Origin of the sequence: Pseudomonas sputi (genome assembly GCF_021603585.1) — a bacterium.
GTDB lineage: Bacteria > Pseudomonadota > Gammaproteobacteria > Pseudomonadales > Pseudomonadaceae > Aquipseudomonas > Aquipseudomonas sputi.
This window is the reverse complement of sequence record NZ_BQHI01000036.1, coordinates 1-46,715: the sequence shown is the minus strand read 5'-3', so window position 1 is coordinate 46,715 and position 46,715 is coordinate 1. Positions and strand designations below refer to the sequence as shown.

Here is a 46,715-nt window from a genome sequence, read left to right as displayed (position 1 = left end):
CCGATCTCTCGTTAGCGGGAGGCGAATTCTACAGCGTTACACGCTGCTGTCAACACCTCTTTTTCTCCGCTTTCGACCGAGAAGATCGAACCGTTGAAAGCGCCGTAACAATCCGGCATTTCCAACTTCTTCCAGGCCTCGATGATCTGAAGCAATCCGCTTTCGAAACCTACTTAACTCATTGTTTATCAAGGAGTTTTCCGTTTCGACTGCGCCGGAAGTGGGGCGAATTATAGAGACTCAGAATCCGCCGTCAACCATTAATTTGAGTTTTCTATCAATAGAGGGAAAAAGGTCACTTCTATATAGACGCGAACGCAGTCAGTGCGCACTATATTGCACAAAACACCTGTTACCTCCTCGGATGATGCCACGCAATGAACGACCAGCCTCGCAGCCTTGCCTCAACCCTGTTCCCGGTTGGCCTTCTATTAATTGCCATGGCATCGATTCAGTCCGGCGCTTCGCTGGCCAAAAGCATGTTCCCAATTGTTGGCGCTCAGGGCACTACAACCCTGCGCCTGATCTTCGCCAGCGTGATCATGTTGTTACTGCTCAAACCCTGGAGAGCGAAGCTGACAGCCCAGTCGCTGCGCACAGTAATTGTCTACGGGATGGCGCTAGGCGGCATGAACTTCCTCTTCTATATGTCGTTGCGCACCGTTCCGCTCGGCATCGCTGTCGCCCTGGAGTTCACCGGCCCGCTGGCAGTCGCCATTTATGCCTCGCGTCGCGCAATTGACTTTCTCTGGATCGCCTTGGCTGCCATCGGCTTGTTGCTGTTGATACCGACCGGCGCTACGACAGCGGGTATCGATCTGGTCGGTGCAGGCTATGCGCTGGGAGCCGGCGCGTGCTGGGCGTTGTATATCCTGTTTGGCCAGAAGGCCGGCGCAGATAACGGCGTGACCACCGCAGCACTTGGTGTGATGATCGCAGCCCTGTTCGTCGCCCCCATCGGCATCGTCCATGCAGGCAGCGCACTGCTGACACCCGCATTGATTCCCATCGCTATCGGGGTGGCGATCCTGTCCACAGCTCTCCCCTACACACTGGAAATGGTCGCTCTCACCCGCATGCCAGCCCGCACCTTTGGCACGCTTATGAGCATCGAACCGGCTTTCGGCGCACTCTCGGGTCTGCTTTTCCTTCAGGAATACCTCTCTTTGTCACAATGGATGGCGATCCTGTGCATTATTCTGGCATCCGTAGGAGCAACCATGACGATGGGCAGCACCTCTAAACCCGCCATCGCGGCAGATTGAAAGAGGATTTTACGAAGGTCTGGCAATTGGCGCTCATTTAGGCCATGTTTAGCCTCGCAACCCAATGCCAGACATGGATTTTTTCGGACAGGGACATCAGAACGCTTCAAGCGAGAGCGAATACAGGCAGACCCGAGCGCCAGACTCGAGGCCGCCATAAGGACGGTAATGAAACGAATTTTGATACTGATCGCCATACTCGCCGTTGCGGGCTGCGCGGCGACGTCGAAGACCCATGTAAAGCACGGCAAGAAAGGGCTGCACATCAACTGTTCAGGATTGTCCTCCTCTTGGGACAGGTGCTACACCAGCGCCGCGAACTCTTGCGCACCGAAGGGCTACAAGGTCATCGCAAAATCAGGCGATACTGTGGAAGAACCGGGTGATTATCCCTTTGGTCTCAACCCCGCCGGCTATACCAGCCGCAGCATGATCGTCATCTGCAAATAAACCATCGCCACTACGGCGTTCGCGAAATGGCGAGCTGGTTCCCGATTGCCTCATGACAGGAATCCAGCACCCGCTGCTGAATCCTGGGCGAAGCCAGCATACGCGCCACCACCAGAGCCCCGACGCATTGCGACAGAATCGCCCAGGCCAGGCTGTCACTTTCCAGAATTTGTGCCCAACTTTTCTGAAGCTTACAGATCCACAACTCAGCCTGTTCCCGCACGACAATATCCGAACGCGCGATCTCGGCACCCAGTGCAGGTAGTGCGCAGCCCAACTCCGGCTGCTCGACATGGGCCATCTTCAGATACAGCTTCAGGCACCGCTCCAGCCGTTCGCGATCCTGCGCCCCCTGCCCGCCCAACCGCTCCAGACTCTGGCATAACTCGCGCTCGACGATAGCCGCGAACAGCGCATCCTTGGACGAGAAATGGCTGTAAAACGCCGCCCCACTCAAGCCGATCGCCTTCATCAGACCATCGACGCCCATTGATGAAAACCCATTTTTTTTAGCGGACAACGAGCTGCTTTGCAGAAGCTTTTCTTTGGTTTCCAGCTTGTGACCAGCGGAGTACCGCATGTGTTTGTCCTCACGATTGAATGCCTTGACGCTGAGCAAACCCTAGCATAACGTTCGTTCACTTAACGATCGTTTACCAAAGGGATCCACCCCATGAATAACAAGAAGGTCGTATTGGTTGTCGGTGCAGGTGATGCCACGGGTGGTGCCATAGCCAAGCGGTTTGCCAAAGAAGGTTTCATCGCTTGCGCCACGCGGCGCAGCGCCGACAAATTACAGCCTCTGGTGGAAGCCATTCAGATGGACGGCGGTGAAGCCCACGGTTTTGCCTGCGATGCACGCAAGGAAGAAGACGTGATAGCGCTGATCGAAGATATCGAAACCCGCCTCGGACCGATTGAAGCGTTCGTCTTCAATATCGGCGCCAACGTGCCTTGCAGCATCCTCGAAGAAACCGCCCGCAAGTATTTCAAGATCTGGGAGATGGCCTGTTTCTCCGGTTTTCTCAATGCCCGGGAAGTTGCCAAACGAATGGTGACCCGCCGCCGCGGCACGATTCTGTTCACCGGCGCGACTGCCGGATTGCGCGGAGCCTCGGGTTTCGCCGCATTCGCCGGGGCCAAGCACGGTATCCGGGCTCTGGCACAGAGCATGGCCAGAGAGCTTGGCCCGATGAACATTCATGTCGCCCACGTTGTGGTCGACGGGGCCATCGATACCGACTTCATCCGCGACAACTTCCCTGACAAATATGCCACCAAAGATCAGGACGGTATCCTCGACCCCGAACACATTGCCGAGAACTACTGGTATCTGCATAGCCAGCCACGAGACGCCTGGACGTTCGAGTTGGATCTGCGCCCCTGGAACGAACGCTGGTAATCCCACCAATAACAAAAACCGAGTGCAGCGAACATGAGCAAAACCGTGGAGTTCTATTTTGATCTCGGCAGTCCCGCTACCTACCTGGCATATACCCAGTTGCCAAGGATCTGCGCCGAAACCGACAGCCAGTTGATCTACATTCCAATGTTGCTGGGCGGCGTCTTCAAAGCCACCGGTAACGCGTCGCCGGCGATGATCCCGGCCAAGGGTCGCTACATGTTTCAGGACCTGGACCGCTACGCGAAGCGCTACGGCGTGCCCCTGAAATTCAACCCGCATTTCCCGATCAATACGCTGATGCTGATGCGGGCGGTCACCGGCATTCAACTGCGTCATCCGGATCGCTTCCAGGCGTTCATCGATTGCCTGTTCCAAGCACTGTGGGTTGAAGGCCGTCCCCTCGATGAACCGGCAACGGTTGCCGCCGTGCTGACCGAACATGGCTTCAATCCCGAAGAGGTACTGGCATTGACCAACGATGAAGCGGTCAAGTCCGCTCTCAGGGACAACACCGAAACCGCCGTGAAACGCGGCGTCTTCGGTGCGCCGAGCATGTTCATCGACAACCAGCTGTTCTTCGGTCAGGATCGGCTCGACTTCGTGGTGGAAGCCCTTCGCTAAATCTCCACGACCAGACGCCCTTGAGCGGCTTTCGTTGCCAGCAGCTCATGGGCCTCCGCAGCGGTTTGCAGCGTAAACCGATGCGGATCAAGCAGCGGCCGCAACTGACCGGACTCAATCAAGGCAGCGGCTTGTCGCAAAATCTCTCCATGATGCTCACACCCCCTGCCGGTCAGTAACGGCAGCAAGGTGAACACCCCCGAATACGTCGCCCCACGAAACGACAACGGCGCAAGACTGTGCTGCCCCCAGCCGAGACAACTGAGCACATGCCCGCTGTAGATCCGTGCTGCTTTGAAGGAGGCATCCAGCGTCTCGCCGCCGACCGTGTCATAGACAATGTCGAACCCCTCCCCCGCTGTGAACTGCGTGACATACTCCTCCACCGAGCTTGCTCGATAATCAATGAACGTCGCGCCGTAACCTTCGATGATCGAGCGCTGTCCCGCAGAGCCCGTTGCATACACGTCAGCACCGAATGCACGAGCAATCTGCACAGCCACATGCCCGACGCCACCGGCGCCGCCATGAATCAACACTTTGTGCCCCGCACTCACCCGAGCCCGATCCACCAGGCCTTCCCACGCCGTGATCAGTATCAATGGCAGGCTCGCGGCCTCACGCGGGCTCAGATTCGCAGGTTTTCGCGCCAGCAGTCGTGCGTCCACCACTGCAAACTCGGCCAGCGAACCTTGCGCACCGCCGATCCCCGTGGCCAACGCATACACCTCATCGCCCGGCGCCCAATCCTGCACGCCCTCGCCCACCGCTTCGACCACACCCGCAAGATCCAGCCCCAAAACGGCCGGCAACGGTTGCCGAGCATGGGCGGCCTGCCCCGCACGGATTTTCAGATCCAGGGGATTCACGCCGCTGGCCTTGATCCGCACCAAAACCTGTCCAGCCGCGGCTACGGGGCGTTCCAAAGAAGCCAAGCGTAGCGGCCCGTTGGCGGTATCTACCATCAGGGCTTTCATGTGCAGTGAGTCAGTCATTTCAGTCATTCCTGTGGGAGAAAGTGAAGCCATGTTCCCGCAACAGATCCATGCCGATAAGACGTCAAATCACTATAGTAAGAATGCCAAAACGGCATGAATGAGGCGCTTCATGGACAAGCTCAACGCAATGGCCATCTTCGTACGGGTGGTCGAACGCGGCAGTTTCTCCGCCGTTGCCCGGGAACTGCATACCACCCAACCGACCATCAGCAAAGTCCTGCGCGCCCTTGAGGGTCAACTGGGCGGCAAGCTGATTGCTCGCAGTACACGCAAGTTGTCACTGACCGATGAAGGTCAGCGGTACTACACCGAATGTCGAAATATCCTCGCCGCCGTGGATGCCGCCGAGCACAGCTTCCAGTCCGGCAGGGAAACCGTGGCCGGCCCTTTGCGGATCGGCTCCTCCGTCAGTTTCGGCCGCTTGCAGATCGCCACGCGGCTGGCGGAATTTCTACAGCGCTACCCGCAGGTGAAAGTCGACTTGCAACTGAGCGATCAGAACCTGGATCTGGTCGGCGAAGGCCTGGATGTCAGCCTGCGCATCGGTGAATTGAACGACAGCGGCATGATCGCCAGACGCATCGGCATCACCCACCGGATCACAGTGGCGACACCCGATTACCTGCAACGCTACGGACACCCACTGTCACCCCAGGATCTTGCACAGCACAATTGCTTGCAATTCAACCTGCTCAGCACTCAGAACCTGTGGGCCTACGAGAAAGATGGCCAACACCATGACGTACGCATCCAGGGCAACGCCCAGAGCAACAGCTCCGAAGCGATCCGCGAAATGGTTCTGGGAGGATTGGGAATATCGCTGTCACCGGTCTGGCTGTTCAGCGAGGATTTGAAGGCGGGTCGAGTGATCGCCCTGTTGCAGGACTACCAGACCCGATCATTACCAATACACGCCGTATCCCCGGCGAACCGTCGCCAGTCCGCCAGGGTCAACGCGTTTGTCGATTTCATGACTCAGGCGCTGGCTGCAGCGCCGCAGCTTCAACCGTTTAAATAGCAGCGGTGCGCGTGTTCAGCCATTGCAGTGCCGCGCCATCAAGCAGCGGGCTCAGCCGCTCGCGCACTTCGGCGTGATAGGCGTTGAACCATTGCTTCTCTTCCTGCGTCAGCAACGACGGTACCAGGCATCGGGTGTCGATCGGGCACAGGGTCAGGGTTTCGAACTTGAGGAACTCGCCGAACTCGCTGCTTCCCGCTTCAACGTTCATCGCCAGGTTCTCGATCCGCACACCCCAGCGGCCCGGACGGTAAGTGCCCGGTTCGATGGAGGTGATCATGCCCGGTTGCATGGCGGTCTGTGGCGCTGGCGCCGCCTGATAGGCGATGACCTGCGGACCTTCGTGCACGTTGAGGAAGTAACCCACCCCGTGACCGGTGCCGTGGCCGTAGTCCACGTTCTCGGCCCAGATCGGTGCACGGGCGATGGCGTCCAGCAACGGCGACAGAATGCCTTTCGGGAATCGCGCACGGGACAAGGCAATCACGCCTTTCAGAACGCGGGTGCAGTCACGCTTTTGCTCTTCGGTTGGCGTACCGACCGGCACCATACGCGTGATGTCAGTGGTGCCACCCAGGTACTGGCCGCCGGAATCGATCAGCAGCAGGCCGTCGCCCTCGATCACTGCGTGTTCTTGCGCAGTGGCGTGATAATGCGGCATCGCGCCATTGGCGTTGAACGCGGCGATGGTGTTGAAACTCAGCGACACGTAATCCGGACGACGCTCACGAGCCGCCGTGAGTTTTTCGTCGATGGTCAGCTCGGTAATGCGTTCGCGCCCCCAGGCCGACTCCAGCCAGGCGAAGAATTCGCACAACGCCGCGCCATCCTGCTCCATCGCCTGACGAATGTGGCCGGCATCCGCCAGGCTCTTCTGCGACTTGGCCAGGGTGGTCGGGTTCAGGCCTTCGACCAGTTTCACGCCGGTATCCAGGTTGTCCAGCAGACCGCTGGTAACCCGCGCCGGATCCACCAGCAGGCTCGCGCCACTCGGAATTCCACCCAGGGCGTCAGCGACTTCGCTGTAGTCACGCAGGGTCACGCCGTCTTTTTCCAGCACTGCACGCAGTTCAGCATCGACCTTGCTCAGTGCGACAAACAGCGTGGCTTGTTGCTGGCTGATCAGCGCAAAGGAAACGAATACCGGGTTGAACGACACGTCACCGCCGCGCAGGTTGAACAGCCAGGCGATATCGTCGAGGGTGGCGATGAAGTGCCAGTCCGCGCCGCGCGCCTGCAGGGTTTCGCGCAGCTGGGCAAGTTTCTCGCCACGGCTGACGGTCGCCTGCGGCGGCAGGTGTTGATAGATCGGCGCGTTCGGCAGCGCCGGGCGGTCGCTCCAGACTTCTTTCAACAGGTCGATGTCGGTACGCAGACTGGCGCCCCGCGCCTCGAGCTTGCTGCCCAGGGTACGCGCCGACGCGACGGCCATCACCGCACCATCAACCGCAACCACGCCACCTTCCGGCGTCTGCTCGGCCAGCCAGTCCAGCGGGCTCGGCTGACCCGGTTGCAGTTTCACCAGTTCGATGCCGCTGCCCTTGAGTTCCTTGGTCGCCTGTTCCCAGTATCGGCTGTCGGCCCAGACCCCGGCGAAATCGGGGGTGACAATCAAGGTGCCGACCGAACCATGGAAACCTGACAGCCATTGCCGGCCCTGCCAGTAGCCCGGCAGGTATTCCGACAAGTGCGGGTCGGCGGACGGCACCAGCAACGCGTGGATACCTTCGCGACGCATCAGTTCACGGGTGTGCGCCAGGCGCTGGGGAACCGTTCCTTCGGTCAAAGTCTGGGTACTCATCATGTCTCCTGCCAATCACTTCATCGTTATTGTTCGGTGCCGTTCAAAGCCGGCTCGTTAAAGGCCTGTCGCCCAGAATGCCGGAGCACTGGCGCAGGCGGTCTTGATCAGTTCTACAGCCTTGTCGATGTCTTCGGCGGTGGTGAAACGGCCGAGGCTCAGGCGAATGGTCCGCCCCGCGAGATGCGCGTCATGCCCCAATGCCAGCAAGACGTGGGACGGCACGTTGCTCGCGGAATTGCAGGCCGAGGTCGCAGAAAACGCGATCGCATGGCTCAGCGCCGCCGGGTTGAACTCGCCTTCGCTGAAGGTCAGGCTAAGGGTATGCGGGATGCGCTGCGAGGCGCTGCCGTTAAGGCGCACGCCGGGCAGGCTCAACAGTTGTTCGAGCAGTCTCTGGCGCAACGCTGCGATGGTTTTCTTCTCGTCATCGAAAGCCTCGGCGGCCAGGGCAAACGCCGAGCCCATCGCAGCAATCTGGTGAGTCGCCAGCGTACCGGAACGCAAGCCGCCCTCGTGACCTCCGCCGTGAATCTGCGCCTGTAAGCGCTGTTGCGCACGCGGGCCGACGTACAGCGCGCCAATGCCTTTGGGGCCATAGAGTTTATGCGCCGAGAAGGACATCAGATCGACCGGCCATTGCGCCAGATCGATCGCGACCTTGCCAGCGCCCTGGGCTGCATCGACATGGAACAACGACCCGCGACCACGCACCACTTCGCCGATGGCCGGGATGTCGTTGACGGTGCCGAGTTCGTTGTTGACCAGCATCAGCGACACCAGAAAAGTGTCATCGCGCATCGCTTCGCTGACCGCTTGCGGGGTGATCAGGCCGTCGGCGTCCGGCACCAGATAGGTCACGGCGACACCGGCGTCCTGCAATTGCCGGGCGGTGTCGAGGATGGCCTTGTGTTCAATCTGGCTGGTGATGATGTGCCCGCCAGACGCGCCACGGGCCTGGGCTACGCCTTTGAGGGCAAGGTTGTTGGATTCGGTGGCGCCGGAAGTCCAGACGATCTGCTGCGCCTGGGCGCCGACCAGTTCGGCGACTTGTCGGCGAGCGTTCTCGACCGTTTGCCGGGCCTGCTGGCCGAAGACGTGAGAACTGGAGGCCGGGTTGCCGAAGTTACCGTTGAAACCCAGACACTCGATCATCACCTGGATAACCCGTTCGTCCACCGGGGTGGTGGCGGCGTAATCGAAATACAGCGGACGTGTGTTCATAAAAAGACTCGCAGAGCGTGTTCCGGGATCAGGAAGCTCGTGTCTACAAACGGCACGACGCCGCCTTGTGAGCTGCGTCCGGGTTCGAGAGCGTCATCAATACCTGATCGGATGCCGTTAAAGAAGAACAACTTCATTTAAAAGTGCGTAGGAACGCTCCTGAACGCGACTTTAACAGGCATCGGGCCGGCGGTTGTAGCACGGCGTCAGCTAAAGCTTTCAAGGAGTAACGGATACAGCGAAATCACCAGCAGCGCCGCCATGCCCCAGTTGAACATCCGCAACCAGCGACGATCCTTGAGCACGTTGCGCAGCAAAGTCCCGCACGCCGCCCAGACGCCGACACTCGGCAGGTTGATGATGGCGAACACCGCCGCAATCACGATCACGTTGCTGAAATAACCCTGCATCGGCGTATAGGTGCTGATGGCACCGATGGCCATGATCCAGGCCTTGGGATTGACCCACTGAAAGGCTGCCGCGCCGAGATAGCTGATCGGTTTCGCCTCGCCCTGCTCGTTGTCGCCGACCGGGCCGGAATGGGCGATTTTCCACGCCAGGTACAGCAAGTACACCGCGCCGACATAACGCAGGATCGTATAAAGCAGCGGATAGGTCTGGAACACCGCCCCCAGGCCAAAACCCACCGCCACCACCAGCACGAAGAAGCCGCAGGTAATGCCGAGCATATGCGGGATGGTGCGGTTGAAGCCGAAGTTCACGCCTGACGCCAGCAACATCGTGTTGTTCGGCCCCGGCGTGATCGAGGTGACAAGGGCAAACAGGGCAAAGCCCAGCAGCAGGTCAAGCGAGAGAGTCATGGCAGGCAGTCCGTCAGGGTCATTCAGGTGTTGACCCTATCCCACGGCGCCGCGCAAACCCATGGACAGTTGAGTAAAACTTCGATCAGTACAGTTTTGAATCAGCTAGGACGACCGTGCAGCTGTACGGCCCGTTCGGCGCTCATTTCACCCTTGCTGTCGAAACCGAAGGCCTTTTGCGGCTGGCCGAGCAATTGGGCTTTTTTCGCATGATATTCCTCGAAGGACAGACCACGACGGTTCAGCGACTCAAGCGCCAGTTCGCGGGCTTCTTCCGCCGTGTAAGGGCGCAGTTCCGGGGAAACATGACTCGCGCAACCGGCGAGAACGGAGACAGCGAGCATCAGGGAAACAGTCAGTAAGCGATTCATGGGAGCGTCCTGGCGAGCAGTGTGGGTCGATGGAGAAAGGCTACGCCCGGGCACGCTTTGGCAGAAATCAACGCTCTCAATAGTGGCTATCGGAATTCGGGCAGGGTTCGCCCTTCACAGGATGTTTCCTGGTGCCTGCCGCCCCATGGCGACGATCAATGCCCGGGCTGAGCCGCAACGTCCCCCGCACGCGGCTGATCTAGATCAGCGAGCTGGCGGTGAACAAGCGGCGTCCCCCGGAAAACCGGCAAGGCGAGCGCTTGATCCGGCTGTCGATCTAGCCGACCAGTTGGCAGTGCAAGCCGTCGTCATGACTGCGGGCGATGCTGCTCAGCACCTGGAATGAACCGAAGGTCACGGTTCGCGCCTGATGGGTGCGGATCAGTTGCCAGAAATCCTGCTCTCCGGTTTCGAAGCTCTGGAACGCCGCCTCCCCCGCCTCTCGGGACTGCCACTGCAGGAAACTCAACACTCGCCGTCCGTCGTCGCTGGCCTGGACACTGGCGCTGACAAAACCAGGGTAACGCTGGGCCAGACGTTCAGTCTGCACCGCCAGCGCCGAGACCAGCGCCGGTTGCTGGCCGGGTTCGATTTCAAATTCGATCAATTGGGTAAAGCTGCGGTTTTTCGCTGGTGCTTGCATGACATCCCCACTCTGTCAGACGAATCTTGCGATTCGGAGGCCTGCAGGGTAAAACCTCGAGTTAACTAGAGGTCAATAGGCACTTTTCAAATGATCACTGCGGAAAAACGGCACAAGCAACTGACCGTCGGCGAAGTCGCGGCCCGTAGCGGTGTCGCGGTCACTGCCCTGCACTTTTATGAATCCAAGGGATTGATCAAGAGCCAGCGCAATGCCGGCAATCAACGACGTTATCCACGGGAAGTGCTGCGGCGGGTGGCGTTGATCAAAGTGGCACAACGCCTGGGCATTCCGCTGGCAGAAATCGGTGAGGCGTTGCAACAGCTACCTGACAACCGCGCGCCGACGGCGGCGGACTGGAAAGTGTTGTCGGAGCAATGGCGGCGTGAGCTGGACGAGCGGATCAATCAGTTGATGCTGCTGCGGGACCGGCTGACCAGTTGCATCGGTTGCGGATGCCTGTCGATGGAGGCCTGCCCGCTACGCAATCAGGGCGATGTGCTGGGCGAGCAAGGGCCGGGCGCGCACTTTCTCGACGTTCCCAAGTGAGAGGCCCGATGCCATGGTCCTCGGCTTCCCGTGCGTAGTCGGCGAACACGATCGCCAGCTCCAACGGCGATTGGGGTGGTCCGCCTTTTGGCTCCACGCCGGCGTCGCAGGGCTGCTCGTCAGCTACTCGGTCACGGCGGCGGCACGGATCTATAGTTGAGCGACCGGCAACCCCGGCGAAGGCACACTTTCAACCTCTAATAAAAAACAGGGAGTACCGCCATGAACGTCAAACCCATTCCCGAGGGGTATCACAGCATTACCCCGTACCTGGGCATTCACAAAGCTGCCGAAGCCATCGACTTCTATAAAAAGGCATTCGGTGCCACCGAAGTCATGCGCCTGAGCATGCCCGACGGCGGCATCGGCCACGCCGAACTGCGCATCGGCGACAGCGCGATCATGCTCGGCTCGCCATGCGATCAAGGACCGTTGAGCAATCCGGATCACGCGGTGTCGGTCGGGCTGCATCTGTACGTGACCGATGTCGACAAATCCTTCCAGCGTGCACTGGATGCTGGCGCCACCTCGGTGTCCGAGGTCAAGGATCAGTTCTACGGCGACCGCAGCGGCACGCTGAAAGATCCGTATGGGCATCTGTGGTTCCTGGCCACGCGCAAGGAGGACCTGACCCAGGCGCAGATCGAGCAGCGGGCGCAGGAAATGTTCCAGCAGGGTTAGCAACGCCGCATATCCATTCCCGCGCAGCGCGCGGGGATGAGCGAACACGATTCATGAACCGTCGAACCACGCTTCACGTCCAGTCATGAACGCCCGGCGATACCAGGATGCGGGCCAGTGCCGGCGTCGACCTGGAACATGACCGCGCCGACCTTGCGGCCGGTCGTCACCTGAACCTGCCGTTGCGGGTGCTGTGGGGCGCCGAGGCACTCGACGTTTCTCCGCTGATGCCCCTCCTTCGATCCGGCGGCATGCGCCCTCGGACTTCTTCGCCCCCTCACAAAAATCCGCCCATGCGCCAGCAGCCTGCAATCGCGAAACATTTACTTTCATATCGTTTATCGGGATTTGCTTCGGTCATCCGTCTTATAGAGATGCGGGCCGGTCGCGTAGGCAAAAGCCACGACCGGCCTTTCGGGGACTCCCGTGCTGCGAAGCCCGTAGTACCGCTCCCTCTCACTGAATCAAGACCCGTCATCATGTCGAAGAAATCCCGCTCGAAACTGTGGTTCCTGGTACACAGCTGGCTGGCATTGCCGATCTGGTTTTTCGTTCTGATCGTCTGCGTCACCGGCACCCTGGCGGTGGTCAGTCAGGAAATCGTCTGGCTGGCCAACCCGCAGATGCGCGCGAGCGCGCCGTCGGATGATGCACCGCGCTTGAGTTACGACCAGATCCTCGCCGAAATCAAGAAAGCCGAACCCCAGACCCTGGTGCAAAGCATCAACCGTCCGGACGAGTCGCACTTTGCCCTCGACGTCGACGTCAGCTACCCCGACGGCCGTTCGCTGACGGTCTACGTCAACCCGTACACCGGGGTGATCCAGGGCACCGCGCCGAGTTTCAACTTCAAGGCGTTCACCCGCGCACTGCATGGCTGGTGGCTGGTGCCGTTCACCAACGGTTTCAGCTGGGGCTGGTATCTGGTGTCGTTCCTCGGCCTGCCGATGCTGGCCTCGCTGGTGACCGGGCTGGTGGTTTACAAGCGCTTCTGGAAAGGCTTTTTCCGCCCGACCCTGCGCTTCAATCATGGCGCGCGGATCTTCTGGGGCGACTTCCACCGCTTGAGCGGCATCTGGTCGATCTGGTTCATCGCGGTGATTTCGATCACCGGTACCTGGTTCCTGATCCAGGCACTGCTGTCGGACAATCAGATTTCCATTTCCAGCGAGCCGATCATTCCGGCCATGTCCCGCGAAGCCGTGCCGCTGTCGAGCGACGGTTCGCCACCGCCGCGTATCAGCCTGGACCGCGCCATCGAAATCGCCCAGACAAAAATCCCCGGTCTGGAAGCCAGCTTCATCAGCCTGCCGGGCAATGCCTACGCGCACATGGATATCGGCGGACGCGGCTGGTATCCGTTGATGTTCCAGACCGCCACGCTCAACCCGTACAGCGGTGACGTGGCGGCTTCGCGGCTGTTGTCCGATCGCACGTCGCTGGAGTTCGTCACCGAATCCATGCGCCCGCTGCACACCGGAGATTTCGGCGGTCTGTGGATCAAGCTGATCTGGTTCTTCTTCGGCCTGCTGCTGAGCATGATGGTTCTCAGTGGCCTGCTGATCTGGACCAAGCGCACCGCGCTGGCCACCGCCAACGCCCTCAAGCGCGAGCACAAGAAACAGCGCGTGCAGGCGCAGCCGGCCCGCCAACGTGAACCGTCGGAGGCCAGTCTGTGAGCAAGTTCGCTACCGTGGCTCAGCCTTCACGGCTGAGCATGATCTGGCACAAATGGCGCTTCCACATCAACGTGCTGTTGCTGCTGATCCCCTTGGGCTTCATGCCCAAATACTTTGCCGACGCCGCACTGTTTCGTGGTGACAGCGGCCTGGGCGAGCGCGAGATCGGCGAAATCCAGGTCGGGCCGTGGAGTCTGCGTCTGGCCGAATTGCGTGACGAGGCGCCGCGTTCCGACGGCCCGGCGGGCTATCTGAAAGGTTTCAATGCCGCGCTGTGCGATGCCTGTATCGAGCCGGTCAAGGCCACTTACCTGCGCATCGGCAAACCGCGCAGCCTGCGCGCCGCCGGGGTGATCTTCTTCGGAACGCCGTATCGCATGGGCACCCAGTTGCCGATTCCGGAAAAGACCCGAACCGACGCCGAACTGTGGATCACCATGGAAGGCTGGGACGGCAGCATGCACCAGGCCTCGATTCCCCTGAGCCAGGCCTCTCCCGCCACCATCGCCTGGCTGAACAAACAAGGAGCCAAACCATGAGCCGTCCTTTCCGCCTTAGCATGAGCGCTGCATGGCTGGCGCTGTGTGCCGGTTTCAGTACCAGCGCCCTGGCCCACAACCCTATGTGCGAGTGCAAGGCCATCGACGCCGAACAGATCAAATGCACCGGCGGTTTCTCCGACGGCAGCGGCGCGCCGGGGGTAACCCTCGATGTGATCGGTTACGACGAAACGATCCTGGTGCCGGGCAAGCTCGGCGCCGATTCGACGCTGACCTTCAAGAAACCCGGCGCCGAATTCTACGTGCTGTTCGACGCAGGCCCCGGCCACGTGGTGGAAATCGACCAAGCGGATATCGAAGCCCCATGACCACGCCGACCACCCAAGTTGTACGCCCGGCCGGTGCCGGGCACGAAACCCTCAATGTGCTGCTGATGTGCCTGTTGATCCTCGCGGTCGCCGGTTCCGTGGTGGCATGGCGCGGTGTGTCCCACGAGCCGGAGCCGGTTTCCAGGCACCAACTGGACGCCCGTCGCGACCTCGGCGCCAGCGAACAAGGCATCTATGCCGATCTGCGGGTGACCCTCGACGAGATCCGCCTGCTGCGCGAAGAACAACAGGCACTGCCGACCCCGCAGAACCTGGCGGACGAAGGTTTCGCGCCATTCGCCCAGGACGCCAGCTCGGTCAGTCGTGGCGGCCATGTCTGGCAGTTGCTGACCGATCGCGCCTACTTCGGCCACAGCCAGGCACCGGCCGTGGCCGGCTCGTTCCTGATGCGCCTGAACGATGCCGCCCCGGACATCTGGCTCAATCGCGCCACCGAACTGCAAGCGCCGACAGACCTATCCGACGCAGCGCTGAGCGCTGCCGGGTGGAAACAGATCGTCGCGCAATTCGATGCCGGGGTGACCCGTGAACATCGTCATTGAACCCTCGCCTTCATTCGAGAGAAGACCGCTTGCCCATGCCTAGTTCATCTCAACGCCGCCCTTTCCTGCGCCTGCTGCTGATCGGCCTGTGCGCCTGCCTGCTGAGCCCGCTGGCCAGCGCCGATCAGACCAAGCGCCTGCGTATCGGCATCACCCTGCATCCGTATTACAGCTACGTGGCGAATATCGTCGGTGACAAGGCCGAGGTCGTACCGCTGATTCCCGCCGGTTTCAACCCGCACGCCTACGAGCCGCGCGCCGAAGACATCAAGCGCATCAGCGGGCTGGATGTGATCGTGCTCAACGGGGTCGGCCATGACGACTTTGCCGACCGGATGATCGCCGCCAGCGAAACGCCGGACATCAAGACCATCGAAGCCAACGAGAACGTGCCACTGCTGGCCGCCACCGGGGTTGCCGCACGCGGTGCCGGCAAAGTGGTGAACCCGCACACGTTCTTGTCGATCAGCGCCTCGATTGCCCAGGTCAACAACATCGCCCGGGAACTGGGCAAGCTCGACCCGGACAACGCCAGGACCTACACCCAGAACGCCCGCGCCTATGGCAAACGCCTGCGGCAGATGCGCGCCGACGCCCTGGCCAAACTGACCCAGGCGCCGAACGCTGAACTGCGGGTTGCCACGGTGCACGCCGCTTATGACTACCTGCTGCGTGAATTCGGCCTGGAAGTCACCGCTGTGGTCGAACCCGCCCACGGCATCGAGCCGAGCCCGAGCCAGCTGAAGAAAACCATCGATCAACTGCGGGAACTGGATGTGAAGGTGATCTTCTCCGAGATGGATTTCCCGTCCACTTACGTCGAAACCATTCAGCGCGAGTCCGGCGTGAAGCTGTACCCGCTGTCGCACATTTCCTACGGCGAATACACCGCCGACAAGTACGAAAAGGAAATGACCGGCAACCTCAATACCGTGGTTCGCGCTATTCAGGAGTCCGGCGCATGACGGCTCAGGAAAACCTGTCGATTACCCGCAGCGGCCCGACCCTGGATTTCGCCGGCGTCAGCCTGACCCTCGGCCGCACGACCATCCTCGACATGGTCACCTTTCAGGTGCAGCCCGGCAGCGTGCATGCGCTGGTCGGTCCCAACGGCGGCGGCAAGAGCTCGCTGATCAAGACCCTGCTCGGGCAGATGCCCCATCAGGGCCGGCTCAGCCTGCAATGGCCCGGCGAACCCGGCACCATCGGCTACGTGCCGCAGGCGCTGGAGTTCGATCGGGGCCTGCCGATGACCGTCGATGACTTTATGGCCGCCATGTGCCAGCGCCGCCCGGCCTTCCTCGGCTTGAGCAAACGCTACGCCGGTGCCATCGGTGATGCGTTGGAGCGAGTCGGCATGCAGGACAAACGCAAGCGGCGGATGGGCGCATTGTCCGGTGGCGAACGCCAGCGTGTGTTGCTCGCTCAAGGCCTGATCCCCGCTCCGCAATTGTTGGTGCTGGATGAACCCATGTCGGCCCTCGACGAAGCCGGGATCCAGGTGTTCGAGCGTTTGCTGGGCGACTGGCGCGCGGCGGGCATCACGGTGCTGTGGATCGAGCACGATCTGGAAGCGGTCGGGCGTCTGGCCAATCGCGTCACCGGTCTCAACCGCCGGGTGCTGTTCGACGCCACGCCGCAACAGGCCCTGACCCCGGAACGCCTGCTGACCCTGTTCTCGACCCATCCACGGAGCGCTGCCTGATGAGTTACGAAGCCTTTCGTTTGATGGTGCAGGGCTGGGCATCTTCCGGTTACCTGCCGGAAGCCCTGGCGTACGGGTTTGTGGTCAACGCCCTGCTTGCCGGTCTGCTGATCGGCCCGGTACTGGGTGGCCTCGGGACGCTGGTGGTGGTCAAGCGCTTCGCGTTTTTCTCCGAAGCGGTCGGCCACGCGGCGTTGACCGGCGTGGCCATCGGCATCCTGCTCGGCGAACCCTACACCGGTCCGTACGGCAGCCTGTTCGGCTACTGCCTGCTGTTCGGCATTTTGCTCAACTACCTGCGCAACCGTACCGGGCTGGCTCCGGACACATTGATCGGCGTGTTCCTGTCGGTGTCCCTCGCCTTGGGCGCCAGCCTGCTGCTGATTCTGGCGGGCAGGATCAACGTGCACATTCTGGAAAACGTGCTGTTCGGCTCGGTGCTGACAGTCAACGGCAACGATCTGCTGGTACTGGCCATCGTCGGTTCACTGGTCATGGCGCTGGCCCTGCCGCTGTACAACCGGATCATGCTGGCCAGCTTCAATCCGCAACTCGCGGCGGTACGTGGCGTCGCGGTGAAGACTCTGGATTACCTGTTCGTGATTCTGGTGACGCTGATCACGGTTGCAGCTGTGAAAGTCATCGGCGCGATTCTGGTCGGCGCCCTGCTGGTGATTCCGGCGGCGGCAGCGCGCTTGCTCAGCCAGTCGCTCAAGGGCTTTTTCTGGTGTTCGGTGCTGATCGCCACGGTCAGTACGCTGTGCGGGATTCTCGCGCCCATCGTGTTCGACCTGCCGATTCCGTCCGGCGCTGCGATCATTCTGGTTGCCGGTATCGCCTTCGCCCTCGCCGCGATTGCCCGGGGCGTCGTCCCCAGTCTGAAAGGGAACCTTGGATAAATGGCTTTTTCATTGCGACAACTGGCTCTGGCCATCGCCCTGTGCGGCGTGGCTTCCACGACTGTTCTGGCGGCTGAAAACACCCGACCGTTGCGGGTGCTGGCCTCGTTGCCCATCACTTACGGTCTGGGCGACGTCCTGCTCAAGGGCACCGCCATCAGCCTCGAACGCGCAGCACCGGCCAACCTGCCAGGCAGCCGCCAGACCGCCTACTTCACCGGTCGCGGCGCCCCCGCGCTGAGCAAACTGGCCACCGGCGCCGATGCAGTGATCGGCGTGCGCTCGCTGTGGGCCGATGACCCGCTGTACCCGATCGCCCGCCGCAGCAACATCCGCATCGTCGAAGTCGACGCCGCCCGTCCGGTGGACGGCGCCCTGCCCGGCATTGCCGTGCAACCGGGACTCAAGGTCGACGGCCTGAACAGTCAACCGTGGCTGGCCAGCAACAACATGGGGCGCATGGCCGATGTGATGGCGGCGGATCTGGTGCGCCTGGCACCGAAGGACAAACCGAAGATCGAGGCCAATCTGGCGGCGCTGAAACAGCGTCTGCTGAAACTCAGCGCCGACAGCGAGGCGCGTCTGGCCCGTGCCGACAATTTGAGCGTGATGAGCCTGAGCGATCACTTCGGTTACCTGATCGGCAGCCTGAATCTGGAATTGATCGGGCAGGATGCGCGACCGGACGCCGAGTGGACGCCGGAGGATCTGAAAAAACTGACCGCCACGCTGAAAGACAATGACGTGGCGGTGGTGCTGCACCATCGCCAGCCGTCGGACGCGGTAAAAGCGGCGATTGCCGAATCGGGCAGTCAGCTGCTGGTGCTGAGCACCGATGCAGCGGATCCGGTGGCGGAGCTGGAAGGCAATGTGGATGCGCTGCTCAAGGGCCTCAGCGGCGCGTAACACCAGTTGCCCCGTCATGATCGTTCCCACGCGCTGCGTGGGAACGATCACCGTCTGTGCAGGAACGATCGACATGAAAAAACCCGCTGACTGTTTCCAGTCCAGCGGGTTTCTTTTTGGCCGATGACTTACTGTGCAGCCGCTTGCGCTTCCATCTTCTGGCGCAGGCTCAGCGGACGCATGTCGGTCCAGACTTCTTCGATGTAGGCCAGGCATTCCTTTTTCAGGCCGCTCTTGCCGACGGTGCGCCAGCCTTCCGGCACGGCCTTGTAGTCCGGCCAGATCGAGTACTGCTCTTCGTGGTTGACCACGACTTGAAAGAGGATGTCCTCGCGGTCGAATACTGACGTCATGCTGTGTCTCCATCGCTGTAAGGGTGGGCTGCACGACGGGTGCAGCCGGGTATGTAGAAAGAACGTTCGACGCGGCGAAAAATTTACAGGCCGGCGGTCGCGGCGCTCAATGCACGGCCGAAGATCTCGGCGACGCGATCGATTTCCGCAGCGGTGATCACCAGCGGCGGCAGGAATCGCACCACCGCACCATGACGTCCGCCCAGCTCCAGAATCAGCCCGCGCTTGAGGCATTCGCGCTGAACCAGCGGCGCCAGGCGCGCAAACGCAGGTGGATGGCCCAGTGCATCCGGCGTGCCGTTCGGATCAACCAACTCGACACCGAGCATCAGGCCACGACCGCGAATGTCGCCCAGTTGCGGGAAGTCACGCTGCAGGAGGTGCAGGTGCTCGCTCAGACGTTCACCCATGGCGGCGGCGTGCTCGCAAACCTTGTGCTCAACCAGGTAACGCATCACGGCAGAGCCGGCGGCCATCGCCATCTGGTTGCCACGGAACGTACCGGCGTGAGCGCCCGGCTGCCAGGTGTCGAGCCAGTCGCGATAAACCACCACCGCCAGCGGCAGGCTGCCGCCGATGGCTTTGGACAGCACCACCACATCCGGGGTAATGCCGGCGTGTTCAAAGGCAAACATCTTGCCAGTGCGGGCGAAACCGCTCTGGATCTCGTCGATGATCAGCGCCACGCCAGCCTTTTCGGTGATGCGGCGCAGACCGCGCAGCCACTCGATGTCCGCCGGGATCACACCGCCCTCGCCTTGCACCGCTTCGACGATCACCGCTGCCGGCAATTGCACACCAGCCTCGGGATCATTGAGCAGGTTTTCCAGGTAACTCAGATTGGCCTTCACACCCGCCGCACCACCGAGGCCGAACGGGCAACGGTAGTCGTACGGGAACGGCATGAATTGCACGCCATTGCTGAGCAGCGCACCCAGCGGCTTTTTCGGGCCCAGGCTGCCCATCAGGCTCAAGGCACCCTGGCTCATGCCGTGGTAACCGCCGGAGAACGACAGCACGGTGCTGCGTCCGGTGGCGGTGCGCACTAGCTTCAGCGCGGCTTCCACCGCATCGGTGCCGGTCGGGCCGCAGAACTGGATTTTCGCTTCCTTGGCCAATGCAGGCGGCAACAGGCCGAACAGGTCCTGCACGAACTGGTCTTTCACCGGCGTGGTCAGGTCCAGGGTGTGCAGCGGCAGTTCATCGGCCAGCACCTGCTGGATCGCCTCGATCACCACCGGGTGGTTATGCCCTAGCGCCAGAGTGCCGGCACCCGCCAGGCAATCGATGAACGTGCGTCCCTCGACATCCTCGACGTACAGGCCCCTGGCGCGCTTCAGCGCCAGGGGAATCCGGCGCGGGTAGCTGCGGGCATTGGATTCCTGCCGGCTCTGACGGGCCAGCAACGGCGATTCATTGAACTGATACAGCGTTTCAGCCGGCGCGGAGGCGATCCGGGCGGACGACTCTTCGATAAGGCTGGTGGCGACTGACATCTTTCGACCCCTCAATACGCGATGGATGGTGACCAAAACTGCACACCGGACAGGTGCGCGTTCCGGTCGCGGGGCGCACATGCAGGTTTTCCTGTTCTGGAAACGCACCAGCGTGTCGAGGATTTACACCCTTGATCGAATGTCAGGCCGACAATACCAGCGCCTTGTGCATCGGCAGGGTCAAAACGCCGTGTTGCATGAGAGCAGACGCCGTTTCGCGATAACCCAGGCGCCGGTAGAACGCCGCGCCGGTTCGCGTGCTGGCGAGCGTGACGCAAGGCTGGCCACGAATCCGCAGCCACCTCTCCAGATCGCCCATCAGTGCGCGACCCGCACCGCGACGAAACCACTCCGGCTGCACATGACAGAACGTGATCTCGCCATTGGCCGCCGCCATGCCGACCCCGACCGGTTTGTCCCGCAGCAGCGCGATGTTCAGATAATGATGGGGATCGGCGAGCCAGGCGCTGATGTGTTCAGCCGATTGTCGGCGGACCCAGTGGTCGACCAGTTGTGGATCGTTGCGATGGTCGAGCGCGCAACCGACACGGATCGAGCGTTCGAGAATCCGGCTGATGATGCCGGCGTCGGCGAGGGTGGCGGGACAGATGTGGATGGGTGCTTGCATGGTGCTGTTTCCCTCAATCCATTGAGTCAAAGGCTGGGCGACAATAACGTTGCGGCCGGCGGATGACTAATGGAGAGAGGTTACATTTGATGTGCCCGGCAAAAAGTCAGACCGGTTGCAGCGGCATGGTCAGCTCGACCCGCAAACCATCCGGACGGCTGTCGAAATGCAGGGTGCAGGCGCAGCGCTGAACGATCGCCTGGACAATCGCCAGCCCCAGTCCACACCCGGTGCTCTGGCCGTTGCGCCAGAAGCGCTGGGTCAGGTGTTGCAGGTCGTCCGGGGCGATGCCCGGCCCATGATCGCGCACCACGAAACGCACGCGATTGGCGGTGGTTTCCAGGCTCAGGTCCACCGCGCCGTCCGTCGGCGTATGACGCAAAGCATTGTCCAGCAGATTGCGCAGGGCCGCGATCGACAGCACCGCCGGCATTTGCAGGGGCGCGCTGGACAACCGCTCAGGCAGATGCAGCCTGATGCGCTGGCGCTGGTCGCTGGCCGAGTCCTGGATCGCCAGTTTCGCCACCTGTTCGGCGCTGCACTGCACGCCGTCGTCGAACGACAGACTGCCCTCGACCCGCGCCAGCAACAGCAGTTGCTCAAGGGTCCGGTGCAGGCGGTCGGCGCCCTCCTCGGCCCGGGCCAGCGACTGATCGCGAGCACTGCCTTCGGTCATGCGCGCCACTTGCAGGTGGGTCTTGATCGCCGTCAGAGGGCTGCGCAATTCATGGGCGGCATCGCCGGTCAGGCGACGTTCGCGCTCGATGGTCTTGCCGATGCGCTGGAACAGTTGATTCTGGGTTTCGAGCAGCGGTTTCAATTCGCTGGGGAATGACTGCAACTGCAACGGCTCCAGCGAATCGGCATTGCGGCGCATCAAGGCTTCGCGCAAGCGGTTCAGCGGTGCCAGGCCCTGGCCGATCCCCAGCCACAACAGGCAAAGGCAGCCGAGCAGTGCCACACCGACCGGCACCGAGGCTGCCAGCAGGATCGACATGTTCAGGGCTTCGCGCTCGATGACCCGGTCGGCGGTGGTAATTCGCACATCGCCCCGGGCCAGGGTGAAGCTGCGCCATGGCGCGCCATCGATCATCTGATCGTGGAAGCCCATCTTCTGGGCTTCCAGCGCCTGTTCCGGATTGTTGTGGCTGCGGGCGAGGATTTCCCCGCGCAGCGAGCTGACCTGACAGGCCATGCCGCCGGGAATGTTCAGTTGCTCGGCGCTGAAGTGGGTGCCTTCGCCCTTGCTCGGAATGGCCGGCAACTGCTCAAGCAACCCGGCGACCATCCGCGCCGACGCCACCAGGCGCTGGTCGAGGGAAAACATCATCTGGTTGCGCAGGTCGCTGAGCATCCAGGCGGCCGCCAGTGCCCAGATCAGCGCGAACGCGGCGCCGAGGGTCAGGCTCAGGCGCAGGCGCAGGCTCATCACTTGTCCGGTTCTCCGCCATCGGCCGGGCCCAGGCGATAGCCCAGACCCCGCACGGTTTCGACGATGCCCTTGCCCAGTTTGCTGCGCAGGTGATGGATGTGCACGTTGAGCGCGTTGCTCTCCAGTTCATCGTTGAATCCGTAGACGCTGTCCTTCAACTGCTCGGTGGACAGCACCCGGCCGCGGTTGTGCAGTAACGCTTGCAGCAGGGATTGTTCGCGACGGGACAGGTCCACCGGCCGCCCCGCCAGCGTGGTTTCGCGGCTGCTCGGGTCGTAGGTCAGCGCGCCGTGTTCGATCAGGTTGACACTGCGCCCGGCCACCCGGCGCAACAGGGTTTGCAGACGGGCGAATAATTCGCGCAAATCGAACGGTTTGAGCAGGTAGTCGTCGGCACCGGACTGCAGACCGTCGACACGGTCGGTGACCGAATCCCGCGCAGTCAGAATCAGCACCGGAATCTCCAGGCCTTGCTGACGCAGTTGTTGCAGCAACTTGAGGCCATCTTCGTCCGGCAGGCCGAGATCCAGCACCATCACGTCGAATTCGGCAACCTTGAGTATCGCCCGCGCCTTGGAGGCGGTGTTGACGTGCTCGACGGTCAGGCCTTGCGCCGCCAGCCCGGCGACGATCCCGCTGGCGATCAACTCATCGTCTTCGCAAACCAGTACGTGCATGGGAACTCCATGGGTAAAAACGCGATTCAAGCAGCGCAGGATTAAGCGCCAATTATGACCAGCATGGTGACTGAGGAAAAGTGCGACTTCAAAATGTCTCGTTATCGAAACCAGTACAACAGCAAAAAAAGCAAACCCTCTCAACTAACAACCCAATATAAATCACAATGAAAATTATCAAATCGAAACACATACAACCTAAAACCATATTTTAAAAACACTTCCAACTCGCTACTGTACGCCCATCGAAACAACCGTTCGATACATCAACCAACAACAACTAACAAACCTATCAATAATCAAACAACCGCTATTAGCCAAAAGGAAAATGAACATGACAAAAATCAATAGTCTGGTCGCCGTCGACTGGCGCACAGGGCCCGACGCCATTATTTTCTTCTTCAAACAATACGAGGCCTTTTGCCGATTCGGCATTGGTGACAACAAGGTTGAAGGGAGTGTCAAACTAATGGGGGTGGACTGGCGCAACCTGGAGATAGAGACCAAAGACCTTTGCTTTGGATTCACCACCACCGGCTTCGGATTCAATGCCCCTGACTCTCTCTGGCTCTTTTACTATCGCGATGGCACCCCATGGGTATGTGAGTATTACCAGAAGCAAGAACAAGTTAAATCCAGAACCACCGTTGCCCAATCACGCTGGGCCAAACTGCTTCCCTGGTTTGACAGGATTATCGGTGTCATGTGGCAAGGTACTACTTCGACCACGGATGAGTATTGGGTACTTTTGAAAGATGAAAACTATCTCGTCTTCGATACATTCTCTGGCGAACTTCAGATCAAACCACTTGAAGGCTCTCCCTGGTCTGAGATTAACGATTATTATCAGGGTCGCATGATCACTGCGGTGCTTAATGATCGCTCCGCATTTGATCGTTACTTCTATATCTTCCTAACCGACAACCAATACCTGAGGTATGAACAGAACGCGAAAGAGCTGTTCGGTCCGTACGACATCGATGAGGATTCCTGGCCAGGTCTGCCAAAATACTTGTAACGTGCTGGAGACGATCGCAGTCGAATCGAATTCTCCTCACAAAACACCCGCAGAGAGCGGTTAATCATTGGTTAATCGCCGCCGCCCATTGTGCCCCTCAATTGCACAGGGACAAGGCTCCTCCATGCGTCATTTTTTTCTGTTTTTTGCATTGCTGATTTCGAGTCTGGCCCAGGCGGGAAATGATCCCTTCGCTTCAAAACCGGAGTTTCTGCCGGTCGACAAAGCGTTCGTGCTGACCTCGGAACGTCTGGATTCCGGTGAAACCCAGCTGTTCTGGCAAATCGCCGACGGTTATTACCTGTATCAGAAACGTCTGAAGTTCGACGGGCTGGCGGCGCAAAATGTCCCGGCCCTGCCCGAAGGCGAGTCCCACAGCGACGAGTATTTCGGTGAGCAACCGGTTTATCGCCAGGGTCTGGAACTGAAGATTCCGGCACCCGCCACGGGCCAGATAAAGGTCAGTTATCAGGGCTGCGCCGACGCCGGTCTTTGCTATCCACCACAGACCCGAGTGATCGACCTCGGCGGCAAAGCCGCAGCAACGACCGATGAAGCAGCGGATCAGGCACTGGCCAGCGGCCTGCAACAGCACTCGCTGGGCTGGAGTCTGCTGGTGTTCTTCGGTCTCGGTCTGCTGCTGGCGTTTGCGCCGTGCTCGTTGCCGATGCTGCCGATTCTGGCGGGCATGGTGGTCGGCAGCGGCGCCACGCCGCGTCGGGGTTTTGCGCTGGCCGGCAGTTATGTGGTGTGCATGGCCCTGGTGTATGCGGCGATGGGTGTCATTGCCGCGCTGCTGGGTGCCAACCTGCAGGCGTGGTTGCAGAACCCGTGGCTGCTCGGGACGTTCGCGGCAGTGTTTGTGGTTCTGGCGCTGCCGATGTTCGGCTTCTTCGAGCTGCAATTGCCGGTGGCCCTGCGGGATCGACTGGAACACGCCTCGCGCAGTCAACGCGGTGGCAGTCTGGTCGGCGCGGGCGTATTGGGTGCGTTGTCCGGTCTGCTGGTCGGCCCGTGCATGACCGCACCGCTGGCCGGCGCCCTGCTCTACATCGCGCAAAGCGGCAACGCGCTGCACGGCGGTTTGATCCTGTTTGCCCTGGGCATCGGCATCGGCGTACCGCTGCTGTTGCTGGTAACGGTCGGCAATCGCTTCCTGCCCAAACCCGGCGCGTGGATGAATCTGCTCAAGGGCGTGTTCGGCTTCCTGTTCCTCGCCACCGCGCTGCTGATGCTGCGTCCGGTGCTGGAGCCGTCGCTGTGGCTGGGTCTGTGCGGCGCGCTGCTGTTGATCGCCGCTTACAGCGCCTGGAAACAGTCCGAGGGCTTTGGTCGCGTCGCACAATTGTTCGGTGCCGGTTCGCTGTTGCTGGGCCTGTGGGGCAGTCTGCTGGTGGTCGGTGCAGCGGGCGGCAGTGACGATCCGTATCAGCCGTTGCAGGTGTACAGCGCCGGACGCGTCGGATCTGCGGCGCCCAGCGGCCACGAAGCCTTCACGACGATCAAGGATCCCGCCGCCCTGCAACGCGAGCTCGACGCCGCCAAAGCACAGGGCCAGTGGGTGCTGCTCGATTACTACGCCGATTGGTGTGTGTCGTGCAAAGTCATGGAGAAGCAGGTGTTCGGCCAGATGCGGGTGATGCAGGCTCTGAGCGATGTGCGCTTGCTCCGACTCGACGTCACCGCCGACAATGCCGCCAGCCGCGAACTGCTCGGCCGTTACAAAGTGCCGGGGCCACCGAGTTTCGTGTGGATCGGCGCCGACGGTGAAGAGCGCCGCAGCCAGCGCATCACCGGCGAGGTCGATGCCGATACTTTCCTGCAACGCTGGACCACCACCCGAGACGCCCGTTAATGCTGACCTTCACACTCGGCACCTTTGCCATCGCCCTCAACCACCTGCTGCTGATCAGTGCGCTGGCACTGGCGACCTTCGTCGGCTGGCGGGTGGCCAAGCGCGGCGGTGACAATCCCGAGTCGGTGCTGTTCAGCCTGTTTCTGCTCGGCATGCTGGCCGCGCGCATTGCGTTTGTCGCTGTGTACTGGGGCCACTATCGCAACGATCCGTGGCAGATCATCGACCTGCGAGACGGTGGCTTTCTCGCCTGGCCGGGGGTGATCGTGTTGTTGCTCGCGGCGCTGTATCGCGGCTGGCGCCGACCGGGTTTGCGTCGACCGCTGGGTTTCGGCGTGGTCAGTGGTGTGGCGTTCTGGGTGCTGGCGAGCCTGTCGCTGAACATCTACGAGCAGGGCACACGCCTGCCGGACATCACCCTGCGCAACGCCGCCGGAGAAACCGTGAAACTCACCGACTATCAGGGCGGGCCGCTGGTGATCAACCTGTGGGCCACCTGGTGCCCGCCGTGCCGCCGGGAAATGCCGGTGCTGGAAAACGCCCAGCAACAACGCCCGGACCTGACGTTCCTGTTCGTCAACCAGGCCGAAAGCATGCAAAGCGTTGCCACGTTTCTCGAAACCCAGGGCTTGAGCCTGAACAACGTGCTGTTCGACCGCAGTGGACGCCTCGGCCAGGCCGTGGGCTCCATGGCCCTGCCGACTACGCTGTTCTATAGCCCGGACGGTCGCTTGCTGAGCAGCCATCTGGGCGAGTTGTCGAACGCCAGCCTGGCCCGCGCCCTGGAAAACTTCGACATCCCCAATCCGAATACGAACGCCGCACCGGCCACCTCTGCAAGGAAACTGCCATGCCCCGCCTCCGCCATCTGCTGACGCTGACTCTGGGCACCGCCCTGCTGCAACTGCCGTCAGTACAGGCCGCTGAAGAACTGCCCGAAGCGATCAAGAAAATCGAAGCCAAGGGCGCCAAGATCGTCGGCCAGTTCGACGCGCCGGACGGCCTGCGCGGTTACGCCGCGCAATACCAGAACCGCGGCATGGCGCTGTACCTGACGCCGGACGGCAAGCACGTGCTGCTGGGCAATCTGTACGACGCCGACGGCAATGACCTGAGCAGCGCGCCGCTGCAAAAACTGGTCTACGCGCCGATGGCCAAGGAAGTCTGGGCCAAGTTCGAGGCCAGCAACTGGATTCAGGACGGCAACAAGGATGCACCGCGCACCGTGTACCTGTTCAGCGATCCGAACTGCCCGTACTGCAACATGTTCTGGGAACAGGCCCGCCCCTGGGTCAAGGCCGGCAAGGTGCAGCTACGACACATCATGGTCGGCATCATCCGCGAAGACAGCCCGGCCAAAGCCGCCGCCCTGCTCGCCGCCAAAGACCCGAGCAAAGCCCTGGAAGATCACGAGAAGGCCGGCAAGGCCAGCACCCTCAAGGCCTTGAAGGACATTCCAGTTGCCGTGCAGACCAGACTCGCGGCCAACATGCAGTTGATGGAAGACCTGGAGTTGCAGGCTACTCCGGCGATCTTCTACATGGACGACAAGGGCGAACTGCAACAACAGCAAGGCGCGCCGACGCCGGACAAACTGGCGAAGATTCTCGGCCCGAAATAAAAAACGCCCACGCAATGCGTGGGCGTTTTCGTTACTTCATCTGCGCCAGAAACTTCAGCAGCGTGTCGGTCACAAACAACGGATTCTCCAGATTGGAGATATGCCCCGCCTCCGGCACCAGCACACACGGGCAACCAATCAACTCGGCCATTTCCCGCGCTTCCGACGGCGGGCGTGGTTTGTCCTGATCGCCGCAGACCACCAGCGTGGTGGCCGCATTCAGCTCGCCCAGACGCGGCAACAGATCATCACGGCCAAAGGTGATGCGTCCCATCGGCACGATGCTTTCGCGCAGGCGTTCGGCTGAATAGCCGGCGAGTTTTGCGCGGAAATCCTGATACAGCGCCGACGCCCGATCGATGCCCGGGCGGAAGAAGATCGGCACCACGATATCCAGCAGTTGCTCGGAGATCCCGCCGCTTTCCTCGATCTGTTTGAACAGCGAGAAATAGTACTGGCGGGTCGGCTCCGGCTCGACGCCGACGTAAGTGTCCATCAGTACCATACCGTTGAGCCGTTGTGGCGCCGACAGTGCCAGGCGCACGCCCCACATGCCGCCGACCGACAGCCCGACCAGCGTGACCCGGTCGATGTCCAGATGATCGAGCAAGGCCTGTGCCTGACGGGCGATGTCGTCCAGCGAAGTAGTGCCTTGCGGCAAACGACCGGATTCACCATGGCCCCACAGATCCAGGGCAATCACCCGATAGTTCGCCGACAACGCTGCGATTTGCGGGGCCCACATGGCCTGGTCCCACAGGTAGCTGCCGGCCAGCAGCACCGCCGGGCCCGTGCCTTGATCAATGTAGTGAAGCGCCTGTCCGTCAACCGTGAAAAAAGGCATGGATAACCCCCGAGGCAAAGAAACTGGAGCACGAAGACTGAGCGGGCGCGCCTCGGCCGTCAATGATATGAAAGGATTACAAAGCCCGATCTGCGACAACGGCCACAGCGAAACTCAAGTTTCGGTAGCCATTGTCGCGGGCTGTGCTTTACAGCCCCTCCAGCTCCGCCATCAGATCATTCAACCGATCAACCTTCTCCTCGGTAATGTCACTGGCCGCCAGTCCTTCGATGTACCCGGCCAGTTCCTCCACCGTGCTGCACTCGAACATCGCTCGCAGCGGCACGTCCCGCTGCAGGGCTTTCTGCACCCGCGAGGCGATCTGCGTGGCGAGCAGCGAATGGCCGCCGAGTTCGAAGAAGTTGTCGCGGACCCCGACCTTCTCGACCTTCAGCACCTCGGCCCAGATATCGGCCAGGGTCTGCTCCAGCTCGCTGCGCGGCGCCAGGTAGTCCTGGCTCTGCAACTGGCCAATCTCCAGCGCCGGCAAGGCCTTGCGGTCGAGTTTGCCGTTGGCGTTGAGCGGCAACCGGTCGAGCCACAACCAGTGCAGCGGCACCATGTATTCCGGCAGTTCGGCGCGCAGGCGCTGCTTGATCCGCTCCAGGCGTTCGCTCTGATTCAGTGCAGAATCTGCGGCGACCAGATAGCCGACCAGATGCTTGCCATTGACCCCTTCCTGCACGCCGACCGCGCCGTCACGGACTTCCGGTTGTTCATGCAGACGCGCCTCGATTTCACCCAGCTCGATCCGGTAACCGCGGATCTTCACCTGATGGTCAACCCGGCCGACGTACTCCAGCACGCCGTCACTGCGACGGCGCGCCAGGTCACCGGTGCGATACAGCCGCTCACCCGGCGCGCCGAACGGATTGGGCACGAACACCGGCGCGGTGCGCAGCGGATCGCTGACATAACCACGACCGACCCCGGTGCCGGCCACGCACAACTCGCCCACCGCACCCAGCGGCACCAGATCCAGCGCGCCATCCAGCAGATAGAGCAAGTTGTTGTCGGTCGGCGTACCGATCGGCAGGTAACTGCCGCGAGTCGAGGCCAGGTCGACGCGGAAGAACGCCACGTCGTCCGAGCACTCCGCCGGGCCATAGGCGTTGACCAGACCGATCTCCGGATAACGCAGCAGCCATTGGTGCGCCAGTTCCGGCGGCATGGCTTCACCGGTCGGCAACATCCAGCGCAGACCGTCGAGGCTCAGGCGATCCGAGGCGAGCATGCCCTGAATCAACGACGGCACGCTCTCCAGCACGGTGATGCCCTGCTGCTGCACATGCACCAGCAAGCCTTGCGGATCGTGGGCGATGGTGTTCGGCACGATGTCCACCCGCGCCCCGAACAGCGGCGCGGCGAGGAACTGCCAGACCGAGATGTCGAAGCTTTGCGAAGCGGTCTGGGCGATCACATCGGCGTCGCTCAGGTTCAGGTACGGCACCTTGCTCAACTGGTTGTTGAGCATGCCGCGCTGCTCGACCATCACGCCTTTGGGCAACCCGGTGGAGCCCGAGGTGTAGATCACGTAGGCGAGGTTGTCCGGCTCGCTGAAGATCCCCGGATTCGTCGACGACACCGCGCCCGCCTGAACCTCCTCCCACACCAGCAAGCGTGGGCGGTTGGCGCAGCTGAATTCATCCAGCAAGGTCGTGGCCTGTTCACGGCAAGCCTCGGTGCACACCAGCACCGGCGTGCGGCTGAGTTCGATGATGCGTTGCAGACGCTGGCTCGGCAGGCCCGGGTCCAGCGGCAGGTAACCGGCACCGGCCTTGAAGCTGCCGATGATCATACCCAACAGATCAAGGTTACGGTCGCCCAGCAGCGCCACCGGTTGATCCATCTGTACCCCGGCCGCGACCAGTGCATGACCGAGACGGTTGGCGTTCTGGTTCAACTCGGCATAGCTCAACTGCTGATCGAGGCAACTGGCGGCGATGCGTTGCGGATGCGCGGCGACCTGCGCTTCGAACAGCTCGACGTAGCTCTGCTCCAGCGGGTAGTCGTGTTCACTCTGGTTGCAGCCGTGGAGCAGGAAGTCCTGCTCATCAAAGCCCAGCAGCGGCAGGTCGGCCATGTCGCCATGGAAACCCTCGACCAGCGCCAGCAACAGACGCTTGAACTCGCCGAGCATGCGCTCGATGGTCGACTCGTCGAAGTAGCGCTGGTCGTAAGACAGGTGCAGCCCCAGGTCATCCCCCGGATAGCACACAGCAGTCAGCGGGAAGTTGGTGTGAGTACGGCCCGAGTCCGAGGTCGCGTTGAGGCTCTGCGCACGGTCCAGCACGGAAACTTCCACCGGGGCGTTTTCGAACACGAACAGGCTGTCGAACAGCGGCTGGCCTTTCGGCAGTTCGCTCTGTTCCTGAATGTTCACCAGCGGCAGGTATTCGTACTCGCGCAGCTGCATGTTGCTGTCGAGCAGAGCGCTCAACCACTGGCGCACGCTGACACGCTGATCGTCGTCCGGAATCCGCACCCGCAGCGCGATGCTGTTGATGAACAAACCGACAGTGCGTTGCATCTGCGGCATCTCCACCGGACGACCGGCCACGGTCACGCCGAACAGCACGTCGTGATCACCGCTCAAGCGCCGCAGCACCAGCGCCCACGCCGCCTGGGCGAAGGTGTTGATGGTCAGTTGATGGGCCTGGGCCAGTTCGCGCAGGCGGGCGCCGTCCTCGACATTCAGTCGGGTGTAGCGGTCACCGACGATCATGCCGCCACTTTCACCGGCGTGTTCACGCAAGAATGGACGGTCGCTCGGGATCGGCGTGGTGCGCTCGAAGCCTTGCAGGTTCTGCTGCCACCACTGGCGCGCTTCGGCCAGACTCTGACGTTGCAGCCAGCCGATGTAATCGCGGTAGCGTGGCGGCACTGCCAGTTGCGCTTCGCGACCTTCGCCCAGCGCGGTGTAGATCTCGAAGAAATCATTCATCAGCAACGAGCGGCACCAGGCATCGATCAGGATGTGGTGGTTGCTCATCATGAACCAGTAACGCGCCGCGCCGACCTTGATCAGGCGCAGGTGGAACGGTGCCTGATTGAGCAGATCGAACCCGGCCTCGCGTTCGGCCTTGAGCAGCGCTTGCAGCTTCGGCTCCTGCTCGGTTTCGGCGATGGCGCTCCAGTCCAGGTACTCGATCGGCGTACGACCCGGTGTGTGGATCACTTGCAGCATGTCTTCGCCGACGTTCCAGCAGAACGACGCACGCAGCGCTTCATGACGGGCGACCACCGCTTGCCACGCCTGGGCGAAACGCTCGGGGGCCAGTTCGCTGTTGATGCGGTAGCGATCCTGCATGTAGTACAGACCGGTGCCCGGCTCAAGCAAGGTGTGCAGCAGCATGCCTTCCTGCATCGGCGTCAGCGGGTACACGTCTTCGATATGCGCCGCCGGCACCGGCAGTGCGTCGAGTTGCGCCTGGGTCAGTTTCGCCAGCGGAAAGTCCGACGGCGTCAGACCGCCGGCCCCGTCTTGCAGGCAATGTTCGATCAGGCTCTGCAACTCGCCGACGTAGGCATCGGCCAGCTCGTTGATCGTCTGCGCGTCGTAGCGTTCGGCGCTGAAGGTCCAGCGCAGCAGCAGTTCCCCGCCGTACACCTGACTGTCGACACTCAATTCGTTCGGCAGCGGTGCGTGCGGATCGTGGGCGGCTCCGACCGATTCATCCAGCGGACGGAACAGCGCATCGCTGCCGAAGCTTTGGTCGAACTGGCCAAGGTAGTTGAAGGTGATCGGCGCGTTCGGCAACGCTGCCATGCTCTGCCGGCTGGCGTCATCGGCCAGATAACGCAGCACGCCATAACCGAGGCCTTTGTGCGGCACGGCGCGCAGTTGTTCCTTGATCGCCTTGATCGAAGCGCCCTGCCCCGCGGTCTCTTCGACGTTGTGCGGGGTCAGGCGCAGCGGGTAAGCGCTGGTGAACCAGCCGACGGTGCGGGTCAGGTCAATCTCGTCGAACAGGGTTTCGCGGCCGTGGCCTTCCAGTTGAATCAGCGCCGACGGCTGACCGCTCCAGCGGCACAGCACGCGGGCCAACGCGGTCAGCAACAGGTCGTTGACCTGCGTGCGGTAAGCACTCGGTACCTGTTGCAGCAGTTGCTGGGTGCACTCGGCATCCAGACGCACGCTGACGGTTTGCGCATGCCGGTTCTCGCGACCGCCCTCGGGACGTTCGCACGGCAAATCGGCATTCGGGCCGGCCAGTTGCGCCTGCCACCAGCTCAGCTCTTCACGCAGGGATTCGCTGCCGGCGTAAGCCTGCAAGCGCGCTGCCCAGTCCTTGAAGGCGCTGGTTTTCGCCGGCAGTTTCACCGACTGATCGGCGTCGAGCTGGCGATACACGGTTTGCAGATCATCCAGCAGCACGCGCCACGACACACCGTCGACCACCAGGTGATGAATCGCGATGAACAGCCGTTGCTGAGCGTCCGGCCCATCGACCAAAACTGCACGCAACAGCGGACCCTGGGCAAGGTCGAGGCTGCGCTGGGCATCGGCGAACAGTGCGGCGCACTTGTCCATCGACGGCACGCGGACTTGCCACAGCACGGCGGCATCGGTCACCGGTTGATGGGTTGCCAGCCATTCGCCGTTGACCTCGCTGAAGCGCAGACGCAGGGCGTCATGCTGCTCGATCACTGCCAACAGTGCTCGCTCCAGACAATGCGGTTCCAGCGCCACCGTCGGCTCCAGCAGCAACGCCTGGTTCCAGTGCTGACGCTCGGCAATTTCGGTGTCGAAGAACCAGTGCTGGATCGGCGTCAGACGCGATTCGCCGGACACCAGACCTTGCTCGGCGGTCACGGTTTCACTGCGGCTGGCAACAGCGGCCAGGGTCTGCACGGTCTGGTGCTGGAACAGGTCGCGCGGGCTGAAGTGAATGCCTTGCTGGCGCGCGCGGCTGACCAGTTGTATCGACAGGATCGAGTCGCCGCCCAGTTCGAAGAAGTTGTCGTTCAGACCGACCTGCTCGACGTTGAGCACCTCGCACCAGATCTGCGCCAGGGTCTGTTCCAGCTCGTTGCTCGGCGCCACGTAATCCTGACGATTGAGCTCCGGATCCGGCGCCGGCAAGGCGCGGCGGTCGAGCTTGCCGTTGGCAGTCAGCGGCATGCTCGCCAGCAGAATCAGATGGTTCGGCACCATGTAGTCCGGCAATTGCGCCTTCAGGTGCGCCTTCAGGGCTTCGCGCAGTTCGGCCTGCTCGGCTTCGCTTCGCGAAGCGACCTCGGTCACGAGATAGCCGACCAGTTGCTTGCCGCTCGGCGCATCCAGCGCCAGCACCACCGCTTCGCGGATCGAGACGTGCTCGAGCAGGCGGGTTTCGATCTCGCCCAGCTCGATCCGGAAACCACGGATCTTCACCTGATGGTCGATCCGTCCCAGGTATTCCACCAGACCGTCGGCGCGCTGGCGCACCAGGTCGCCGGTGCGATACATGCGCCCGCCATCGGCGGCAAACGGGTCGGCGACAAAGCGTTCGGCGGTGATGCCCGCACGCTCGTGATAACCCAGCGCCAGGCCGGCACCGCCGACGAACAATTCACCGGTCGCGCCTTGCGGCACCAGCGCCAGATCGGCGTCGAGAATGTAGGCCACGCGATCACCGATCACACTGCCGATCGGCACACTGCCGGCGCCCTCCGCCAACACTTCAGGCGCCAGACTGGCCAGCGGCATGACCACGGTTTCGGTCGGGCCGTAGGCGTTGAAGAACAGGCTCGGTTTGAACGCCGCGCGAATCCGTTGCAGGTGCTCGCCGGTCAGTGCTTCGCCACCGGTGATGATCATCCGCACCGGCAGGCTGTCGTTTTGTGTCGCGAGAAACTGCGCCAACTGGCTGCCGTAGCTCGGGGTGAAACCGAGAATATTGATCCGATGTTCGCGGATCAGCCCGCAGATTTGTTCCGCGTCCCACTGACCCTGCGCACGCAGCACCACCTGCGCACCGCTGAGCAGCGGCACCAGCAGACGCTCGGTGGCGGCGTCGAAGTTGATCGAATAAAAGTGCAGTTCGCAGTCGTCCGGGCGCATGCCGAAGCGTTCGATCACAGCCTGACAGTGCATGGCAATTTCACCATGGGACACCACCACACCTTTCGGCTTGCCGGTGGAACCCGAGGTGTAAATCAGATACGCCTGATGCTGCGGCAGGCTGATGAATGGCAGCTCGGTTGCCGGGTAATCGGCCAGCGCCGCGCTGTCATCTTCCAGGCACCAGCGCGCCACGTTCGACGGCAGTTCGCCGAGGGCCTTGAACATCGCCCGGTCGCTGAGCAGCAGGCCGACGCCGCTGTCTTCGATCATGTAATGCAGACGGTCGAGCGGGTATTCCGGGTCCAGCGGCACGTAGGCGCCGCCGGCCTTGAGGATCGCCAGCAGGCCGACGACCATTTCCAGCGAACGCTCCAGCGCCAGACCGACCCGCACTTGCGGGCCGACACCGCGTTCACGCAGGGCCCAGGCCAGACGATTGGCGCGGACATCGAGTTCGGCGTAGCTCAGAGTCTGCCCGGCAAAGGTCAGGGCCGGCGCATCTTTACGCGCCAGCGCCTGCTCGGCGAACAGGTGATGGATGCACTGATCGAGACGACGCTCGCCCGGCTCGACACCGAGGCTGTCGAGCAATTGCTGTTGTTCCGGCGCATCGAGCAGCGGCAGTTCGCTGAGACGCTGCTGCGGGTCGGCGATCAGCGCTTCCAGCAGGTTGCGCCAATGTTTGGCCATGCGCGCAATCGTCGGCTCGTCGAACAGATCGGTGCTGTAAGTCAGGCAGCAACCGAGGCGATGGTCGAGGTCGGTGACTTCCAGGTTGAGGTCGAACTTGGTCGCCCGTGCATCGTTGGCCAGGTACTCGACGGTCATGCCGGCGAGCCTGCGGCTCTGCTGGAATTCCCAGCGCTGCACGTTGCACATCACCTGAAACAGCGGGTTGTACGCGGCACTGCGCGGAGGTTGCAGGGCTTCAACCAAATGATCGAACGGCAGGTCCTGATGGGACTGGCCTTCGATCACGGTGTGGCGCACCTGCTCGAACAATTCGCCGACCGACATCTGGCCGTCGAGCTGGCAACGCAGCACCTGGGTGTTGAGGAACGCCCCGATCAGCCCTTCGCTTTCCGGGCGGATACGGTTGGCCACCGGCGCGCCGATGCGCAGATCGGTCTGGCCGCTGTAGCGGTAAAGCAAGGTCGCGAGGGCGGCGGTCATGGTCATGAACAGGGTCAGACCGTTCTGCGCGTTGAACGCCCGAACCCGTGCGGCGAGATCGTCGCTCAGGTCGAAACGGAACAGTTCTCCCTGATGACTTTGCACCGGTGGACGCGGACGGTCGCCCGGCAATTCCAGCAGCGGATGTTCGCGGCCCAGTTGCGCGGTCCAGTAGTCGAGCTGACGCTGACGCTCGCCGGACTCCAGCCAGTGGCGCTGCCACACGCTGTAGTCGAGGTATTGCACCGGCAGCGGCTCCAGCGGCGATTCGCGGTCGTCGACAAATGCTTCGTACAGCGCGCTGAGTTCCCGGGCAAAAATGTCCATCGCCCAGCCTTCGGTGACGATGTGGTGCAGGGTCAGAACAAAGTAATGCTCCTGCTCGGCGGTCTTGACCAGACAGGCGCGCAGCAGCGGGCCGGTCTCCAGATCGAACGGCAGGTGCGCTTCATCGTCGGCCAGTTGCTGGACGTTCTGCTCACGCACATCGGCGGCGAATTTCGAGAAGTCCTTCCAGTCCATGCGCACGCCGGTCTCGGCATGCACCTGCTGACGGGCCACGCCGTCGATACTCGGGAACGTGGTGCGCAGGGTTTCGTGACGCAGGATCAGCGCTTGCAGCGCCGCTTCGAAACGCCCGACATCCAGCACGCCACGCAGGCGCGCCATGCCACCAACGTTGTACGCCGGGCTGTCGGGTTCCATCTGCCAGAGGAACCACATGCGTTGTTGGGAATAGGACAGCGGCACCGGTTGGCTGCGATCAACCTTGTCGATCGGCGGCTGTTGGTTGGTGCGGCCGCTGGCCTGGATCTGGCGGATCTGCTCGGCGAAATCACCGAGTTCGCTGTGCTCGAACAAGGCGCGCAACGGCAGTTCGACGTCACAGGCCTGCCGGGTGCGGGAGATGATTTGCGTGGCCAGCAGCGAATGGCCGCCGAGGGCGAAGAAGTCGTCGCGCAGGCCGACTTGTTTCAGGCCCAGCACTTCGCGCCAGATCGCGGCGATCTGCTGCTCCAGCTCGGTGACCGGCTCGACGTGTTCACGCACCTGCCATTGCGGCTCGGGCAAGGCGCGGCGGTCGAGTTTGCCGCTCGGGCTCAGGGGCATGGCGTCCAGGCGCATCAGTTGCGCCGGGACCATGTATTCCGGCAGCTCGGCAGCCAGTGCGGTTTTCAGGCGAGCGATTTGCGCGTCCTGATCTTCATTGGCGTCGGTGGCAGTGAAGTAGCCGATCAGTTGCGGACCGGCGCCGGTTTCACGCACCAGCACGGCGACCTGGGCTACGCCGTCCTGGGCCAGCAGACGGGCTTCGATCTCTTGCGGCTCGACGCGGAAGCCGCGCAGTTTGACCTGCTGATCGAGACGGCCGAGGTATTCGATCACACCCTCGTCGGTCCAGCGCGCACGGTCACCGGTGCGGTACAGACGCGCGCCCTGCTCGCCCAGCGGATCGACCACAAAGCGGTCGGCCGTCAGCGCCGGACGGCCGAGGTAGCCACGAGCCAGGCCGATGCCGCTGATGCACAGCTCACCCGGCACACCGGCCGGCACAGGATTGAGATCGCTGTCGAGCACGCGGCAAACGACGTTGCCCAGCGGACGGCCAATCGGCGAACGCTCGCCATCCGCCACGGAGCAGTGCCAGTGGGTGACGTTGATCGCGGTTTCGGTCGGGCCATAACGGTTGTGCAGTTGCACCGCCGGCAGTTGCGCCAGCACGCGGTTGCGCAATTCCGCCGGCAGCGCTTCACCGCCGGAGAACACCCGACGCAGGCGGGTGCATTCGGCGCTCAAGGGTTCGTCGATAAACAGCGAAAGCAGCGGCGGCACGAAGTGCAGCGTGGTCACGCCGTACTGTTGCACCAGCTGCGCGATGCGATGCGGATCGCGATGTTCGCCGGGGCCGGCGATCAGCAGGCGCGCACCGGTGATCAGCGGCCAGAAGCATTCCCACACCGACACGTCGAAACTGATCGGCGCCTTTTGCATCAGCACGTCGGTGTCGTTCAGGCGATAAGTGTTCTGCATCCATTGCAGACGTTCGGCCAACGCCGCATGCGTGTTGCCCACGCCTTTCGGCTGGCCGGTGGAACCGGAGGTGTAAATCACGTAGGCAAGGTTGTCGCCGTGCAGGTGCAGACCCGGCGCCTGGCTCGGCCAGTTCTCCAGGTGCAGGGTGTCCATGGCGATCACGCTGACGCCTTCGCTGGCCGGCAAGCGGTCAAGCAATGCAGTCTGGGTCAGCAGCAGTCCGACGCCGCTGTCGCTGAGCATGTAGGCCAGACGATCAGCCGGGTAATCCGGGTCCAGCGGCACGTAGGCGCCACCGGCCTTGATGATCGCCAGCAGGCCGATCAGCAGTTGCGGCGAACGCTCGGCGGCGATGGCCACGCACACATCCGGGCCGACGCCCTTGTCGCGCAGGTAATGGGCCAGACGGTTGGCCTGGGCGTGCAGTTCGGCGAAATCGAGGTTGCCGCCGTCCCACACCAGTGCGGTGCGATCAGGCGTCTGCCGTGCCTGTTCATTCAGCAATTGCGGCAGCCATTGTTGGGCCGGGGTGCACGGGGCGATGCTCCATTCGCTTTGCTGCGTGTTCTCGGCAGCGGTCAGCAGTTGCAGCTCGCCGATGGTTTGTTCCGGACGTTCGCAGACTGCACGCAACAGGTTGCTGAAATGCTCGGCCAGACGCTCGATGGTTGCAGCGTCGAACAGCTCATCGGCATAGTCGAAGGACAGCGTCAGACGCCCGTTGCGGTCTTCTTCACTGTGCAGTTGCAGATCGAACTTGGCCTCGCGGCTGTGCCACGGCAGTTCTTCGGCGAGCAGGCCCGGCAGACGTTTGAGCGCACTCAAGTCGCGCTGCTGGTGGTTGAACATCACCTGAAACAGGCCTTGTTCGCGGGCCTGCGGGAAAGCTTCGAGCAGTTGTTCGAACGGCAGGTCCTGATTCGCCTGAGCGCCGAGTGCCGCCTGACGGGTTTGCGCCAGCAGTTCGGTGAACGGCAGTCGCGAATCGACGTCGGCACGCAGCACCTGGGTGTTGATGAAGAAGCCGATCAGGCCCTGGGTTTCCAGGCGCGGACGGTTGGCGTTGGGTACGCCGATGCGGATGTCGCGCTGACCGCTGTAGCGATGCAGCAGGCTCTGGAACGCCGAGAGCAACAGCATGAATGGCGTGGATTGATGGGCTTGGGCGGTCTGGCGAATGGCGTCGCTGAGGCTGATTCCCAGGCGAACGCTGTGGCGTGCGGCGCTGTGCTTTTGCTTGGCAGCGCGTGGATGATCGGTCGCCAGCTCCAGAGTCGGATGCTCATCCCCCAGTTGCGCTTTCCAGTACGCCAATTGCCGCTCGCCTTCGCCTTGCGCCAGCCATTGGCGCTGCCAGCTGCCGTAGTCGGCGTATTGGCTTGGCAGCGCTGCGAGTTCGGTGCGCTGGCCTTGGGACGCGGCGGCGTAAAGACGCGAGAACTCGTCGATCAGCACGTTCAGCGACCAGCCGTCGGCGATGATGTGGTGCATCGTCACCAGCAACTGGTGATCCTCGTCATCGAGGCGAACCAGCGTCACCCATAGCAGCGGGCCTTGCTCCAGGTCGAACTGAGTGCGGGCTTCGTCTTCACGGATCTGTTGTGCGCGGGCTTCCCGTTCGCGGGCCGGCAGGTCGCTGATGTCGATCAGTTGCAGGTTGAACTCGCCCGCCGCCTCGACCTGTTGCAGGGCCACGCCGTCGCGTTCGAAGAAGCGCGTGCGCAGGGATTCGTGGCGCTCGATCAGTTGCTGGAAACTGACGCACAGAGCGTCCTGGTCCAGTTCGCCACGCAGGCGCACGGCACCGGGAATGTTGTAGGCGCTGCTGTGCGGATCGAGTTGCCAGGTGATCCACAAGCGGTTTTGCGCCAGCGACTGCGGCAGTGCTTCGTTGCGCGACAACACAGTGATTTCGCCCTGGGCGCTGCCGCCGTCCTCTTGCTGTTGTGCCACGGCGGTGGCGAATGCGGACAGGGTCGGTGCTTCGAACAGCAGGCGCAGGTTCAGCTCCAGGCTCAGCGCTTCGCGGACCTTGGCAATCACTTGGGCGGCGGCGATCGAGTTGCCGCCGAGCAGGAAGAAGTGATCGTCGGCGTTGACCTGTTTGACGTTGAGTTGCTCGGCCCAGATGTTGCCGATCAACGCTTCCAGTTCCGAGGCGGACGCCGTCGAGTCCTGAGCGGTTTCAGCGGTGGCCGACGGAAACACCGCGTAGCTGTCGAGGCTGCCGTCGGCCAGACGATTGCGGCAGGCCGAACGTTGCAGTTTGCCGCTGGAAGTCTTCGGCAATGCGCCCGGATTGAGCAGCACCACCACGCTCGGTGCTTCCTGATAAGCCTCGGCCACCGCTTGGCGGATGGCTTTGATCAATGCCTCGGGCGGGAGGATTTTCTGCACGCTGCGGCTGATTTCCGCCGCGATGCCGATGCCTTCTTCGCCATGCTGATGGACCGCGAACGCCGCAACGCGGCCCTTGCGCACCACCTCCACTTCGTTCTCGACCGTCTTTTCGAGATCCTGCGGGTAGAGGTTGTGACCGCGCACGATCAGCATGTCTTTCAGGCGTCCGGTGATGAACAGTTCACCGTCGCGAATAAAGCCCAGGTCACCGGTGCGCAGCCAGGTCTGGCCGGCGTGCTGGACGAAGGTCCTGGCGCTGGCCTCGGGATTGCGCCAGTAGCCGAGGGCGATGCTCGGGCCGGCGGCCCAGACTTCACCGACGGCGTTGTCGGCCAGTTCTTCAAGCGTGTTCGGCTCAACGATCAGCACCGCATGTTCCGGTTGGCTGATGCCGCAGCTCATGATCGAGCTGCCCTCGCCCGGCTCGGCGCGGTTTTGCGCCAGGGCCTGATCGTCGACGCGCAGTGCGGGAATGCCTGTGCCGCGCGGTGTGCCGGCGACGAACAGGGTCGCTTCGGCCAGACCGTAGGACGCCATGAAACTGCTTTCGCTGAAACCGCACGCGGTGAATTTCTCGGCGAAGCGCTCGAGGGTGTCGAGGCGAATCGGCTCGGAACCGGAATAGGCGACGCGCCAACGGCTCAGGTCAAGACGCTCCAGCGCCGATTCGCTGACCCGCTCGCTGCACAGACGATAAGCGAAGTCCGGCCCGCCGCTGATGGTGCCGCCGTACTGGCTGATCGCTTCGAGCCAGCGCAACGGCCGGCCGAGGAAATACGCCGGCGACATCAGAATGCACGGCACGCCACTGAAGATCGGTTGCAGCAGACCGCCGATCAGGCCCATGTCGTGGTACAGCGGCAGCCAGCTGACGATCACGTCGTCGGGGTTTACGTCGATACCGAAACCGTAGCGGATCAGCAGTTCGTTGGCCACCAGATTGCCGTGGCTGACCTGCACACCTTTGGGCAGCGCGGTGGAACCGGAGGTGTATTGCAGGAAGGCGATGTGGTCTGGCGGCAAGGCCGGCTCGACCCAGCGTTCGGCCAGCGCAGCGTCGAGGGTATCGACGCACAACAGCGGCGGCGCGCTGTCGATTTGCTGCAAGGCCTCGCGCAGATCGGCGCTGGTCAGCAGCAGGCGCGGCTCGGCGTCGGCGATGATCGACAGCAGGCGTTCCTGATGGTGACGCTTGGCCGATTCCGGCGGGTAGGCCGGCACCGCGATCACGCCCGCGTACAGGCAACCGAAGAACGCTGCGACGTAATCCGGGCCGCTGGGAAACAGCAATACCGCGCGATCACCGAATCCGGCCTCGGCCTGCAACGCGGCGGCAATGGTGCGCGCGCGTTGATCGAGTTCGCGATAACTGAGCACCACAGCCTGTTCCTCGGTTTCGGCGAGAAAGCGCAAGGCCAGCCGATCCGGCGTCAGGGCCGCGCGGCGCTGAAGGGCTTGGACCAGGGTGCTGGGGAGTTCGAACGCGTCGGTCATGAGGTTTCCTGCCTGAATTCGGCTTACTGGTGGAATCGGGTTGGCGGCGGCATGCCCGTGCAAGGCATGCGGGACACGGTCTTCGCCGACCGTGCAAGGCACTGGAATGCTGCAGATCCGGGTCTGCGCGCCCGGATCCATTCACCAATGAGAACGGATGGCGTCTTGAAATAATTAGTCGGCAGGCTGGATCGCCAACAGGGCTGGGTGCTTGGGCAAGTGCGGCAGCGTGTCGCAGTTCTCAGATCGCACTGTTATGGATCATTAGTTCTCTTTCTCAATTGACAATCATTATCATTCAACATAATTTGTCGCTCGATGTGTAGGACGACCCGCCCCTCAGGCGTCCCACTAACCTATTGGCAGCAAGGTGATTTCCATGACGGAACAAGTATCCACAAGCAGGTGCGATTCACCGCTACTTCAGGCATTCGTCGACAATCGACTGATTCTGGTCAAGATTGCAGCCCGCATTACCGGCTGCCGGTCACGCGCCGAAGACGTGGTGCAGGATGCGTTCTTCCGACTGCAATCGGCACCGCCGATCACGTCGTCGATCAAGGCCCAGCTGAGTTATCTGTTCCAGATCGTGCGCAACCTGGCGATCGATCACTACCGCAAACAGGCGCTGGAGCAGAAGTACGCCGGCCCCGAGGAGGAAGGGTTGAACGTGGTCATTCAGGGCGCTTCGCCGGAAACCTCACACATCAACTTCTCGACCCTGGAACACATTGCCGATGCGCTGACCGAGCTGCCCAGCCGCACCCGCTATGCGTTCGAGATGTACCGCCTGCACGGCGTGCCGCAGAAGGACATCGCCAAGGAACTCGGCGTTTCGCCGACCCTGGTCAACTTCATGATTCGCGATGCGCTGGTGCATTGCCGCAAGGTGTCCGGCAGCCGCGCCGATGCGGTGACCGCAAACCGTCGCTGAGCCAAAGCAGCGCAAAAAAAAGATCGCAGCCTTCGTTGAAGGGCTGCGATCTTTTTTGTTTCAGCGAGAAATCACACCAGTTTGCAGCGATCAAAAAACCGCTCGCGCCCCAGGATCATCAGCGCCGCGCGCTTGTGCGGGAAGTCGAATTCCTTTTCGCAGTGGAAGCACTGGTTGTGCATGTGGCCGATCATCTTCGCGTTGTCGGCACGCGGTTCGGCGACGACACGCTGAGTGCGCGGATCATCCAGAAACAGGTAGTGCACCAGCGCCGACAGCCAGCTCGCCACTTTGTGCGGGCCGCGATGATTTTCTTCCCCGACCAGCATGTGAATGCCGCGATCGTAATTGTCGGCGTCATAGAACGGCGCGATGCGATCTTCCTTGGCCCAATAGGCTTCGAAATAGGCGAACGGCTGGTCGTCGAAACAACCGATCAACGTCAGCGTATGCGGATCGGCGTCGAGTTTGCTCAGGTACTCGCGATGCTGTTCGAGGCTGCCCTCTTCCTGCCAGAAACTGGCGACTCGCGGACTGTTCTGCCAGCGATTGAAGCGCGCCAGATCCTGCTCGATCTCCACTGTTCGCAAAGAGATCCAGGCACCGAGACGCGCATCGAAACGCCGATAAACCTCGCCACGCGGTTTGACCGGTCGCAGCGGATGACGCTTGCCGTTGCTGATGACCATCTGCTGCGGATAACTGCCCGTCAGCGAAGTGCCCAGCCACGGTTGCGGCAGTTGCCAGAACAGCGTGCGTTCACAGCAATATTCACCCGCCACTTCAGTGGCCACCAGCAAACCGCTGAGCAAGGCTTCGGTTGGCGATTGATCCAGTTGCCAGATCAATTGCTGACACGCCGGATCACGGGCAAACAGCCAATAACAGGCCGCCCACAGCGCCTGACCGGGTGGCAGCGCATAGCGTTCATCGATCTGGATCGGCCCCCGGCCTTCACGGTCGAGGCGCAGGCGAATCAGCGGTTGCCCGTCCAGGCTCAGGCTCAGACGGCTTTCGGTGGCATCGGCTACCAGTTGGCTGCCCGAGGGCAGGGCCAGGGCAGTCAGGTCATTCAGATTGGACATGGGTCGGGCTCACGATAATCGTCGACAGTTCAACGATGGGACGTGAGCCGGAGCGGGAAATTTAGGCCGAACGCGAAAAACCGCCGATCACTGATGCGGCACTGGCAACACGGCAATCTTGTACGGATCGAAGATCTTCAGCATCTGCCCGTTGTCGCGCAGCCCTTGCAGCAGTTTGCCGAACGCTTCGCCGGTGATCGGTGCCTTCGGACTGAGAATCGCGTAGTGGTGGTAGATCTGGTCGATGCGTTGCGACACCAGCAACTCGTCGCGCACCTTTTCGTTGCGCAGCAGGTAATCAAACAGATACGAACGGGTCACCAACGCAACGTCCGCTCGCCCGCGCAAGACCATCAACAGGTTGCTGTCGTGGGAATAGGTCAGCGTGGCGCTGTAGGTTTCAGCGAGGTACTTGGGATCGGCATTGAAATTGGCGAATTCGTAGTGATAGCCGCTGTACAGCGCCAGCCGTTTACCCTTGAGATCGGCGAAGTAATTCTGCTGGCGACCGGGCTTGTTCTGCGCGACGAAAATTTCTGCGTCCTCAAGCCCCATATCGACGGTGGTGTGGGGAATGTCTTTCCAGCCCCACTCCGGGTTTTCGAAGATCGCCATGTCGGTGCGGCCATCCTTGAAATCGCCGAACCGGCGAGGAATCGAGGTGGGCACCAGTTCGAAACGATAGTCGCTCTGGGCGCTGTTCAAGGCCGCGACGAGTTCCGGCAGCAGACCGGTGTCCGCGCCGTTTTCCGGGCGAATGGTGTAAGGCGGAAAATGCGCCGCGCCTACCCGAATCACTTGCGCTGCCGGAGCAGGCAATACCCATAATGCAGCCAGCGCTGCGAGCATCAGCCCGGCGGCCGTCCGAATTGGCGAAGACTTCAAAACACCCCACTCCCCGAAAAAATACCAATCATTGCATTCAAGCTAGGCGGTTTCGCCAAGTTAGCCAGTTTCCCGACCCGATAGAAAGCGCCTAGCGCTCTTCGAGCACCAGAATCAGCGCCTCTTCGGCCAGTTGATCCAGGCTCAGGCTACCGCCGGCACGGAACCAGGTGGTGGTCCAGGACAGCGCGCCCGTGAGAAAACGTCGGGTAATGAACACGTCGCCCCGGATGAACCCCGCCTCCTTGGCCTCGCCCAGCACTTGCAGCCAGAGGTCTTCGTAGATGTCCCGCAGCGCCAGCACTTTGGCCTGACCGTCCTCGGACAGCGAGCGCCATTCATACACCAGCACCGCCATCGCCTCGCCACTGCCGCCCATGATCGACTGCAATTCGCAGCGGATCAGCGCCAACACCCGCTCGCGCACATCGGCCGCGTCAGCCAGGGCCGCACGCATCAGCGCGGTGTTATAGCGGATGGTTTCTTCCATCACTGCGCGCAGGATTTCATCCTTGCTCTTGAAGTGATGAAAGATGCTGCCGGACTGGATGCCCACGGCACCGGCCAGATCGCGCACCGTGGTGCGCTCGTAGCCCTTGTTGCGGAACAGGTGGGCCGCCACTTGCAGCAATTTGCCGCGAGCGCTGTCCGGATCGGTCAACTGGCCGGCATCGACCAGTTCACGCATGACCTTCAGGGCTTTTTGCTCGTCCACCCGTTCTCTCCTACAGTCGATCAGTCAAATGCACCGTACGCCGCAGAAACGGCGGGGTTGCGCCGGCAATTTAAGCCGCTGGCGATGACCAAGCAAGCGCTTGGGCAGAAGATAATTCCGGGCGTTTACAAACCAAGCGCTTGCTTGGTAGTCTCGACGCACTTCTGTCACAGGTTCCTGAGTCGGAGATCAAAATGCCCACCACGGTTCGCATCGGATGCGCCAGCGCATTCTGGGGAGACACCTCGACCGCCGCCGCGCAGCTTGTGGCCGCAGGACAGCTGGATTATCTGGTCTTCGACTACCTGGCCGAAATAACCATGTCGATCATGGCCGGCGCGCGCATGAAGGATGCGCAGGCCGGATTTGCCGCAGACTTCATCGAAGTCCTCACGCCTCTGTTGCCACAACTGGCCGAACAAAACATTCGCGTCATCAGCAATGCCGGCGGGGTCAATCCCAAGGCCTGCGCCGCCGCCCTGCAAGCAGCCTGCGACAAGGCCGGCGTATCGCTGAAAATCGCCGTGCTGTCGGGCGATGACCTGCAACCCCACTTCAAACAACTCGCCACCCAGGGCATCACCGAAATGTTCAGCGGCGCCCCGCTGCCTCCGATGTGCGTGTCGACCAATGCCTACCTCGGTGCACCGGGCATCGTCGAAGCCTTGCGCCTGGGGGCTGACATCGTCATCACTGGCCGGGTGGTCGACAGCGCCGTGGTCAGCGCAGCCCTGGTGCATGAATTCGGCTGGTCCTGGCACGACTACGACAAACTCGCACAAGCCGCCCTGGCCGGGCACATCATCGAATGTGGCGCGCAGTGCACCGGCGGTAACTTCACCGACTGGCGCGACGTACCGGACTACGAACACATCGGTTTCCCGATCGTCGAGGTCAACGCCGATGGTCAGTTCATCGTCAGCAAACCCGAAGGCTCCGGCGGACTGGTCACGCCGCTGACCGTTGGCGAACAGATGCTCTACGAAATCGGCGATCCGCAGGCTTATCTGTTGCCCGATGTGGTCTGCGATTTCAGTCAGGTCAAACTCCAGCAACAAGGCAAGAACGCCGTGCGGGTCCACGGCGCCAAAGGCTTGCCACCCAGCGGCCAATACAAGGTCAGCGCCACGTATCCGGACGGTTTCCGTTGCACCGCCAGTTGCCTGATCGCCGGCATCGATGCCGTGGAAAAAGCCCGGCGCGTCAGTCAGGCGATCCTCGACAAAACCTCGGAAATGCTCGAACACAATGGCTTGGGACCGTACACCGAAACCGATGTCGAACTGCTCGGCAGCGAAGCCACCTACGGCCCTCACGGCCAGCGCCGCGACAGCCGTGAAGTGGTGATCAAGCTCGCCGTGCGCCACCCGAGCAAACAGGCGCTGATCCTGTTTTCCCGGGAGATCGCCCAGGCCGCGACCGGCATGGCGCCGGGGCTGACCGGTATCGTCGGCGGACGGCCGACGGTGTATCCGCTGATCCGGCTGTTCTCGTTTCTGATCGACAAAAGCGCCTGCACATTGCAGATCGACATCGCTGGCGAATCTCATCCGTT

At 61.9% G+C, this 46,715-nt stretch carries 38 protein-coding genes and 1 pseudogene; 22 read left to right on the top strand and 17 right to left on the bottom strand.

All coding sequences use genetic code 11. From position 1 onward, the window contains the following. Positions 1–377: 377 nt before the first annotated feature. Together rhtA and L6D81_RS27235 are read left to right on the top strand one after the other, a co-directional pair. Positions 378–1,265, top strand: a complete 888-nt coding sequence (rhtA, locus tag L6D81_RS27240; RefSeq protein ID WP_236182687.1) for a threonine/homoserine exporter RhtA — start codon at positions 378–380, stop codon at positions 1,263–1,265. Between the two features lie 168 nt (positions 1,266–1,433). After that, entirely contained in the window at positions 1,434–1,715 is a 282-nt protein-coding gene (locus L6D81_RS27235) for a hypothetical protein (protein ID WP_236182686.1), read from the top strand. A 10-nt stretch (positions 1,716–1,725) separates the two neighbouring features. Here the strand turns inward: L6D81_RS27235 and L6D81_RS27230 are convergent, their stop codons facing one another. Beyond that, positions 1,726–2,295 (bottom strand): TetR/AcrR family transcriptional regulator, encoded by a 570-nt coding sequence (locus tag L6D81_RS27230; protein WP_236182685.1) that lies wholly within the window; start codon positions 2,293–2,295, stop codon positions 1,726–1,728. Positions 2,296–2,388: 93 nt separating this feature from the next. Here L6D81_RS27230 and L6D81_RS27225 point away from each other — a divergent pair, with 93 nt between their 5' ends. Next, positions 2,389–3,117, top strand: a complete 729-nt coding sequence (locus L6D81_RS27225) for an SDR family oxidoreductase (protein ID WP_236182684.1) — start codon at positions 2,389–2,391, stop codon at positions 3,115–3,117. Between the two features lie 33 nt (positions 3,118–3,150). Further along, positions 3,151–3,741 carry a 2-hydroxychromene-2-carboxylate isomerase gene (locus tag L6D81_RS27220; RefSeq protein ID WP_236182683.1) on the top strand — a complete coding sequence of 197 codons (591 nt, stop codon included), beginning with the start codon at positions 3,151–3,153 and terminating at the stop codon, positions 3,739–3,741. On the opposite strand, the gene L6D81_RS27215 is transcribed toward L6D81_RS27220, so the two are convergent. After that, positions 3,738–4,736, bottom strand: coding sequence for a zinc-dependent alcohol dehydrogenase family protein (locus tag L6D81_RS27215; protein ID WP_236182682.1), 999 nt, complete (start codon positions 4,734–4,736; stop codon positions 3,738–3,740). The genes L6D81_RS27220 and L6D81_RS27215 overlap by 4 nt on opposite strands. 112 nt (positions 4,737–4,848) lie before the next feature. Here L6D81_RS27215 and L6D81_RS27210 point away from each other — a divergent pair, with 112 nt between their 5' ends. Continuing rightward, positions 4,849–5,757, top strand: a complete 909-nt coding sequence (locus L6D81_RS27210; RefSeq protein WP_236182681.1) for a LysR family transcriptional regulator — start codon at positions 4,849–4,851, stop codon at positions 5,755–5,757. Here the strand turns inward: L6D81_RS27210 and L6D81_RS27205 are convergent. The 4 genes from L6D81_RS27205 to L6D81_RS27190 all read right to left on the bottom strand — a co-directional run bounded on the left by L6D81_RS27205 (position 5,750) and on the right by L6D81_RS27190 (position 9,974). Continuing rightward, the gene (locus L6D81_RS27205; RefSeq protein WP_236182680.1) at positions 5,750–7,558 is read right to left on the bottom strand and encodes an aminopeptidase P family protein; all 1,809 of its coding nucleotides are present in this window, start codon (positions 7,556–7,558) and stop codon (positions 5,750–5,752) included. The genes L6D81_RS27210 and L6D81_RS27205 overlap by 8 nt on opposite strands. A 57-nt stretch (positions 7,559–7,615) precedes the next feature. After that, positions 7,616–8,782 (bottom strand): aminotransferase class V-fold PLP-dependent enzyme, encoded by a 1,167-nt coding sequence (locus L6D81_RS27200; RefSeq protein ID WP_236182679.1) that lies wholly within the window; start codon positions 8,780–8,782, stop codon positions 7,616–7,618. A gap of 206 nt (positions 8,783–8,988) precedes the next feature. Next, positions 8,989–9,603: a LysE family translocator gene (locus L6D81_RS27195; RefSeq protein ID WP_236182678.1), complete on the bottom strand. Its 615-nt coding sequence runs from the start codon at positions 9,601–9,603 to the stop codon at positions 8,989–8,991. A gap of 101 nt (positions 9,604–9,704) precedes the next feature. Then, entirely contained in the window at positions 9,705–9,974 is a 270-nt protein-coding gene (locus L6D81_RS27190; RefSeq protein WP_236182677.1) for a hypothetical protein, read from the bottom strand. 164 nt (positions 9,975–10,138) lie between these two features. On the opposite strand from L6D81_RS27190, the pseudogene L6D81_RS27185 reads away from it, so the two are divergent. Then, positions 10,139–10,255: pseudogene (locus tag L6D81_RS27185) on the top strand (sigma-54-dependent Fis family transcriptional regulator); the annotation flags it as partial. Here the strand turns inward: L6D81_RS27185 and L6D81_RS27180 are convergent. Then, entirely contained in the window at positions 10,252–10,617 is a 366-nt protein-coding gene (locus L6D81_RS27180) for an antibiotic biosynthesis monooxygenase family protein (protein ID WP_085700141.1), read from the bottom strand. The pseudogene L6D81_RS27185 and the gene L6D81_RS27180 overlap by 4 nt on opposite strands. A 90-nt stretch (positions 10,618–10,707) precedes the next feature. Here L6D81_RS27180 and soxR point away from each other — a divergent pair, with 90 nt between their 5' ends. From soxR to L6D81_RS27130, 10 genes are all read left to right on the top strand, one after another. Beyond that, positions 10,708–11,166, top strand: coding sequence for a redox-sensitive transcriptional activator SoxR (soxR, locus tag L6D81_RS27175; protein WP_236182676.1), 459 nt, complete (start codon positions 10,708–10,710; stop codon positions 11,164–11,166). A gap of 222 nt (positions 11,167–11,388) precedes the next feature. Next, positions 11,389–11,847, top strand: coding sequence for a VOC family protein (locus L6D81_RS27170; RefSeq protein ID WP_236182675.1), 459 nt, complete (start codon positions 11,389–11,391; stop codon positions 11,845–11,847). Between the two features lie 479 nt (positions 11,848–12,326). Further along, positions 12,327–13,526 (top strand): PepSY-associated TM helix domain-containing protein, encoded by a 1,200-nt coding sequence (locus L6D81_RS27165; RefSeq protein ID WP_236182674.1) that lies wholly within the window; start codon positions 12,327–12,329, stop codon positions 13,524–13,526. After that, a complete protein-coding gene (locus tag L6D81_RS27160) occupies positions 13,523–14,065 on the top strand; it encodes a thiamine pyrophosphate-binding protein (RefSeq protein ID WP_236182673.1) in 543 nt (180 codons plus the stop codon). Before L6D81_RS27165 ends, L6D81_RS27160 begins: the two co-directional genes overlap by 4 nt. Continuing rightward, the gene (locus L6D81_RS27155) at positions 14,062–14,394 is read left to right on the top strand and encodes a hypothetical protein (protein ID WP_236182672.1); all 333 of its coding nucleotides are present in this window, start codon (positions 14,062–14,064) and stop codon (positions 14,392–14,394) included. The genes L6D81_RS27160 and L6D81_RS27155 overlap by 4 nt, the downstream gene beginning before the upstream one ends. Continuing rightward, entirely contained in the window at positions 14,391–14,957 is a 567-nt protein-coding gene (locus L6D81_RS27150) for a DUF6162 family protein (protein ID WP_236182671.1), read from the top strand. The genes L6D81_RS27155 and L6D81_RS27150 overlap by 4 nt, the downstream gene beginning before the upstream one ends. Before the next feature lie 35 nt (positions 14,958–14,992). Then, complete coding sequence (locus L6D81_RS27145; RefSeq protein ID WP_236182670.1) at positions 14,993–15,922, top strand: metal ABC transporter substrate-binding protein; 930 nt, start codon at positions 14,993–14,995, stop codon at positions 15,920–15,922. Then, positions 15,919–16,662: a metal ABC transporter ATP-binding protein gene (locus tag L6D81_RS27140; RefSeq protein WP_236182669.1), complete on the top strand. Its 744-nt coding sequence runs from the start codon at positions 15,919–15,921 to the stop codon at positions 16,660–16,662. Before L6D81_RS27145 ends, L6D81_RS27140 begins: the two co-directional genes overlap by 4 nt. Continuing rightward, entirely contained in the window at positions 16,662–17,561 is a 900-nt protein-coding gene (locus L6D81_RS27135; protein ID WP_236182668.1) for a metal ABC transporter permease, read from the top strand. The genes L6D81_RS27140 and L6D81_RS27135 overlap by 1 nt, the downstream gene beginning before the upstream one ends. Next, positions 17,562–18,467, top strand: a complete 906-nt coding sequence (locus L6D81_RS27130) for a metal ABC transporter substrate-binding protein (RefSeq protein ID WP_236182667.1) — start codon at positions 17,562–17,564, stop codon at positions 18,465–18,467. Between the two features lie 128 nt (positions 18,468–18,595). On the opposite strand, the gene L6D81_RS27125 is transcribed toward L6D81_RS27130, so the two are convergent. The 5 genes from L6D81_RS27125 to L6D81_RS27105 form a co-directional block, all read right to left on the bottom strand. Then, entirely contained in the window at positions 18,596–18,820 is a 225-nt protein-coding gene (locus L6D81_RS27125; protein ID WP_007917715.1) for an MbtH family protein, read from the bottom strand. A gap of 83 nt (positions 18,821–18,903) precedes the next feature. Continuing rightward, positions 18,904–20,316, bottom strand: coding sequence for an aspartate aminotransferase family protein (locus L6D81_RS27120; protein ID WP_236182666.1), 1,413 nt, complete (start codon positions 20,314–20,316; stop codon positions 18,904–18,906). Positions 20,317–20,458: 142 nt separating this feature from the next. Further along, positions 20,459–20,944 (bottom strand): GNAT family N-acetyltransferase, encoded by a 486-nt coding sequence (locus tag L6D81_RS27115; protein WP_236182665.1) that lies wholly within the window; start codon positions 20,942–20,944, stop codon positions 20,459–20,461. A 106-nt stretch (positions 20,945–21,050) separates the two neighbouring features. Continuing rightward, positions 21,051–22,373, bottom strand: coding sequence for an ATP-binding protein (locus L6D81_RS27110; protein ID WP_236182664.1), 1,323 nt, complete (start codon positions 22,371–22,373; stop codon positions 21,051–21,053). Next, positions 22,373–23,053, bottom strand: coding sequence for a response regulator (locus L6D81_RS27105; RefSeq protein ID WP_236182663.1), 681 nt, complete (start codon positions 23,051–23,053; stop codon positions 22,373–22,375). Before L6D81_RS27105 ends, L6D81_RS27110 begins: the two co-directional genes overlap by 1 nt. Positions 23,054–23,387: 334 nt before the next feature. Between L6D81_RS27105 and L6D81_RS27100 the strand changes: the two genes are divergently transcribed. The 4 genes from L6D81_RS27100 to dsbG all read left to right on the top strand — a co-directional run bounded on the left by L6D81_RS27100 (position 23,388) and on the right by dsbG (position 27,547). Continuing rightward, positions 23,388–24,071 carry a hypothetical protein gene (locus tag L6D81_RS27100; protein ID WP_236182662.1) on the top strand — a complete coding sequence of 228 codons (684 nt, stop codon included), beginning with the start codon at positions 23,388–23,390 and terminating at the stop codon, positions 24,069–24,071. Positions 24,072–24,195: 124 nt separating this feature from the next. Beyond that, positions 24,196–25,926 carry a protein-disulfide reductase DsbD gene (gene dsbD / locus L6D81_RS27095; RefSeq protein ID WP_236182661.1) on the top strand — a complete coding sequence of 577 codons (1,731 nt, stop codon included), beginning with the start codon at positions 24,196–24,198 and terminating at the stop codon, positions 25,924–25,926. Continuing rightward, positions 25,926–26,801, top strand: a complete 876-nt coding sequence (locus tag L6D81_RS27090) for a TlpA disulfide reductase family protein (RefSeq protein ID WP_236182660.1) — start codon at positions 25,926–25,928, stop codon at positions 26,799–26,801. The genes dsbD and L6D81_RS27090 overlap by 1 nt, the downstream gene beginning before the upstream one ends. Continuing rightward, the gene (gene dsbG / locus L6D81_RS27085) at positions 26,777–27,547 is read left to right on the top strand and encodes a thiol:disulfide interchange protein DsbG (protein WP_236182659.1); all 771 of its coding nucleotides are present in this window, start codon (positions 26,777–26,779) and stop codon (positions 27,545–27,547) included. Before L6D81_RS27090 ends, dsbG begins: the two co-directional genes overlap by 25 nt. Before the next feature lie 31 nt (positions 27,548–27,578). Here the strand turns inward: dsbG and L6D81_RS27080 are convergent, their stop codons facing one another. Then, positions 27,579–28,391, bottom strand: coding sequence for an alpha/beta fold hydrolase (locus L6D81_RS27080; protein WP_236182658.1), 813 nt, complete (start codon positions 28,389–28,391; stop codon positions 27,579–27,581). Between the two features lie 148 nt (positions 28,392–28,539). Continuing rightward, complete coding sequence (locus L6D81_RS27075) at positions 28,540–41,541, bottom strand: non-ribosomal peptide synthetase (protein ID WP_236182657.1); 13,002 nt, start codon at positions 41,539–41,541, stop codon at positions 28,540–28,542. Between the two features lie 379 nt (positions 41,542–41,920). On the opposite strand from L6D81_RS27075, the gene L6D81_RS27070 reads away from it, so the two are divergent. Continuing rightward, positions 41,921–42,475 carry an RNA polymerase factor sigma-70 gene (locus L6D81_RS27070; protein ID WP_236182656.1) on the top strand — a complete coding sequence of 185 codons (555 nt, stop codon included), beginning with the start codon at positions 41,921–41,923 and terminating at the stop codon, positions 42,473–42,475. Between the two features lie 71 nt (positions 42,476–42,546). Here the strand turns inward: L6D81_RS27070 and L6D81_RS27065 are convergent, their stop codons facing one another. The 3 genes from L6D81_RS27065 to L6D81_RS27055 all read right to left on the bottom strand — a co-directional run bounded on the left by L6D81_RS27065 (position 42,547) and on the right by L6D81_RS27055 (position 45,160). Next, positions 42,547–43,560 (bottom strand): GNAT family N-acetyltransferase, encoded by a 1,014-nt coding sequence (locus tag L6D81_RS27065; protein WP_236182655.1) that lies wholly within the window; start codon positions 43,558–43,560, stop codon positions 42,547–42,549. A gap of 87 nt (positions 43,561–43,647) precedes the next feature. Further along, a complete protein-coding gene (locus tag L6D81_RS27060) occupies positions 43,648–44,445 on the bottom strand; it encodes a substrate-binding periplasmic protein (protein ID WP_236182654.1) in 798 nt (265 codons plus the stop codon). Positions 44,446–44,536: 91 nt separating this feature from the next. Continuing rightward, on the bottom strand, positions 44,537–45,160 hold the full coding sequence (locus L6D81_RS27055; protein WP_236182653.1) for a TetR/AcrR family transcriptional regulator: 624 nt from the start codon (positions 45,158–45,160) through the stop codon (positions 44,537–44,539). A 194-nt stretch (positions 45,161–45,354) separates the two neighbouring features. Between L6D81_RS27055 and L6D81_RS27050 the strand changes: the two genes are divergently transcribed. Further along, a partial coding sequence (locus L6D81_RS27050; RefSeq protein WP_236182652.1) for an acyclic terpene utilization AtuA family protein occupies positions 45,355–46,715 on the top strand: 1,361 nt, incomplete at its 3' end.

Bases quoted from the DNA above. Each gene is read 5' to 3' on its own strand.
- rhtA (WP_236182687.1), top strand. From the start codon at position 378: ATGAACGACCAGCCTCGCAGCCTTGCCTCAACCCTGTTCCCGGTTGGC.
- L6D81_RS27235 (WP_236182686.1), top strand. From the start codon at position 1,434: ATGAAACGAATTTTGATACTGATCGCCATACTCGCCGTTGCGGGCTGC.
- L6D81_RS27230 (WP_236182685.1), bottom strand. From the start codon at position 2,295: ATGCGGTACTCCGCTGGTCACAAGCTGGAAACCAAAGAAAAGCTTCTG.
- L6D81_RS27225 (WP_236182684.1), top strand. From the start codon at position 2,389: ATGAATAACAAGAAGGTCGTATTGGTTGTCGGTGCAGGTGATGCCACG.
- L6D81_RS27220 (WP_236182683.1), top strand. From the start codon at position 3,151: ATGAGCAAAACCGTGGAGTTCTATTTTGATCTCGGCAGTCCCGCTACC.
- L6D81_RS27215 (WP_236182682.1), bottom strand. From the start codon at position 4,736: ATGACTGACTCACTGCACATGAAAGCCCTGATGGTAGATACCGCCAAC.
- L6D81_RS27210 (WP_236182681.1), top strand. From the start codon at position 4,849: ATGGACAAGCTCAACGCAATGGCCATCTTCGTACGGGTGGTCGAACGC.
- L6D81_RS27205 (WP_236182680.1), bottom strand. From the start codon at position 7,558: ATGAGTACCCAGACTTTGACCGAAGGAACGGTTCCCCAGCGCCTGGCG.
- L6D81_RS27200 (WP_236182679.1), bottom strand. From the start codon at position 8,782: ATGAACACACGTCCGCTGTATTTCGATTACGCCGCCACCACCCCGGTG.
- L6D81_RS27195 (WP_236182678.1), bottom strand. From the start codon at position 9,603: ATGACTCTCTCGCTTGACCTGCTGCTGGGCTTTGCCCTGTTTGCCCTT.
- L6D81_RS27190 (WP_236182677.1), bottom strand. From the start codon at position 9,974: ATGAATCGCTTACTGACTGTTTCCCTGATGCTCGCTGTCTCCGTTCTC.
- L6D81_RS27180 (WP_085700141.1), bottom strand. From the start codon at position 10,617: ATGCAAGCACCAGCGAAAAACCGCAGCTTTACCCAATTGATCGAATTT.
- soxR (WP_236182676.1), top strand. From the start codon at position 10,708: ATGATCACTGCGGAAAAACGGCACAAGCAACTGACCGTCGGCGAAGTC.
- L6D81_RS27170 (WP_236182675.1), top strand. From the start codon at position 11,389: ATGAACGTCAAACCCATTCCCGAGGGGTATCACAGCATTACCCCGTAC.
- L6D81_RS27165 (WP_236182674.1), top strand. From the start codon at position 12,327: ATGTCGAAGAAATCCCGCTCGAAACTGTGGTTCCTGGTACACAGCTGG.
- L6D81_RS27155 (WP_236182672.1), top strand. From the start codon at position 14,062: ATGAGCCGTCCTTTCCGCCTTAGCATGAGCGCTGCATGGCTGGCGCTG.
- L6D81_RS27150 (WP_236182671.1), top strand. From the start codon at position 14,391: ATGACCACGCCGACCACCCAAGTTGTACGCCCGGCCGGTGCCGGGCAC.
- L6D81_RS27145 (WP_236182670.1), top strand. From the start codon at position 14,993: ATGCCTAGTTCATCTCAACGCCGCCCTTTCCTGCGCCTGCTGCTGATC.
- L6D81_RS27140 (WP_236182669.1), top strand. From the start codon at position 15,919: ATGACGGCTCAGGAAAACCTGTCGATTACCCGCAGCGGCCCGACCCTG.
- L6D81_RS27135 (WP_236182668.1), top strand. From the start codon at position 16,662: ATGAGTTACGAAGCCTTTCGTTTGATGGTGCAGGGCTGGGCATCTTCC.
- L6D81_RS27130 (WP_236182667.1), top strand. From the start codon at position 17,562: ATGGCTTTTTCATTGCGACAACTGGCTCTGGCCATCGCCCTGTGCGGC.
- L6D81_RS27125 (WP_007917715.1), bottom strand. From the start codon at position 18,820: ATGACGTCAGTATTCGACCGCGAGGACATCCTCTTTCAAGTCGTGGTC.
- L6D81_RS27120 (WP_236182666.1), bottom strand. From the start codon at position 20,316: ATGTCAGTCGCCACCAGCCTTATCGAAGAGTCGTCCGCCCGGATCGCC.
- L6D81_RS27115 (WP_236182665.1), bottom strand. From the start codon at position 20,944: ATGCAAGCACCCATCCACATCTGTCCCGCCACCCTCGCCGACGCCGGC.
- L6D81_RS27110 (WP_236182664.1), bottom strand. From the start codon at position 22,373: ATGAGCCTGCGCCTGCGCCTGAGCCTGACCCTCGGCGCCGCGTTCGCG.
- L6D81_RS27105 (WP_236182663.1), bottom strand. From the start codon at position 23,053: ATGCACGTACTGGTTTGCGAAGACGATGAGTTGATCGCCAGCGGGATC.
- L6D81_RS27100 (WP_236182662.1), top strand. From the start codon at position 23,388: ATGACAAAAATCAATAGTCTGGTCGCCGTCGACTGGCGCACAGGGCCC.
- dsbD (WP_236182661.1), top strand. From the start codon at position 24,196: ATGCGTCATTTTTTTCTGTTTTTTGCATTGCTGATTTCGAGTCTGGCC.
- L6D81_RS27090 (WP_236182660.1), top strand. From the start codon at position 25,926: ATGCTGACCTTCACACTCGGCACCTTTGCCATCGCCCTCAACCACCTG.
- dsbG (WP_236182659.1), top strand. From the start codon at position 26,777: ATGCCCCGCCTCCGCCATCTGCTGACGCTGACTCTGGGCACCGCCCTG.
- L6D81_RS27080 (WP_236182658.1), bottom strand. From the start codon at position 28,391: ATGCCTTTTTTCACGGTTGACGGACAGGCGCTTCACTACATTGATCAA.
- L6D81_RS27075 (WP_236182657.1), bottom strand. From the start codon at position 41,541: ATGACCGACGCGTTCGAACTCCCCAGCACCCTGGTCCAAGCCCTTCAG.
- L6D81_RS27070 (WP_236182656.1), top strand. From the start codon at position 41,921: ATGACGGAACAAGTATCCACAAGCAGGTGCGATTCACCGCTACTTCAG.
- L6D81_RS27065 (WP_236182655.1), bottom strand. From the start codon at position 43,560: ATGTCCAATCTGAATGACCTGACTGCCCTGGCCCTGCCCTCGGGCAGC.